Genomic DNA, 56574 nt, shown 5'->3' with positions numbered 1-56574 from the left:
TCGAGGAGCTCGACCCCGTAATCGAGCGCTTCGTCAGAACGCTCGGCATCGAAGTAGAGGGCAAGAACCTCTTCCCGGTCTGCGGCGAGTTCTCACAGGTAACGGTCAGAAACGCGCTCGGCGTCGCCTCCGAAAAGGGCTGCGAATGCGCCGAAAAAGCGCCCGTGCGTCCTCCGGTAATGTGCCCCGGCTGCCCGCACAGAGGCCTTTTCTACGTGCTGAAAAAGCTCGGCGTCTACGTCAGCGGCGACATCGGCTGCTACACGCTCGGCGCGGGCGCGCCGCTCAACGCCATTGACACGACCGTCTGCATGGGCGCGAGCGTCTCGGCGCTGCACGGCTACAACAAGGCGAGGGGAGCGGAGAGCGCGAAGAAGAGCGTCGCGGTCATCGGCGACAGCACGTTTATGCACTCCGGCATCACCGGCCTCGTGAATATCGCCTACAACATGGGCAATTCCAACGTGATACTGCTCGATAACTCCATCACCGGCATGACCGGCCACCAGCAGAACCCGACCACCGGGCAGACGCTGAAGGGCGACATCGTCGCCGCCGTGGACGTTCCCGCGCTCGTGAAGGCGATCGGCATCAAGCGCGTCGTAACCGTCGACCCCTACGACGTGGACGAAACGGAGCGCGTCATCCGCGAGGAGCTCGCGGCGGACGAGCCCAGCTTCATCATCAGCAAGCGCCCCTGCGCGCTGCTCAAATACGTCAAGTTCCCGAACATCTGCTCCGTAGACCGCGAGAAGTGCAAAAACTGCAAGGCGTGCATGCGCATCGGCTGTCCGGCGATCAGCATTATCGACGGCAAGGCGCAGATCGACCGCGAGCTCTGCGTCGGATGCGGCGTCTGCGAAAAGCTCTGCAAGTTCGGAGCCATATCGACTTCTGCGAGGGAGGGCTGAAAATGACTGAAAACATACTTATCGTCGGCGTCGGCGGGCAGGGAACGCTGCTCGCGAGCCGCGTGCTCGGCGCGCTCTATACCGCGATGGGCGAAAACGTCAAAATATCAGAGGTACACGGAATGAGCCAGCGCGGCGGCTCCGTCGTCACCTACGTTCGCCACGGCGACGAGGTCGCCTCCCCGATAATCTGCGAGGGAGAAGCGGACGTCGTGCTCGCCTTCGAGCAGCTCGAAGCCCTGCGCTTCGTCACGAGCTTGAAAAAGGGCGGCAGGATAATCGTCAACACGCAGAAGATAATGCCCATGCCGGTCGTCACCGGCGCGGCGGAGTACCCCGCGGACGTTATCGAAAAGCTGAACGCGACCGGCGCGCAGGTCACCGCCGTCGACGCGCTCGCGATCGCGGAAAAGGCCGGCTCCGCGAAGGCGGTCAACATCGCGCTGCTCGGCGTTATGGCTAAGATCACCGGCGCGGATAAGGCGCTCTTCGAGCGTACGATCGAAGCCACCGTCCCGCCGAAGTTCCTCGACCTCAACAAACGCGCCTTCGACCTCGGCTATGAGTTTGAGTAACCGCCAAAAAAATCTCAAAATCGCAAAAATAATTCTTTACAAAATCGATTTCTTGTGGTATCATATACAAAGTTGCGGTTGCTTCGTTAGGGGACAAAGCCGGTAAACCGGCGTTCACCGACCCCTTACGCAGCTTCACGCGGACAAAATATTACGGAGGTGAACCAAATGCTGCTGAAGGAAGAAAAGATGGCGATCATAGAGAAGTACCGCCTGAGCGAGACCGATACCGGTTCTCCCGAGGTGCAGATAGCGCTTCTCACCACTCGCATCAACCAGCTTACCGAGCACCTTAAGGTGCACAAGCACGATAAGCATTCGCTTCGCGGACTTCAGAAGATGGTCGGTCAGAGAAGAAACATGCTCGGCTACCTGAAGGATAAAGACATCAACCGCTATCGCGAAATCATCGAAAAGCTTTCCATCAGAAAGTAAAAGTCACGGGGCAGTCGGAACTCAGCGTTCCGGCTGCCCGGTTGTCGTTAATTACCGGTATTGCGGTGTTTTAGCGGTAAAGCGGGCGCCCGTTAAACGGACTTCGGCTTTATTGCTAAACGCTGTACATACCGGAGAAAATAAACGGAGGTATGTAAAAGAATGTTTGAAAAAATGAGAGTGTTCGAGACCGAGATCGCCGGCCGCAAGCTCAAGGTCGAAACCGGCAGACTCGCGCAGCTCGCCAACGCGTCCGCGCTGGTGACTTACGGCGACACCGTCGTCCTTTCCACCGCGACCGCGTCAAAGACGCCCCGCGAAGGCATCGATTATTTCCCGCTTTCCGTCGACTACGAAGAGAAGCTTTACTCCGTGGGCAAGATCCCCGGCAGCTTCCTGCGCAGAGAGGGAAGACCCAGCGAGAAGGCGATCCTCGCCTCCCGCGTCATCGACCGCCCCGTCCGTCCGCTGTTCCCGAAGGATATGCGCAACGACGTCAGCGTGGTCAACACCGTTATGTGCGTCGACCCCGACTGCCAGCCCGAGCAGGTAGCCATGGTCGGTTCGTCCATCGCCATCACCATCTCCGATATTCCGTGGAACGGACCTATCGGAGCCGTTATCGTCGGCTATATTGACGGCGAATACGTCATCAACCCCACCGCCGAACAGCGCAAGGTCAGCCAGATGGCCGTTACCGTCGCCGCCACCGACAAGAAGGTCGTTATGATCGAAGCCGGCGCGAAGATGGTTCCGGACGAGGTCATGATCGAGGGCATCAACCGCGGATTTGAGGAATGCAGAAAGATCGTCGCCTTCATCAACGAGATCAAGGCCGCGGTCGGCAAAGAGAAGTTCGCGTTCGAGAGCAAGGAAGTCGACCCCGAGATGTTCGAGGCGGTCAAGGCGTTCGCCATCGACAGCGTCCGTTCCGCGATGGACACCGACGACAAGAACGTCCGCGACGCGAATCTCCAGATCGTTTACGACGCCGTCTACGCCGAGTTCGAGGAGAAGTACCCCGACTCCAAGGCGCAGCTCGACGAGTGCATGTATAAGCTTCAGAAGTACGTCGTCCGCCGCTGGCTGCTTGACGACGGCAAGCGCGTCGACGGCAGAGGCATCGATCAGATGCGTCCGCTGAACGCGCAGGTCGGCATCCTGCCGAGAACCCACGGCTCCGGACTCTTCACCAGAGGCCAGACCCAGGTCCTCACCGTCTGCACCCTCGGCACTGTCAGCGACGCTCAGCTGCTCGACGGCATCGACGATGAGACCGAGCGCAGATATATGCATCACTACAACTTCCCGTCCTATTCGGTAGGCGAGACGAAGCCCTCCAGAGGCCCCGGACGCCGCGAGATCGGCCACGGCGCGCTCGCGCAGAGAGCTCTCGAGCCCGTTATTCCGAGCGAGGAAGAGTTCCCCTATACGATCCGCCTCGTTTCCGAGGTGCTTTCCTCCAACGGTTCCACCTCGCAGGCCTCCATCTGCGGCTCCACTCTGGCGCTGATGGACGCGGGCGTTCCGATCAAGGAGCCCGTCGCCGGCATTTCCTGCGGTCTTATCACCGAGGGCGACCGCTGGATGACGATGGTCGATATCCAGGGCGTTGAGGACTTCTTCGGCGATATGGACTTCAAAGTCGCCGGCACTCACGACGGTATCACCGCGATCCAGATGGACCTCAAGATCGACGGCCTTACTCCCGAGATCATCCGTTCCGCCATCGAGAAGACCCACAAGGCGAGAAACTACATCCTTGACGAAATCATGCTGCCGGTCATCCCCGCGCCGCGCGCCGAGCTTTCGAAGTACGCGCCCAAGATGATTACCATGCAGATAGACGTCGACAAGATCCGCGAAGTCATCGGCTCCGGCGGCAAGGTCATCCAGAAGATCGTCGCCGACACCGGCGCCAAGATCGACATAGAGGACGACGGCCGCATCTTCATCACCGCCGTCGACTCCATGGCCGCCGAGGCCGCCAAGGGCATCATCGAGGGCATCGTAAACGATCCCGAGATCGGCGGACTTTACAGCGGCAAGGTCACGCGCCTTATGGACTTCGGCGCCTTCGTCGAGATCGCTCCCGGCAAGGAGGGCATGGTCCACATTTCGCAGTATGACCGCGACCGCGTCGAGAAGATGGAAGACGTTGCCACCGTCGGCGACGAGATCATGGTCAAGGTCGTCGAGATCGACAGCCAGGGCCGCATAAACCTCTCCCGCAAGGCCGTGCTTGACGAGATGGACGGCATCGAGAAGCCCATCGAAGCTTACGTCAGCAGACCGAAGACCTCCGGCGGAGACCGCGGACACGGCGACCGCGACCGCAGAGGCGGACGCGACCGCGGCGGAGACCGCAACAGAAGAAGATAAGCTTCTTAAATAGTTGAAACGCACGCTAATAATCAAAACGCACGCTCAAAGAGCGTGCGTTTTTGTATGCGCGTTATCAGTTCAGCACGGCGACGCCTACGTTCAGATACGCCGCAAAGACGAGCCACGCGATATACGGGACTATCAGCCAAAACGCCGCTTTGCTTACGCGCCTGAAGAATACCGCCGTCGCTGTGACGGCCGCGAGCAGCGCAATCAGCCACGCGAACGCGAACCAGTATTCCTTCGCGCTGAAGAACACGAGCGGCCAGAAGAAGTTCAGCACGAGCTGCAGACCGTAGTATATCAGTCCGTTCTGCCGGTCGTCGTCGCGGAAGCCCTTCCATACCAGCGCAGAGGCGATCCCCATCATAACGTAGAGTATCGACCACGCGATGGGGAAGACTATCGCGGGCGGCGAAAGCGGCGGCTTCGCGATATCTGCGTAAGCCTTCATATCGTTCATCGTCAGCAGGGCGGACAGCCCGCCGAGCGCAAGCGGTATCGCGATACAGATTATGAACGGCAGCGCCTTTTTGAATTTAGACATTAAAAATCACTCCCCGTATAGTCTATACGGGGAGCGGCTTTTATATTCCTGTTATTGACTTGCCGTCAGAGGATTACGCCTCGAGGGAGGACTGGTCGGCAAGCTTCGCGGCAACGCGGAGAATCTTCAGCGCGTCGTTGACGGTGATATCGCCGTCGCCGTCGACGTCGCCGATCTGCATATCTTCTTCGGAGGCAACAGCCAGTTTCGCGGCGATACGCAGCGCCTTCAGCGCGTCGTTGACGGAGATTTCGCCGTCCTTGTCCATGTCGCCCTTCATTACCGGAGGAACGGCGGCATTGACGGTGATCGGCAGGGTAGCGGAAATCTCGCCGTTGGTAATCGTGATGTTCGCGGTGCCTTCTCTGATAGCGGTTATCTTACCGTTCTCATCGACGGAAGCGACCTCGTCGTTGTCGGAGGTCCAGACGGGAGCGAACTCGTCGGTGTAGCCGTCGGGATTGACGGTGTATTCGGGGGTGTACTCTTCGCCGATCTCGAGCTCTTTGGATTCGTCGGTAAACTCGATGGATTCGATGTGGACGACGTTGATGGTCACGCCGCCGTTCGTAACTTCGCTCTCGAGGGCTTCGTCGAGCTCGGTGCGGAGTCTGTCAACGGTGATGTTGACCGGAACGTGGGCGGTCTCGTCGACTTCGGCGGCCTTGAAGGTGATGTCGAGAGGAGCGACGGTAAAGACGGCGCCTTCGGTAATGGCGCAGCCGATTATGATGGAACCGTTGTCGGCGTTGTTGTCGTTGACGAGGTAAACGGCGCCGCCGTCGTTTGCGATGCCGGCAAGCTCTTCGGAAGCTTCGCACTTAACGAACTGGAGCTTGGAAGCGTCAAAGCTGACGGTCAGCTGGAACGCGCCGATCTTGGCGCCGTCGATACTGATGTGAACAACGGCTTCTCCGCCGGGAGCGGTCTCGGCGCCGCCGCCCATAACCTGAACGGCGCCTTCGGCAAACGCGGCGAACGGAACTGCGACAGCCATAAGCATAACGCAGGCGATGACAGCGGAAAGGATTCTCTTAACAGATTTCATAGTATTGTTATCTCCTTTGCTTATATTACTAATGTTATTCTATCAAATAATAACGACGTTGTCAAGAAGAATTGAATATTATTTTGCGCTTTTTTCAGATGTGCTCAAAAAAGGAAAAAGCCGCCTCCGCAGAGACGGCTTGAATGGTATTTTTTTCAGGTCAGAAGGGTGCTGTTTCGCTCGTTAAACCGTTCCGGTGACGGTAAGAACTGCGGAACCGGGAGTAACGCTCCACGCTCCGGTGGCTGCCGTCTGCGCGTAGGTCGCGGCTGGAACGGTTATGACGCCGGGAGTCGTTCTGAACGTACCGCCGGAATAGGAATAGTCAGCGCCTGCCGTGAGGGGCGTTCCGTCGAGCGACGCCGTGACGGCGGAAAGCTCCGGATCGAACAGGTCGGTCACGGTAACGTTATCCGTTGCGTCGGCGGCGGTGTTGCCGACGTTGGTTATAGTGAAGGTATAGGTCAGCGTTCCGGCGGCGGTGACGACCGCCGGGTCGACGGCTTTGGCGATCGCGAGCAGCGGTTCGGTTTCGGCGGTTATCGTTTCGCTCGCGGTCGCGGGAGCGGCGAGCCCGCTGCCGGTGACGGTGACCGTGTTCGTTATCGAGGCGCCGGCGGCGAGAGGCGCGTACTCGTTTACCGTCGCCTTATATATGATGGAAGAGTCTCCGCCCGCCGGAACGCCTATTCCGTTAAATACGAGGGGAGGCCCCGCCGTGACGGCGGGCTCCGTCTGCGGAACGCCGCCGACGAAGTATTGCGCCGAGTCTTCAACGTAGGTCAGCGGCGTCACGGTTCCGGTCTCGAAGGTGTACGCGCCGAGGTCGTCGGTTACGGTGAGGCCGGTAAGAGGAGTCGTTCCGCTGTTGACGAGGCTGATAACGAAAGTTTTTTCCGACCCCGCGGCGTAGCCCTCCGTCAGCGCCGTCTTCATGACCGTGAGGTTGTCTGCGATCTCGCCGGTAACGGTGTTAGAGGTCGTCGTAATGCCGTTGTAGGACAAGGTCGCGGTATTATAAAAGGTGGTTGCCATTTGTCATCCTCCCGATGGTTTCTGAAAGGATATACTCCTTTCACGGTATTATATGCCGCAGGGCCGCGGACGGCTACCGATGGGGGAACAAAAATGGTCCGCGCTATTGACTTTTTGATTAAAAAGTGATATACTGCACAAGTTAATGTGATATATATCACAAGTAAGATATAATACGCGGATTGCGTGCGGGAGCGGATATGCGTTCCGCGGATGCGTCCTGCGTTTCCGTATCACTATCGGCGCCGTTACGCCGAAAAGGAAGGTAATCTCAATGAACACCGTATGTATGACCGGTCAGCTTTTTGCCGAAATGGTCAAAAGCGGGGCCGCGAATCTGTACGCCAACAGAACGATTGTAAACGATCTTAACGTTTTCCCGATCCCCGACGGGGATACCGGGGATAATATGTATATGACTGTGGACTCCGGAGCCTCCGCCGTCGGCGAAGGCAGGCTCTGCGACGTTGCTTCGCAGGCGGCACGCGGTATGCTTATGGGCGCGCGCGGCAATTCGGGAGTCATTCTTTCGCGCATATTTGCCGGTCTGGCGAAGGGCTTCGACGGCAAGGACGAAGCCGACGTCGCCGGCGTCAGCGAAGCGTTCCTGGCAGCCGTAAAGGAGGCCTACGGCGCGGTCGCCGTGCCGGTCGAAGGCACGATCCTCACCGTGATAAAGGACGCCGCAAACTACGCCGGCGGACGCGTTTCCGCCGATAACTCGCTTGAAGACTACTTTGACGATTTCACCGGAGAGCTGCGCCGGTCGCTCGACAGAACGCCTGACCTGCTCGACGTTCTGAAGGAAGCGGGCGTCGTCGACAGCGGCGGAGCCGGCCTCGTATACATAGTCGAAGGCATGCGCGACGCGCTCTTCGGAGAAGGCGGCGTTTCGGCCGCGCCTTCCGCTCCTGCGGCGTCGGCAGCGAAGAAGATAGACGTAGACACGTTCACGAGCGATATGCAGCTCGAGTTCGGCTACTGCACGGAGTTCCTGCTCCGCCTGCAGAAGTCCAAGTGCGACGTCGACGCCTTTGACGTCGAAGCCTTCACCGCGAAGCTCAATGAGCTCGGCAATTCCGTCGTCTGCTTCCGCGACGGCACGATCGTGAAGGTACACGTACACACCATGACCCCGGGCGAGATACTCGATTTCGGGCAGAAATACGGCGAATTCCTGACGCTTAAAATCGAGAATATGATGCTCCAGCACCACGAGGCGACGATACAGAACCGCTTCACCGTTTCCGCGCCGAAGCCGAAGAAGGCATACGGCATCGTGGCCGTAGCTTCCGGCGACGGAATAAAGCAGGTGTTCACCTCGCTCGGCACCGACGTCGTCGTCGACGGCGGACAGAGCATGAACCCGTCGGCGAAGGACTTCATCGAAGCCTTCGAGGAGATCAACGCGTCCACGATCCTCGTGTATCCGAATAACGGCAACGTGATTCTGACCGCGCGCCAGGCGGCGGAGCTTTACAAGGACGCAGACGTCCGCGTCATTCCGAGCCGCACGATAGGCGAGGGCTACGCCTCGCTTTCGATGCTCGACACCACCTCGGGCGACACCGACAGCATACTCGAAAACGTTGAGAGCATAATCGACAGCGTCGTTACCGGAATGGTCTCCCGCGCGAGCCGCGACGCCGAAATGGACGGCGTGACCGTCCGCAAGGACGACTACATCGGCTTCGCCGACGATAAGATCTACGTCGACAGTCCCGACAAGTGCGAGGCACTCCTCGGGCTCGCCGAAAAGCTCGACAGCGCGAGCCGCGACGTTATGCTCCTCATATGCGGCCGCGACACGAGCGAAGAAGATGCGCAGAGCGTCTACGCGGCGCTTACCGCGCGATACAAGCGCACGGAAGTCATCATGATAGACGGCGGCCAGCCGATACACGACTTCGTGCTTATCCTTGAGTAAAAAGAAAAGGGAAGGTTGCGAAAATGCTCAGACTGTTTGTTGATACCGACTGCGACGTCGATCTCAAGACCGCGAGGAAATACGGCCTTGAGCTTATCAGTATGCCTTACACCGTCGACGGCAAGCTGATCTGCCCTTATGAGGATTACGAAGAATTCGATTCGAAAGAGTTTTACGATATGCTGCGTCAGCGCGCCGTACAGGGCGGGGAGCTCCCGACCACGAGTTCGGTGAACGCCGAACGCTACAAGCAGTATTTCGAGCCATTCTTCGCGCAGGGCGACGAGATACTCTACGTTCACTTTTCCGAGTCGATGAGCCAGACGTTCGCGAATATGCGCACCGCCGTCGCGGAGCTGAAGGAGAAGTATCCCGACGCAGTTTTCCGCGAATACGACACGAAGGCCATCACGGCGCTGGGCTACACGCTCGCTGTCGAAGCGGCCGAGCTTTACAAGGCCGGCAAGAGCGCGGACGAGATAATCGCGCACCTCGATAAAGAGAGAGATCACTTCACAATATACTTTTTCGCCGATAATCTAAAGTTCTTCAAGCGCAGCGGCAGAGTCGGAGGACTCGCCGCCACCATGGGAACGCTGCTCGGAGTACGCCCGCTTATACACATCAACGAGGAAGGGCAGATGCTCAGCATCGGCAAGGAGCGCGGCAGAGCGAACGCCATTGACGCGCTGCTCAGATACGCCGACGAGCTCGGCGACGACGTCGCCGGTCACCGCATCATCATCGCTCACACCGATGCGCCCGAGATCGTCGAGCAGGTCGAGGAGATGGTCCGCGAGAAGTACGGGTCCGACCTCGAAATAATCAAGTTCCCGGTCAATCCGACCGCGGGCGCACACTGCGGCCCCGACTCCGTCGGGCTCTGCTTCCACTCGAAGCGCCGCTGAGCCGCGTTTTCACCTCGAAGGAGGGTTTTTATGATAAGAATAATCGTTGACTGCTTCGGCGGAGACAAGGGCGTTTCCGCGACCGTCGGCGGCGCCAAAATGGCGATCGAAAGCTTTGACGACCTCGAGGTCGTCCTCACCGGGGACGAGGCGATAATCAGAGACGAAATGAAGCGCATCGGCCTTTCCGAGCGCTGCTCCGTCGTCCACGCGCCCGACGTTATCGACTGCAACGACAAGCCGACGGACGTCGTCCGCCACAGGCCCGACAGTTCGATGATGAAGGCGATAGAGATGCTCCGCGCCGGCGAAGCGGACGGTATGGTCAGCACAGGCTCCACCGGAGCGCTCGTAGCCGCCGCGACCATGCGCGTCGGACGTCTCAAGGGCGTCAGCCGCCCGACCTTCTGCCCGATAATGCCCACCATGAACGGCAGGATAGTCGGCGTCTGCGACAGCGGAGCGAACGTCGAATGCACCGCGCCGCGCCTCTGTCAGTTCGCCGTTATGGGAAGCATCTACATGAAGAGCGTCTTCGGCGTCAAGAATCCGCGCGTCGCGCTGCTCAACGTCGGCGTTGAGGAGGAGAAGGGCGACCTGCTGCGCAGGACGACCTACCAGATGCTGAAATCCGCCGAAGGGCTGAACTTCGTCGGCAATATGGAGAGCCGCGACCTTATGTCCGGCAACTACGATCTCGTCGTCTGCGACGGCTTCTCCGGCAACGTGCTCGTCAAGAGCGCCGAAGGCACCGCGCTGCTGATGCTCAAAAAGATCAAGAAGGACATCTCCTCCCGTATGCGCAACAAGGTCGGCGCGCTGTTTATGAAGAAGATGTTCAAGGAACAGAAAGAGTTCATGGACTACCGTAACTACGGCGGAAGCGTCATCCTCGGCACGAAAAAGGTCATCATCAAGGGGCACGGCAGCAGCAACGCCGTCTCCGTCGCCAAGTGTATCGAGCAGGCCTACCGTATGGAAGCGAACGACATCAACTCGCAGATAGAAGCCGCCGTCGCCGCATTCGCGGAAGAGAAGGAGCGCGCCGCGGAATAACCGCGAAAAAAGCGTAATAAAACAGACCGCAGTCAGACGACCGCGGTCTGTTTTTACGCGTGAGGTCTTTTTTACGCGTTTATTCAGATTATTATCCCGCCGCCCACGACGTCGTCGCCGTCGTAAAAGACTGCGGACTGTCCGGGCGCGGGAGCGCGCACCGGCGAGTCGAAAACCAGCGCCGCGCCGTCTCCGTCAGGGGAGAGGAGCGCGGGGGTTTCGCGCTGACCGTACCGCGTTTTCGCGGTCACGCGGACGGGGGAGTCGAGCGCGGCGAGCTTCTGCAGTTTCAGCTCACGAACGCGGACGGCGTTGACGAACAAGTCTTCGTCTTTGCCGAGCGTAACGGTATTGTCAACCGCGTTCTTTGCGATGACGTAACGGGGTTCGCCGAAGGTCACTCCGAGCCCCTTGCGCTGTCCGACGGTGTAATATATCACTCCCTCATGCCTTCCGAGGGGGTTTCCGTCCTTGTCGACGAAGTCGCCGGGTGCGGGTACGACGCCCTGCTTTTCGCGCAGGTAACCGGCGTAGTCGCCGTCCTTGATGAAGCATATATCCTGACTGTCGCGGCGCGTGGCGGCGTTCAGCCCCGCCTCGGCGGCGAGCGCGCGGATCTCCTCCTTCGTCATGTCGGCGAGCGGGAAGACGACATGCGCGAGCTGCTCCTGCGTGAGCCCGTAGAGCACGTAACTCTGATCCTTCTTCGTGTCGGAGGCGCGCCTGATGAAATACCTGCCGTTTTCGCGGCAGACGCGCGCGTAATGGCCGGTCGCGAGCGTGCCGTAACCAAGCTCCGCCGCCATCCGCGCCATCGCGCCGAACTTGACGAACATATTGCACTGCACGCAGGGGTTGGGCGTCCTGCCGCGGACGTATTCGGCGCAGAAGTTCCCTATGACCTTCTCCGCGAAGACGTCCTTCAGGTCGAAGACGTAATGCGGTATGCCGATGGCGGCCGCCGCGGCGGCGGCGTCCTCGATATCGCGCTTATTTCCGTTTTCGGGGAGCAGGTCGAGCGTGGCTCCTGCGACGTCGTGCCCCTGCCGTTTCAGCAGGAGCGCGGCCGCGGTGCTGTCAACGCCGCCGCTCATGGCGACAAGTATCTTCATACCGCTATTGTAGCAAACTGCGGCGCGTATGTCAAACAATAATTCATAAAACCCCGTTTTCGCGGCAAAATACAGAAAAAGCGAAAAGGGATGATTCTATGAATAAGATGAAGCGCCGGACGCTCGTCCGCATTATCAGCTACGCTTCCGCGGCGCTGCTGGTCGCGGTCGGATTCGCGGTCTCCGGCTACTCGCTGGCGTGCGACTACCGCGAACAGCTCGAGAACGGCTACCGCCGCGCGCTGACAGACCTTTCCTCCAGCGTCAGCAGTATGGATACGCTGCTGCAGAAGAGCAAATACGCCTCCACGCCGGCGATGCTCGGCACGATCGCCTCCGGCATATGGCGCGACGCGGGTGCGGCGAAGGCGAACCTCGGTATGCTTCCGGTCACGGAGGCCTCGCTCGACAACGTAAATAAGTTTCTGTCGCAGGCGGGGGAATACGCGCTTTACGTTTCCGAACGCGTCGCCGCGGGCGAAAGGATGACCGCCGAGGAAACGACGGCGCTTGCGCGGCTTTCCGAGCTCGCGTCGAAGGTCAACGCCGGACTTAACGAGCTCGTCGCCTCCGTCTCGGACAAGACTGTGATGCTGACCGAGGTGAGTAAAAAGGCCAACGGCTTCCTCGCCGGCATAAACAACGACGGGATCGCGATCTCCGGCGGCTTCGCGGACGTCGAGAACGGCTTCGAGAACTATCCGACGCTGATCTACGACGGCCCTTACTCCGACTTCGCGCTTAACAAGGAGAGCGCGATGCTGAAGCGCGAGACCGAGGTAACGCCCGAGCGCGCGAAAAAGCTCGCCGCCTCCGCGATGGGAGCCGACGTTTCCGCCGTGACCTCCGGCGGCGAGAATACCGGCAGACTGCCGGCGTACTATTTCTACTGCGGCGAAAAATCCGCGGAGATCACGAAGGCTGGCGGACACCTGCTGACGATGACGGACGGCGCGGAGCCGGGGGAGGAGCGCCTTACCGTAGAAGCGGCGACCGTCGCGGCGTCCGCGTTCCTCGATAAGTTTGGATATAAGGATATGACGAGCACCTACTACGTCGTCGAATACGGCGTCTGCACGATAAACTTCGCCTACGAAAGCGGAGGCGTGATCTGCTATCCGGACCTGATAAAAGTCGGCGTCTCCATGGCGGACGGGAGCGTCGTGACCTTCGACGCGCGCGCCTATATCACGAACCACGTCGCCCGCGACCTGCCGGAGCCGAAGACGACCGCCGCGGAGGCGAGGGCGAAGCTGCGCGAGGGCCTGTCCGCGCTGAAGGAACGCCTCGCGGTGATCCCCACCGACGGCGGCGGTGAAAAATACTGCCGCGAAATACTCTGCAAAGCCGCGGACGGCACGGAGGTCCTCGAATACTTCAACGCCGACAGTCTCCTGGAGGAGGACGTTTTGATACTTCTTCACGAGGATAACGGCGTGCTGACGGTATAGGGCCGAGGGGAGCGCCGCCTTCGTCCGCGAAGAGCAGGTAGCCGAGCGCGAAGACCGTGCCGCTTTCGTCGCCCGAGCGCAGCAGTATGAAAATGAGTATCAGCAGCAGGTATGTGTCGAGGTTGTCTGCGCCGCCGAGCAGCGCGGAAAGACCGTTCAAAGCAGTCCCTCCTTTTTGATGTAAGGGATGAGCCGCGCCATACGCATGACGGATAGCGCGTCGTTGAACTTCGCCTGCCGCCGCGGATTGAGATACGGCTTTATAGCATATAGCAGGGAAGAGCCGCCTCCGTCGCCGCCGAGCTGCCCGGCGATACGCATAATGCGGGAGAGCTTATCCGGATCTATTCCGGGCTCTCCCGTTTCGCTTTCGGGCGGGGCGGAGCCGCCGCTGCCGCCGGAGCGGAACGCGGCCGCCATTTCCGTTATCTCGCGCATCGCCTGCGGATCGTTCAGTATGCGGGCGAGCTTGTCGTCGAATTCGCTCATTCGCCGTCGCCGCCTCTGCGCCCGATTATCCTGCGGAACTCCGGATCGGAGAATAACTCATTGACGCTTCCGGCCTTCGCGGCGCATTTCTTTATCGCCTCGATTTCAGCTTCGGAGAGGGAAGAGGCGAGCGCCTTCGCCTTCTCTGCGGCCGCCGCTTTGTCGCTGTCGCCGATCGAATCGGCATAGTCTTTTATGTCCATAATCGCACCTCCAAAAGCATTTTATGCGGGGGCGCAAAAAAAATTGCGATTTTCTGAAATTTGTTCTTGACATCGGGGGAGTGTTGTAATATAATAGTCAAGCGGCACGAAAAAAAGGCGGTTTCCGCCTGTGCGATCGCGGGAGCATAGCTCAGCTGGGAGAGCACTTGCCTTACAAGCAAGGGGTCACAGGTTCGAGCCCTGTTGTTCCCACCAGAAATTATGTTGTTGAACCGTTCCGCGATCGGCGTGATCGTAGCCGTTGACAACAGGTAATACGGCGCTGTAGTTCAGCTGGTTAGAACGCTAGCCTGTCACGCTAGAGGTCACGGGTTCGAGTCCCGTCAGCGTCGCCACATTTGCCTCTGTAGCTCAGGTGGTAGAGCAACGGACTGAAAATCCGTGTGTCGTTGGTTCGACTCCAACCGGAGGCACCACCTATACCGATTCATTTCGTGGACATATTCATATCTGCGGATTTAGCTCATCCGGTAGAGCGCCACCTTGCCAAGGTGGAGGTAGCGAGTTCGAGTCTCGTAATCCGCTCCAAGGACGCTTAAATATTTCGGTATTTAAGCGTTTTGTTTCGGGAGGTTCCCGAGACACGGCACCATAGCCAAGTGGTAAGGCAGAGGCCTGCAAAGCCTTTACCCCCAGTTCGAGTCTGGGTGGTGCCTCCATGCAAAAGAGCGATGCGATAGCATCGCTCTTTTGCAATGATATCCGTTCCTTGCGGAATGGATGATATATGCTCCGCATATGATATCCGCTCGCGCGGATGATATACGCCTGCGGCGTATTAAGGAACGGATATTATATCATGTTTGCGCCGGCGCAAACATATCATACGGCGAAGCCGTATATCGTATCGCCGTGAGGCGATATATCATTTATTCGCTACTATTGCTTTACTATCGTTAGTATTTCTTGACAAAACCCCGATATATCTGCTATAATTATAACAAGAGGCGGACGTGCTATAATACAAACAGCGAGGTGGTAACTATGAAGCGGACATACGTATCCGGCAACAAGTTTTTGCTGTGGATAGGACTGATTCTCCATCTGGTTTATTATGCGCTCACCGTAACGGCTTTGTTGACTTACGGCGATCATTCGGACTACGGTCTCGGAACGTCCGGCGGACTGTGGATATACGCGATTATAGTTGCTATACCCGTGATATTGAACTATCTCACAGAGGGAGTTCTGGCGGTCATACGGCGCAGAAGCGCGTTTAATGTGATCAAACTCATCCTCGTCGCCGCATTGGTCCCGCTTTTCATTTTCTGCGGTACGGTGTCGGGCGTCGTTCGGTTCGTGATTTGGAACGCCGTTTTCCTCGCGGCGTTCGTTATCGAGATAATTTCTCTTTTCAAAACCACCGCGCCCGTAAGCGGCGACGCGGTCGCGCGGGAAGCTTCGCAAAGCTTTATGTCGGATTATCTGGCGGAGAAAAGGGAAGCGTGAGCCTCGGGCTGCTTGAAAAATTGCACTCAGAAATCATTACAGACAGGGGCGAAGCATACTTCGCCCCTTTTCAATGCGTCGTTTTGCGATATTCATTTGTTGTAGTAAATTATCCTTGACACATATCTGCAAAAAGCATATAATTCACATATTAGATACCAAAGAGATTAAACGTATCGGAGGGTGTTGCGATGAAGCTGTCGGCGTCTGTATTTGCCCGTACAGCCGTAAGGACAGTGGCGCTTATAGTCGCTGCGGTCCTGTTCGCGCTGCCTGCGCGGATGCACGCTTCCGCGGTCGCGGCCGAAAGCGGCGTCTGCGGCGAGCGCCTTACCTGGACGCTGAAAGACGGCACGCTTACGATAAGCGGCGAGGGCGAAATGTACGACTACGGAGCGCAGAAGGATACCGCGCCGTGGGCGAAGCTCGAAGTCGAACGCGCCGTCATATCCGACGGCGTTGCGAGCGTGGGGGAGTACGCTTTCTATGACTGCGACGGCCTTCGGAACGTCCTCATATCCGGCAGCGTCGCGGTGATAAAGTCAAACGCCTTCAGAAACTGCTCCGGACTTGAGAGCGTCGTCATCCGCGGCGGCGCGGTAACGGTATCGTCCTTCGCGTTCGGCTACTGCACCGGACTAAGAAGCGTGTTCATCCCGGCGAGCGTGACCGATATAAGCGCAAACGCGTTCAGAAACGACAGCTTCTTTGCGGTCTATACGAGAGCGGGCGCTTACGCCGCCGGATACGCCGCGGAAAACGGCTTGCCCTGCGTCGTTATCGACAAAGCGAACGGCGATCCCGACGCGGACGGCGAAACGACCGTCTCGGACGCGCTCATAGCTCTCCGCGCCGCGGCGAAGCTGACGTTTGAAACGCCCGAGTTACTTGCCTGCTGCGACACGGACGGCGACGGTAAAATAACCGTCTACGACGCGCTTGCGATCCTCCGCTGCTCCGCCGGTCTCGCGGACGGACTTTGAACCTTCGCCGCACGTACGTAATTGTTCATCGCATACGCCTGAAAAGCCGTCAAACTCTTGCAAAACGCGCGCGGGAGGCGTATAATACGGTTGTCCCGCCGGAAACCGGCAAATCACAGATCGAACGAGGTGTTCCGCATGCTCCGCATACTCATCTATAACGAATTCCTGCACGAGAAGGATCCCGCGTGCCGCGCGCACGATATCTACCCGAACGGCATCCACGCCGAGCTGGCGGCGCTGTTCAACGCGCAGCCCGATCTGACCGCCGATACCGTAACGCTTGAAACCGTAAACGAGATCACCCGCGAACGCCTGCGCAATACCGACGTGCTCGTGTGGTGGGGACACGTGGCGCACGGCGACGTGCCGGAGGAGATCGCCGCGCTGGTACAGGAAGAAGTGCTGAGCGGCATGGGAGCGGTGTTCCTTCACTCCGCGCACAAAGCCAAGCCCTTCATGCGGCTTATGGGCACTTCTTGCTCGCTCATCTGGCGCGAGAGCGACGACCTGGAGCGCGTCTGGGTCTCCGCGCCGGGCCATCCGATCGCGCAGGGGCTGGGCGCGTATTTCGAGCTGCCGGCGGAGGAGACCTACGGCGAGCCGTTCGGTATCCCCGCGCCGGATGAAACGGTTTTCGTCGGCTGGTTCACCGGCGGCGAGGCGTTCCGTTCCGGCTGCACGTGGCAGCGCGGCAACGGCAAGGTGTTCTACTTCCAGCCGGGGCACGAAACCTACCCGACCTATAAAAACGCGGACGTCCGGAAGGTGCTGCTGAACGCGGTCCGCTGGGCGGCTCCGGTATACCGCTGCGAGAACTGCATGGATTGTCCCAATCCGCCGAAGGCGCATAAAACGGGCTTCGGCGAGTGACGCTTTTCCGCGGTCTGATTCTTCACGTTGAATAAATATGAAAAAACGAACAGCGCGGCAGGTGTCTGCCGCGCTGTTCGTTTATTATGAGCGGTTTACGCTTCCTGTTCCTTATCGTACCCCGTCAGGTGCAGGGCGCGGGAGGTGACTGCGGCGGTGGCGAGGCCGGTCACGGTTCCGGCGAGGGCGAGCAGCGGCAGGTACGAAAACACCGCCGCCGAGCTCATGAAGACCGACGCCGCGGCGAGCTGCCCGACGTTGTGCATAACCGCGCCGGCGACGCTGACTCCGAAGACGGAGAGCTTCTCCTTGAACGCCGCCGTCAGCAGCCACATTGCCGTCATAGCGAGCAGTCCGCCCGTCAGCGAAAACGCGAGCGATGTGACCGAACCGAAAAGCAGTGCCGAGAGCGTGCATTTCAGCGCCGTAACGCCGTAGGCGTAAGCCGGCCCGTACTTCAGCAGCAGCACCAGCAGCGCGATATTAGAGAGCCCGAGCTTGATCCCCGGCAGCGGTATCAGCAGCGAGAGGGGAAGCAGGTGCTCGATATATCCCAGTATCAGACAGAGCGCGGTCATCAGTCCGCAGACCGTCAGTTTCTTAACGCCGTTCTTCATGCCGTCACCCCGCTATCGCGTCGACGTCGGCTTCGGCGCCGACGATGCGGAGCGTAACTCCGTTCGGCAGGCAGACGGCGAGCTGTCCCGCCTTCGTCAGCCGTCCGGCGTGTACGCAGTCTTCATTGGGGCAGTTTGACGAGCTGAAAAACGCGCTTCCGTCCGCGATCGTAACCACGTTTTCATAGTCGCCGTTGACGATATATTCCGCGTCCGTGTCGAGCGGAAGCGTTGCGAGAACTTCGCCCCCGCGGCTGATCTCAGCGTAAAGCCGGTCTCCGCCCGCCTTCGGGAGCGTGAGCAGGAACACCGCCGCCGCGAGAAGCAGCGCCGCGGCGATGACGATCGCGTCGCGCAGTTTGAATTTCAAGCTCAGCTTACTTTTCATGAGTGTAATCTCCGCTCGTCAGCGTGAAACCGTCGAAGTCCGCTCCGACTGTGTAAATGCGCCTGTCCTTCGTGATGAAGAGCGCGGATACGCCTTCTTTTTCACACCTGCGCATCGCGTTCTCGAGCCCCAGGCAGAAGAGCGTCGTGGAGAGGTAGTCGCCGCGCGTTCCGCTGTCGGTGACGACGGTCACGCTGCGCAGGTCGTTGTCTATCGGGTATCCGAGCGCGGTGTCGAAGATGTGGCAGTAGCGCTTTCCGTCAAGCTCGAAATAGCGCTCGTAGTCGCCGGAGGAGGTTACGTACTTATCCTTCAGCGCGAGAGTGCCGACGTAGTCGTTCGCGCCCCCCTCGGGATCGCGCACGCCGACCGTGTAGGCGCTGCCGTCGGGCTTTTCGCCCATGACGTAGACGCTGCTGCCGACCTGTATCAGCGCGGATGAAACGCCGTCGGCGCGGAGCAGCTCGACCGCCTTGTCCGCGGCGTAGCCCTTTGCGATGCCGCCGAGGTCGCAGCTCATGCCTTCATAGGCGAATTTCGCCGTAGTGCCGTCGACCGTCAGATACTTGTATCCGACGCAGAGCATCGCGTCCGCGATCTGAGCGGGAGAGGGGAGAGTCGGGCGGCTGCCGCTCACGGCTTTGCCGTTGACGTCCCAGAGGTCCGTTATGGGCGCTATCGTTATATCGAATACGCCGTCGGACTCAGCGCAGCAGGCGAGCGCCTCCTTTAGCAGTTCCGCGGTCTCAGTGCTCACCTCGGCGCCCGCCGCGCCGGAGGCGTTTAGCTTTCCGATATCGCTGTCCGCTTTCGTGCGCGAAAGCTTCGCGTCGAGCTCCGTCACGAGCCGCCCGGCCTTTTCGAGCGTTTCGTCGCCGCAGTAGGCGGTGAAGGTGACGAAGGTGTCCATCGCGAAGACTGTTGCGGTGCGGGCTTCGGCTGCGCCGGAGGAGCCGCCTTTTCCGCAGGCGGCGAGGGTGAATATGAGAGTCAGCGCAGAAAGCGCCGCGATTATCCTTTTCATCGGGAATCCTCCGTGAGAGTTTATACTTATATAATAGCACGGTTTGCGATTTTTTCAAGTAAAACGCGCTCGAAATCTTGACATATCCGCTTGTTTGTGAGATAATCTCAAACAGAGAAATGCGAAGACGCGTCAGCGCGTCCGTTTCATACGAAAGGTACGGGAAAGCAAATGAGAAAAGAGCTCGAAAAAACCTACGACCCCGGCAAAGTGGAAGACAGTATATACGACTTCTGGCTTAAGGGCAACTACTTCTCCGCGAAGGTCGACCCCGCGAAGAAGCCCTACACCATCGTCATTCCGCCGCCGAACGTGACCGGTCAGCTCCATATGGGACACGCCCTCGACGAAACGATGCAGGATATCCTTATCCGCACCCGCCGTATGCAGGGTTATTCCGCGCTGTGGATCCCCGGCACCGACCACGCCGGCATCGCCACGCAGATCGTCGTTGAAGCGGACCTCCGCAACAACGAGGGAAAAACGCGCTACGACCTCGGCAGAGAACGTTTCGTCCGCCGCGTCTGGGACTGGAAGGAGCTTTACGGCAGCCGCATCCTCAAGCAGCTGCGCAAGCTCGGCTCATCCTGCGACTGGAGCAGGGAACGCTTCACGATGGACGAGGGATGTTCCGAGGCGGTCAAGGAGGTCTTCATCAACCTCTACAACAAGGGGCTCATCTACCGCGGGAACCGCATAATCAACTGGTGCCCGCGCTGCACGACCGCGCTTTCCGACGCGGAGGTCGAGTATAAGGAACAGCCCGGCCACTTCTGGCACATCAGATATCCCATCAAGGGCACGTCGAAGTCACTCGTCGTCGCCACCACGCGTCCCGAAACGATGCTCGGCGACACCGCGATCGCCGTCAACCCGAACGACGAACGCTACAAGTCCATCGTCGGCAAGACCGCGATCCTGCCCCTCGTCGGCAGGGAAATACCCATCATCGCGGACGAATACGTCGATATGGAGTTCGGCACCGGCTGCGTGAAGATCACGCCCTGCCATGACCCCAACGACTTCGAGGTCGGCAAGCGCCACGGCCTTGAGGAAATACTCATCATGGACGAGAACGCCTGCATCAACGAGAACGGCGGCCGCTACTTCGGGCTCGACAGATACGCCGCCCGCAAGCAGATCGTCGCGGACCTCGAGAAGGAGGGCTACCTCGTCAAGATCGAGGATCACGTTCACAACGTCGGCGAATGCTACCGCTGCAAGACGACGGTCGAGCCGATCGCGTCGCGCCAGTGGTTCGTTAAGATGGCTCCGCTCGCAAAGCCCGCCATCGAAGCGGTCGAGAGCGGCGAGATCAAGTTCGTACCCGAGCGCTTCTCGAAGATATACATCAACTGGATGAACAACATCCACGACTGGTGCATCTCCCGCCAGCTCTGGTGGGGACACCGCATACCCGCGTATTACTGCGACGACTGCGGCGAGATGGTCGTTTCGAAAGAGAACGTCGCCGTCTGCCCGAAGTGCGGCTCGAAGCATATGCGTCAGGACGAGGACGTCCTCGACACCTGGTTCTCCTCCGCGCTCTGGCCGTTCTCGACGCTCGGCTGGCCGAAGCAGACCGCCGACCTCGACTATTTCTACCCGACGACGACGCTCGTGACGGCTTACGACATCATCTTCTTCTGGGTAGCGAGAATGATATTCTCCGGCCTCGAGCACACCGGCAAGCCGCCGTTCAAGACCGTATTCATCCACGGCCTCGTGCGCGACTCGCAGGGCAGGAAGATGTCGAAATCCCTCGGCAACGGCATCGATCCGCTGAAGGTCATCGAGCAGTACGGCGCGGACGCGCTCCGCTTCGCGCTTGCGACGAACAACTCGCCCGGCAACGATATGCGCTTCTCGGACGAGAAGGTCGAGGCGAGCCGCAACTTTGCCAACAAGCTCTGGAACGCCGCGCGCTTCGTTCTGATGAACCTGCACAGCGACGAAACCGCGCTTCCCGCAACGCTGACGCTTGACGACAAGTGGATTCTCTCGAAGCTAAACAACGTCGTCGCCGACGTGACAGCGAACATCGACAAGTTCGAGCTCGGCATCGCGCTCGACAAGGTATACAGCTTCATCTGGGACGACTTCTGCGACTGGTACATCGAGCTTGCGAAGATACGCCTATTCGCGGGCGGTGAGCAGGCCGCCGGAGCCGAGCGCGTGCTCGTCTACGTGCTCGACAAGATCCTGAAGCTGCTGCATCCCTTTATGCCGTTCATCACCGAGGAGATCTGGCAGAGCATCCCGCACGAGGGCAAGGCGCTCGTCGTCGCGCCCTGGCCGGAATACTCCGAAGCGCTCAACTTCGCCTCCGACGAGGAGAGCATGAATCTCATAATGGCGGCGATAAAGGAAATCCGCGCCAAGCGTGCCGCGATGAACATCCCGCTTTCGAAGAAAGCGGCGCTCTTCATCGAGACCGACAAGCCGGAGACATTCGCCAAGGGCGCGGAGTTCTTCAAGCGCCTCGCCGGAGTCAGCGAGATCGAGATAGAGCGCGAGCTTTCCGTCGCCAACGCGCTGACGATGGTCGTCCCCTCCGCGAAGCTGATGATCCCGATGAACGAACTGGTCGATCCCGAGAAGGAGCGCGCCAGACTCAACAAGGAGAAGGCCGCGACTGAGAATGAAATCACGCGCTGCGAGAGCCGCCTGAACAACGAGGGCTTCATCTCAAAGGCGCCCGCGAAGCTCGTAGATGAGGAGCGCAAAAAGCTCGCCTCCCTCAAGGAGATGCTCGCGAAGATCGAGGATTCGCTCGCGAAACTGGGAGAGATCAAGTGACTTATTCCGAAGCATTGGAATATCTGCATTCCTACGGTCGGTTATCGCCGACCGTAGATTTGCATAGGATAAAAACCCTGCTTGAAGGCCTTGGGAACCCGCAGAATCACCTCAAGTTTCTGCATATCGCGGGCACGAACGGCAAGGGTTCGACCGCCGCGTTCTGCGCCTCCGCGCTGCAGGAGGCGGGCTACAAGACGGGGCTTTTCATCTCGCCGTACGTCGTGCGCTTTACTGAGCGCATACAGATAAACGGGAAGTATATCCCCGAGGAGCTCTTCGCCGCCGTGATGGAGAAGGTGAAGGAGGTTGCGGAGGCGTATCCGGATAACTACGTCGAGTTCGAGCTGCTGACCGCCGCGGCGATGGAATGGTTCTTCCGCAACGGGTGCGATATAGTCGTGCTCGAGGCGGGGATAGGCGGTCGCCTCGACGCCACAAACGCCGTTATGACGACGGTCGTTTCGGTAATAACCTCCGTTTCATTCGATCACACCGAGCTGCTCGGCGACACGCTTGAAAAAATCGCGCTCGAGAAGGCGCAGATAATCAAGTCCGGCGGCTCCGTCGTCGTCTATCCGGAGCAGGCGGATGAGGTCTTCGCGGCGATACGCGAAACGGCGGAGAAGAAACGCGCCGAGGTCATAATCCCAGACCTGATGCGCCTGCGCCGCAGGGAGCATTTCTTCACCTATAAAAACAACGACTACGTGATCACGCTGCGCGGTGCGCATCAGACGCTCAACGCCGTGACTGCGATAGAAGCGCTCGACGAGCTGGCGTGCAGCGGCTTCTATAAGCTGACGCGCGAGAAGATCGCGCTCGGGCTGATGAAGGCGACGATGCCGGCGCGGTTCGAGACTGTCAGCGTCAAGCCGCCCGTCGTGCTTGACGGCGCACACAACCCCTCCGGCATGGAGTCCCTCGCCGCGCTGCTGAAAAGCGAGTTCGGGGGCGTGCGCGTGACCGCCGTCGTCGCGATGATGAAGGACAAAAACGCCGCCGAATCGCTGAAACACCTCGCCGGCGTCGTAAACAAAGCGATCGCCGTAAAGGTTGACAATCCTCGCTGTATGGAAGCGGAAGACCTGCGCGAACTACTCGTCGGACTTGGCGTTAAGGCGTCCGCCGCGCCTTCGGTCGCGGAGGCGGTCGAAGCCGCCCGCGGCGATCCCGAAACCGACGCGGTGATAGTCTGCGGCTCGCTGTATCTGGTTTCGGAGGCGAGAAAAATCTTCAAAGCCGACAAATAGCGGCAAAAAATTCATACAGGACGGGCTATACTCGTGTATAGCCCGTTTTTGTTATGCGCAAAATACGAGGGAACGGGAATGAGAGGTGAAAACAATGGAGTTGAAATACGAGCAGCGCGCCAACACGCTGACGCTTTCGCTGCCCGCGGAGATCGACCACCACTCCGCGAAGCCGGTGCGCGAGGAGGCGGACAGGTGGATAGCGAAGCTGCGTCCGGAGTCGGTGGTCATCGATTTTTCCGGCGTGAAGTTCATGGACAGCTCCGGCATCGGACTGATACTCGGCCGCTACAACAAGGTCGCGCCATACGGCGGCAGGGTGATAGTCGAGTGCGCGGACAGGCGCACGCTTCAGCTACTGCGCCTCGCGGGCGTGCAGAAGCTGGTGGAAATCAAATCCGCGGCCACTTGAGCCGCGGGGAAAGGAAAACGTATGAAATACCTCAATTCGTTCAAGCTGCAGTTCGTCAGCCGTTCGTCGAACGAGGCATTCTCGCGCAGCGCGGTGGCGGCGTTTCTCGCGCAGCTCGACCCGACGGTCGAGGAGCTTTCGGATATAAAGACCGCCGTTTCGGAAGCGGTGACGAACGCCATAGTTCACGGCTACGGCAATAAGCTCGGCGTCGTTTATATCAACGCCTACATACTCAAGGATCGCAAGATCGTCATCGACGTCAAGGACAAGGGCAAGGGCATCGACGACGTGCAGCGCGCGATGACGCCGCTTTTCACGACCTCTCCGGAGAGCGAACGCTCGGGGCTCGGCTTTACCGTTATGGAGGCGTTTATGGACAAGCTCCGCGTGCGTTCGAAGCCGGACAAGGGCACCGCGGTACACATGGTCAAAACGCTGAAGGCGAAAGAATGACCGGCCGCGATTACGACCGCGCGGTGCGCGAGAATACGCCGCTCGTCCACGCCGTTGCGGCGCGGTTCAGGGGCAGGGGCGCGGAGTACGACGATATTTTTCAGGCGGGCTGCGTCGGGCTTTTCAAAGCGGCGACGCGCTACGACGAAACGCTCGGCACGGCCTTCTCCACCTACGCCGTGCCGGTGATAGCGGGGGAGATACGCATGCTCCTTCGCGCCGGCGGAGCAGTGAAGGTCGGCCGCGCCGCAAGGGCGCTCGGCGCCGCCGCGCTCGCGGAAAAGGAGCGCGTCGAGAAGGAGACCGGCAGGGAAGCCCGCATAGGCGAGATCGCCGCTGCGCTCGGCGAAACTCCCGAACGCGTCGCCTTCGCGCTGAACGCGTGCGCTCCCGTCGCCTCCATCGACGCAGACGAAAGCGCGTCCTGCGCCGCGCCGGACGAAACGGAAGCCGCGCTGCTCCGCGCCGACCTCGGCCGCGCTTTATCGATGCTCGAGCCGCTTGAACGGCGGCTGATCCTGCTGCGCTACCGCCACGGGCTTTCGCAGGCGGGAGTCGGGCGCGTCATGTCAATGACGCAGGTGCAGGTCTCCCGCCGCGAAAAGAAGGCGCTGGAAAAACTTCGCGCCATTCTCGCTTGACTGCCGCGCCGCTTTCGTGTTATAATATACGCGTAACGTCGCGAAGCGCGGAGGTGAGCGTATGAACGAAGCCGAAAAGGAAGGTCTGACTCCGGAGGAGATCGAACGCCTGGAGCGCGAGGAGCGCCGCCGCAACGTCGAGGCGCAGCTCGAGGACTTCAGGGCGGAGGTCAAAGCCGACGACGAAAAACGCGAAAAGCGGCGTGAGGAACGCCGCCGTTTCCGCGCGCGGCTTTATTATATCCTGCTCGCTCTGCTTATAATCGGAATCGTCGCGTTCCTCGTGATCAAGCGCGACCTGATTTGGAACTGACGCCGCGTCGTCATCTGTCATCCTGAGCCCGAAGGGCGAAGGATCCCCCGTCTTTCGCGGCGCGTCCGCATATGGAACGGGATTCCCCGTCGACCGCGATTTCTCGGAACGACAACCCAACACAACAGCAATAAAAAAACCGGAGCGGGCGTTCGGCGCGGCGTGATAAGGAAGTATTTTGTATAAACTTTGCCGCGCCGAAAATGAAGACGCCCGCAAGTGGGCTAACGAAGAAATGAAGACGCTTCGCTAATGAAGAAACTCGAATTCAACGGTTTTCTTCAAGCGGGCGGCTTCGCTTCATTAGGCAACGCAGTTGCCGTCTTCATTAGGGCATAGCCGTCTTCATTAGTGAGCGAAGCGAACGTTTTCATTATACCGGTTGAACACGAAAAAGCAGACTGATTTTGTTCTCAGTCTGCTTTTCTTAAGTTCGCACTTACTCACCACTCGAACGTGAGGTGAAAAAACTTCCTTATCACGGTCGGGCGTTTCGCCTGCTCCGGTTCTGCATATACTTTATCATTCCGCCGACGGAAGCTCGAACCAGAAGGTCGTGCCGACGCCGATGGTGCTGTCTACGCCGTATAGGGCGTGGTGCGCGTCGAGGATGCTCTTGACAATCGCGAGGCCGAGGCCGGTGCCGACTATCTTTCTGACGCCGGCTTCGCCCTTGTAGTAGCGGTCGAAAATGCGCGGGAGGTCCTCCTTGGAGATGCCGCTGCCGGTGTCGGTGACCGAGAAATGCACCGTTTCGCTGTCTTTTTCGGCGCGGAGAGTTATCCTTCCGCCAGCCTTCGTGTGGTTGAAGGCGTTGTTGATGAGGTTGTAAAATACCTGTTCCAGCCGCGGCAGATCGCCGATGGCGGCGAGCTCTTCCGGACATTCGCTCACGGTCTCTATCCCGCTTTTCGCGCTCAGGTCATCGTAGCGCGAGATGATATCCGCAAACGCCCTGCCGACGTTGAAGGGCGCCGGCGAAACGGTTATCGAACCCGCCTGCAGCTTCGACAGGTCGAGCATATCGCTGACGATCCGGTCGAGGCGTTCGGTCTCGTCGATGATTATTCCGAGCTGGCGTTCGCGTTTCTCCTTATTGTCGCCGGTAACGTCGCGGAGCGTTTCCGCGTATCCTCTTATGAGGCTGAGCGGAGTGCGCAGGTCGTGCGAAACGTTGGCGATCAGATCCTTGCGCAGCTCGTCCGTCTTGGAAAGCTCGCCGGCCATGTAGTTGACCGACTCCGCGAGCGAACCGATCTCGTCGCTCGAACTGACGTCGAGCTTGACGGAATAGTCGCCCTCCGCGATGCGCCGCGTCGCCTTCTCGATGTGGAGTATCGGCTTGGTCAGCGTGCGCGAGATTATGAACGAAATGACCAGCGCGAGCGCGAGCAGCACTACGGTGGTTATGATAAGTTGTTTTTGCAGTATGTTTACGGTCGTGCCGACCGGCGCGAGCGAAACGCTTATCATCAGCGCGCCGTAGCTGCCGTCGGAGTTGCGATAGGGGATGCCGCGTATCGCGACGTCGGCCTTGAACTTCGGATGCGTCGTTGTGCCGGTGTACTCCTTGCCTGACAGCGTCGTCAGCACTGCTTCGCGGAATACGCTGTCCGGCGCGAGGGAGGACGGCGTCGGGTTGAGCGATTCGGAATTGTAAATGCAGAGGCTCTGAGTGACGTATACCTGCACCGAGAGGTTTTTGGTGTACGCCAGGGAAGAGGCGCGGCTCATGAACTCGTCCGACTCGCTGCGTGACAGACAATCGGCGAGGTATTCCGCGTCTTCATTGACCTGCGAGAGTATCTCGTCGGCGTAGAAGCTTTGGAGGCTCGCTACCTGAAACACCCACAGCAGCACCAGCATACCGGCTATCAGCGCGGTCATACCGGCCCAGAACTTCAGCGCAAGACCCTTCATTATTTAGTGTTACCCGTCTCGAACTTGTAGCCCGTTCCCCAGACGGTGACTATGTAGGAACGGTAGTTTTTCAGACTGTCGCGCAGCATCTTGATATGCGTGTCCACGGTGCGCTCGTCGCCGTAGAAGTCGTAGCCCCACACCTTCGAGAGCAGCTGTTCGCGAGTGAAGACGTAGTGCTCGTTGTGCGCGAAGAAGCTGAGCAGCTCGAACTCCTTGGGCGTAAGCGAGATAAGCTCGCCGTCGACGTAGACGTTGCGGGAGAAGTACTCTATCTTCAGCCCGCCGAAGACGTCGACCTCCTTGCCGGAGTCGTCGGACTTGTCGGTTTCGGATCTGCGGATGATCGCCTTCATGCGGGCGAGCAGCTCCTTCGGGGAGAAGGGCTTGATCATATAGTCGTCCGCGCCGAGCTCGAAGCCGAAGAGCTTGTCGTATTCCTCGCCTCTGGCGGTGAGCATGATTACCGGCAGGTTGGAGGTCTCGCGCAGCTTGCGGAGCACCGTCCAGCCGTTGGCTTTCGGCATCATGACGTCGAGCAGGAGCAGGTCGTATTTGTTCTTCGCCAGCAGGTCGAGCGCCTCCTCGCCGTCGGCGGCCTCGTCGACGGAGAAACCGTCGAGGCTGACGTACTCCTTGACCATATCCCTTATGCCTTCTTCATCGTCCGCGATGAGGATCCTTTTGTCTTCCATATCAAAGCTCCTTTCCGCCGCACAAGCGGCAAACGGTTCAGAGTTATTCTTCACCATCGTGTATTATAACTTATTTTGTGTCTTTTGTGAAGAGGTTTTGCAAATATATAGACAAATTTTTGATAGTTTGTCACAAATAGGTGTGCAAGTAGACGATTTTTGAGCGGTTTTCGGAAAAAATAATTGCAAACAACGGGGAAAAGTAATATAATTGCAATATTCAATACATTAAAGCGATAAAGGGCGAATACTTATGCTGAACATCAACGAACTCTGGGAAAAATACGCGGCGTTCAAGGCGATGGATCTCTCGCTGAATATGTCGAGAGGCGTGCCCGCGCCGGAGCAGCTCGCGGTCTCGCAGGAAATGCTTACCAACCTCGCGACCGCGAAGGACTGCCGCACCGACGGGATCGACTGCCGCAGCTACGGACTGCTGACCGGCATTCCGGCGGCGAAGCGCCTTTTCGCCGAAATGCTGAACGTCAACAGCGATAACATCATCATCGGCGGCAACTCCAGTTTGAACATGATGTACGACGCCATCTCCCGCGCCTGGTGCTTCGGCGTCCTCGGCGGCGTGCCGTGGGGGAGACTTGACGAAGTCAAGTTCCTCTGTCCCGTGCCGGGCTACGACAGGCACTTCGCCATCTGCGAGCTTTTCGGGATAAAGATGATAAACGTCGATATGACACCGACCGGCCCCGATATGGACTCTATCGAGAAGCTCGTATCCTCCGACCCCGCGATAAAGGGCATCTGGTGCGTGCCGAAATACTCTAATCCCGACGGCACTACCTACTCGGACGAGACCGTCCGCCGCTTCGCCGCGCTGAAGCCAGCGGCGCCGGACTTCCGCATATTCTGGGACGACGCCTACTGCATCCACGATCTCTACGACGAGGGTGATAAGCTGCTCGACCTGCAGAGCGAGTGCGAGAAGGCGGGCAACCCCGACCTTGCTTACATCTTCGGCTCGACGTCGAAGATAAGCTTCCCCGGCAGCGGCGTCGCGGCGTTCGCCTCCAGCGAGCGCAACATAAAGGACGCCGAGCGCATCATCTCGCGTCAGACGATAGGCCCCGACAAGCTCAACCAGCTGCGCCACGTCAGATTCTTCCGCGACATAGAGGGTATGCGCGAGCATATGAGAAAGCACGCCGCGCTGATCCGCCCGAAGTTCGAGGCGGCGATAGAGGTGCTGCGACGCGAGTTCGCGGACTGCCCCGAGGCGGCGAGCTGGAACGAGCCGCGCGGCGGCTACTTCATCTCGCTGAACACCGCTGACGGCTGCGCCGGCAGGGCGTTCGACCTCGCCTCCGAAGCGGGAGTCAAGCTGACGAACGTCGGCGCGACATTCCCGTACCGCAAGGACCCGCGCGACCGCAACATCCGTATCGCGCCGACCTATCCGAGCGTGGAGGAGCTCCGCACCGCGATCGAGCTGCTTTCCGTCTGCATCAAGATCGCCTATTGCGAAAAGTATTGCTGAAAATAAAGTGGAAAAAACGGGAACGCGATCGCGTTCCCGTTTTTGTTTGCTTTATTCTTTACAGCGCGGCGTCGTCGGAGACAAGCGCACTGTCGGCGTTTTCGCCGCGTTTGATTTTCAGCTGTTCGACTCCGGCGTCGAGCGCGATGAGCTTCAGGGAATTGTCTATCTTATAGACCTCCTTGTGCAGCTCGTCGAGGCGCAGGCTGATCTCGCCGACGTTGCCCTCGACCTTGCGGAGCATTTCCGCCATGGCGTGCTTCATGCCTTCGACGTCGGAAATGAAGCTCTCGACCTTGTGGTGCAGGCCGTTGATCTCCTCCTCTGCGTCGCGAATCTTGCCGACGGCCTGATCGCGCGCGGAATCCATGATCAGCTGCGCGTTCTTGCGGGCGTCGATGATCGCGTCGGCGATCTTTTCCTTTTCCTCGCGTACCTTTTCGGCGTCTTTCTCGCCGGAGGATATCTGAGACTTGAGTCTGTTGTTCTCGACCTCGAGCAGAACGGCCTTGCGGCGGAGCTCACTCGCTTCGCTGCGGGCGGCTTCGCGTTCCGCCTTCGTTTTTTCAGCGGCGTCCTGAGCCTTCGCGCAGGCTTCCTCGAGCGCGGATATGCGCGCAGAGAAGTCTTCGACCTGCTCGGCGAGCGCTTCGCGCGAGGAGGTGAGCTCGGTGATCCTGCCGTTGAGCTCCGTTTCGACCGCTTTGTACTTGCGGCTGAGCGCGTCTATATAGGTGAGAACGTCGTTTTTGTTGAAGCCTCCGAACGCTGAGGTGCGCATTTTGATATTACCGTCCACTGCGTTTTCCTCCGATCCTCCCGTGCGTTTAAGGGCGGTGAAACTCATCGTTGCCGCCGGCGGGTTTATATATGATAACACGCGCTCGGGAAAAATTCAATATAAAATTTTGTAAAAAATGAAAAAATCCTGCCGACGTGACGGGCGAACGGTCGAAAAGCGGGGAAAGGGCGAGTGAATCGGGGATAAGCCGAGTTCCGAACGGCCGCTTCACGCCCGCGGTTTGCAAAATAACGGAGGTCGCACGGAAACACGAGCTTTTATCGCCGAAAAAGTGAAATAATATCTTGCATTGACGGCGCTTTTGTGGTAATATAATCCTGTATATAAAATGGAAGGATATGCGTATCATGCTGCTTTTCAACACGCTTACGAACAAAAAAGAGGAATTCGTGCCGATAACTCCCGGCGAGGTGAAGATGTACGCCTGCGGGCCGACCGTCTATAACTATTTCCACATCGGCAACGCGAGAGTGTTCGTCGTATTCGACACGCTCCGCAACTTCTTCGAGTATATGGGCTACAAGGTCAAGTTCGTGCAGAACTTCACCGACATCGACGACAAGATCATCAACGCCGCGAATAAGGAGGGCGTGCCTGCGAAGGACTACGCCGAGCGCTTCATCGCGGAGTACTACACCGACGCCAAGGGGCTGGGCGTACGTCCGGCTTCGGTGCATCCGCGCGCGACGGAGCATATCGACGTCATCATCGACATAGTCAAAACGCTGGTCGACAAGGGCTACGCCTACGAATCGAACGGCGACGTCTACTTTTCCACCAAGAAATTCGGCGGATACGGCAAGCTTTCACATCAGCCGCTTGAGGAGCTGGAGGCGGGCGCGCGCATCGAAGTCAGCGACGTCAAGCGCGACCCGATGGACTTCGCGCTGTGGAAAGCCGCCAAGGAGGGCGAGCCCTACTTCGACTCCCCCTGGGGCAATGGCAGGCCGGGCTGGCACATCGAGTGCTCCGCCATGTGCAAAAAGCACCTCGGCGAAACGATAGACATACACGCGGGCGGCAAGGATCTGATTTTCCCGCACCACGAGAACGAGATCGCGCAGAGCGAATGCGCCAACGGCGCCGACTTCGCGCACTACTGGCTGCACAACGGCTACATAAACGTCGACAACGCGAAGATGAGCAAGTCGAAGGGCAACTTCTTCACCGTACGCGACATCGCGGAAAAGTTCGGCTACGGCCCGATCCGTATGTTCCTGCTCTCCGCGCACTACCGCAGCCCGATAAACTACTCCGTCGATATCCTCGAGCAGGCGGCCGCGAGTCTCAAGCGCATAAACAACTGCCGCGGCGACCTGCGCTTCCGTATTGAATCCGCGCCGGAGGGCGCCGAGGATACCGCCGCCGAAGCGAAGTGGGCGGAGCGCAAGGCCGCCTTCATCGCCGCGATGGAGGACGACCTGAACACCGCCGACGCGCTCGCCGCCGTCTTCGACCTCGTGCGCGATCTTAACACCTACCTCGCGGGCGAGCCGGAGAAGGCAACGCTCAAGCACGGGCTCGCGCTGCTGAACGAGCTCTGCGGAGTCCTCGGCTTCGCCGACGAAGCGAATCAGGGCATCGACGCGGAGATCGAGGCGCTCATCGCGCAGCGCACCGAGGCGAAAAAGAATAAGAACTACGCCGAAGCCGACCGCATCCGCGACGAGCTGAAGGCTAAGGGAATAATCCTCGAGGACACGCCGCAGGGCGTGAAGTGGAAAAGGGCATGAGCGAGCATTACTTTTCCTCCGAGCCGACGAGCGCGTCCCGTCCGCGCAGCTTCGAGCTGACCGTCGGCGGCGTATCCGTGCGCTTCAACAGCGACGCCGGCGTCTTTTCCGCCGACAGGGTGGACAGGGGCAGCCGCGTGCTGCTCGAGGCGCTGCTGCGCTTCCGCGAATGGGACGGCGCACGCGTACTCGATCTCGGCTGCGGCTACGGCGCGATAGGCGTGACGCTCGCTAAGGCGGGCGCCTCCGTCGTCATGTGCGACGTCAACGAACGCGCTCTCGCGCTCTGCCGCGAAAACGTCCGTCTGAACGGAGTTTCCGCCGTGTGCGCGGAGTCCGACGCGGGCGATGGGATGGAAGGCCCGTTCGACGCCGTCGTCACGAACCCGCCCATCCGCGCCGGCAAGAAGACCGTATACGCCTTCTTCGACAACGCCTTCGGGCTGCTGAAGGCGGGGGGAGAGCTGTTCGTTGTCATACGCAGACAGCAGGGCGCCGAGAGCGCGGAGAAGCACATCCGTGTGCTTTTCGGCAACTGCGAAACTATAGAAAAAGAAGCGGGTTACCGCGTTTTACATTCAGTCAAAGGGTGAGGAAGTTGGAATTCGTACAGTTACTTTACAATCCTACCGCGGGCAAGCGCAGAAAGTCCCGCAAGTTTATTGAACAGCTCGTCTACCTGCTCGCGCAGGAGCGGGAGCACGTCCGCGTTTATCCCAGCAAGGAGAAGGGCGATCTGACGCGGTTTTTCGACACGTTTGATCCTGAGGGGTGCAAGGCGATCTTCATCCTCGGCGGCGACGGAACGATCAACGAGGTCGTCAACGGCATGATGAATCACTCCGTCGACGTGCCGGTCTTCGTCTGCCCGATAGGCACGGCGAACGACTTCGCCTACTACCTCGGCGTGAAGCCGAAGGCGAAAAAGTGCGTGGAGCTCTACAAGGCGGGCAAACTCGGAGGCATCGACGTAGGCGTCGCCAACGATCAGTATTTCATCAACATCTGCGGCGCCGGACTTTTCATGAACAGCACAATGGAGTTCGACCCCGCCAAAAAGGCGAAGTGGGGCAAGCTCGCTTACTACGCCAAGGGCGTGTCGATGGTCAAGCTGCTTAAGCACTATCGCCTGCGCGTAGTCGCGGAGGAGACCGAGATCGAGGACGATTTCTTCTTCTTCATCGCGATGAACGGAGTCAGCACCGGAGGGCTTAAAAAGATCGCCTGTGACGCCGTCGCGGACGACGGACTGCTCGACTTCGTCGGCGTAAAGTACATAAAGTTCCGCAGCGTCGTGCCGCTCTTCATCAAGCTGCTGCTCGGCAGACACCTTCACAACAAGAACGTCGTCTACTTCCGCACGAAGCAGCTTTACGTCGAAGCGGTCAACCACGACTGGGTTTTCGGCCACGCCGACATGGACGGCCAGCACGGTCCCGACCTGCCGATGAATATCTCGGTAATACCGAAGGCGCTGCGCTTTTTTATCAAATAGATTGTCCGATGAAAAAAAAACTTGAAAAACTTGACAACTTATATTATAATATTTCTTGATGTGCATTTTGCGTTCAGTGAAACGCATTTACAACATATTGAAAGGGGATCCAAATGAAAACTTATCCTGCCGAAAAGATCAGAAACGTCGTATTCCTCGGACACGGCAGCAAGGGCAAGACTTCTCTTATCGAAGCCATGCTTTATCTTGCGAAGGTCACCGAGCGCCTCGGAAAGGTGGACGACGGCAACTCCAACCTCGACTTCGATCCCGAGGAATCCAGAAGAAAGATATCCATCTCGCTTTCACTCGCCTCCTTTGACTGGAACGGGACCAAGATCAACGCGATCGACACTCCCGGTTACTTCGACTTTGAGGGCGAAGCCATCAGCGGCGCCGCCGCCGCGGACGCCGCGGTCATCGTTCTGACCGCCGACAACGCCGACACCGTCGGCACCTACAAGGCGATGAAGCTCTGCAAGAAGAACGGCCTCGCCCGTATGTTCTTCATCAACCGCGTCGACGACGAGAACGCGAACTTCTACGAAACCCTCGACAAGCTGCACGAGATCTACGGCAGCGAGGTCATTCCGGTCATCCTGCCCGCGATAAAGGACAGAAAGCTCGAGTGCTTTGTCAACCTGCTCGACAACGAGGCGTACACCTTCGAGAACGGCGTCGAGAAAAAGGTTCCGGTTCCGGATTACATGGCCGAGCGCATCGAGCATTACAAAGAAGTCATCAACGAGAGCGTCGCCGAAGTCAGCGAAGAACTGATGGAGAAGTACTTCTCCGGCGAAGCCTTCACCGAGGCCGAGATCAAGGACGGCATCGCCAAGGGCATAGTCAACGGCTCCATCAGCCCGGTCTATCCCGGCGTCGCGCTTACGCTGACCGGCATCGTTCCGCTGCTTGACGGCATCACCCACATGCTTCCGTCGCCCGTTGATACCAAGAAGGTCGAATCCGGCGCTCCCGTCGCCCAGATCTTCAAGACCGTAGCCGACGACTTCGTCGGAAAGGTCTCCTACTTCCGCGTTTACTCCGGCGAGATCAAACCGGATATGACGGTATACAATCCGCGCGCGAACACGACCGAAAAGATCGCCCACGTTTACAATATCGTCGGCAAGAAGCAGATCGAGGTCGACACCATCCCCGCCGGCGACATCGGCGCGGTAACGAAGATGGCCTCCGCCTCCACCTGCGACACCCTCTGCACGCAGAGCAACGAGACCGTCATGCCGGTCTTCGATTTCCCGAAGCCCTGCCTCTCCAAAGCCATCGCTCCCAAGGCGAAGGGCGATGAAGAAAAGATCGCTTCCGGCCTCCGCAAGCTGATGGAAGAGGATCCCACCATCTCCTTCGAGAACAACGCCGAAACGAAGCAGCAGATCATCAGCGGCATGGGCGAAACTCAGCTCGACGTTATCGTTTCCAAGCTGAAGAACAGCAAGTCCAGCGTTTCCGTCGATCTTAAGGACGCGAAGGTGCCTTACCGTGAGAAGATCCGCAAGAAGGTCGAAGTTCAGGGCAGACACAAGAAGCAGTCCGGCGGCCACGGCCAGTTCGGCGACGTGTGGATCCGCTTCGAGCCCTGCGAGGGCGACGAAATGATCTTTGAAGAGGAAGTATTCGGCGGCTCCGTCCCGAAGAACTTCTTCCCCGCGGTCGAGAAGGGCCTGCGCGACAGCGTGACCAAGGGCGTACTCGCCGGCTACCCGGTCGTCGGCCTGAAGGCCACCCTGTACGATGGCTCCTACCATCCCGTCGACTCTTCCGAAATGGCGTTCAAGATCGCCGCTAACCTCGCTTACAAAGAGGGTATGGCGAAGGCGTCTCCGGTCCTGCTCGAGCCCATCGCGAATCTCAAGGTCGTCGTTCCGAGCGACATGATGGGCGACGTCATGGGCGACGTCAGCAAGCGCCGCGGCAGGATCCTCGGCATGAACCCCGCCGAAGAGAAGGGCATGCAGATCGTCGAAGCCGAAGTCCCGATGGCCGAGATGAGCGACTACGCGATCTTCCTGCGTTCCCTCACTCAGGGCAAGGGCTGGTTCGAGCAGAAGTTCGAGCGCTACGACGAAGCTCCCGCCAACGAGGCGCAGAAGGTCATCGACGCCGCCGCGAAGGAGAACGAGGAGTAATCCCGCTGATATTGCCGCAAGGCATTTCATAAAGAAAAGAAACAGTTAGACACGGAGGTGTAAATTATGATCAGAACGTACCAGCCCAAGAAGCTGCAGCGCCAGAAGGAGCACGGCTTCCGCAAGAGAATGGCCACCAAGAACGGCAGAAAGGTCCTTGCCCGCCGCAGAGCGAAGGGCAGAGCCAGACTGAGCTACTGATTTATCAATGAAGCTTTTGACTCTGAAGCAGAACGCGGAGTTCCGCAGACTGTATTATCGCGGCAAAAGCGCGTCGGATAACGCGGTTGCGGTCTATGCGAAGAAAAACCGCACGGACCGTAACCGCATCGGCATAACCGTTTCCGTGAAAATCGGGAACGCCGTTACCCGCACACGCGCGCGCCGCGTCATCAGAGAAGGCTACCGGTCGGTGGAACACCGCCTGCCGCAGGGTTACGACTTCGTTTTCGTCGCCCGCGGCAGAACGCCGCGTATGAAGTCGGGCGAAGTCGGGGAAGCTATCTGCGAGCTCGTTGAGCGCCTGGGGTTGAAATGATGAAACGCTGTTTTCTCGCGCTGATAAAGTTTTATCAAAAGCATATCTCACCGCACACGCAGCCGCACTGCAGGTTTTACCCGACCTGTTCCGCCTACGCATACGAGGCGATAACGAAATACGGCGCGCTGAAGGGCGGATGGCTCGCGTTCAAGCGGCTTCTCCGCTGCAACCCGTTTTCGAAGAAATACTACGACCCCGTACCGTAACGGTACGCAGGAGGAACACAAGTGTTTAGTATCATTGCGATACCCTTCGGGTATCTGATGAGAGGGCTGTATTATATATTCAGTAACTACGCCCTTTCTATTATCTTCTTTACCATCATTATCCGCCTGCTGCTCCTGCCGCTTTCGATAAAGCAGCAGAAGAGCCAGACCATGATGGCGAGGATGCGCCCGTTTGAAAACAAAATACGCCAGAAGTACAAGAGCGATCCGATGAAGGCGAGGGAAGAGATCAACGCGCTCTATCAGTCCGAAGGCTATTCGCCTTATTCCGGCTGTCTCACCGCGCTGATCCAGCTGCCGATATTCATCGGACTTTACGAAGTCATCCGCTACCCGCTGCACTACATCGCCGGCGTCGCGAACGACCTTATCAACGCGCTTCCTGCGGTCGAAGGCGTCAGCACGCTCGATATGTACTACGCCGGCCTTCCGCAGGCGAGCTGGAACGCCGCCGACTTCGCGAAGATCTCCGGCGACTCGCTCTTCGGCCTGCCGCTGAACCTGAAGCTTTTCGGGCTCGACCTGACGCAGACCGCGTCCTTCGGGCAGATTTCGGTTTACTGGCTTTTCCCGCTGCTTTCCGGTCTCACCGCGCTACTGATGCAGCTGATCACGATGAAGATCAACCAGCGTAACGCCGGCGGCGAGAAGCAGCCCGGTATGGGAATGATGCTGTTCATGCCTATCTTTTCGGTAGTCATCGGCTTTTCCGTACCGTCCGCGCTCGTTTTCTATTGGTGCGTATCCAACGTCGTCCTCACCGTCCAGACCATCATCCTCGGCAGGTACTACACCGTCGAGCGCGTGATGCGTATCCGCGCCAAAAAGAAGGCCAAAAAGGGCGAAGCGATAACGAGAGAAGAAGCTAACATCCTTATCAAAAACGAAGACTATACCGTCGAGGAGGTCGGCCCCAAGAGCGCGAAGGAACTCAAGGAAGAAGCCAAGCGCAAACTCGCCGAAGCCCGCCGCAGGGAAGAGGAAGAGTGGAGACGGTGATTTCCGCGACGTGATAATTGCCGTCCGATGACGGCGGAACGGAGTATTAACAATGAGAATCGAAGCTACCGGGACCGGTAAGACCATAGATGACGCCATCCGCGCCGCCTGCGAAAAACTGGGCAGGGACAGAGACGACGTTGAAGTAGAGGTCATCACCGCACCCACCAAGAAGGTGCTGGGCTTTATGGGCGGCACTAACGCCGAGGTCGTCGCGTTCTACGACGACGGCAGACCCGAAGAAGTCGAAGCCGAAGAAGCGCCGGCGGCTGCTCCCGTTATCGAGGAGCCCGCGCCGGAGAAGAAAGAGAAGAAGCTCTCCCGCAGAGAGCGCAAAGAGGAAGCCGCCGAAGCGGCTCCCGAAGAGTCCGCGCCCGCGCCCGCGCCCGTGAAGAGCGACGCGCCCGCCGGCAGCAAGCAGGAGAGGGCGGAGGCCTTCCTCGCGAAGATCCTTCCCTACATATCCTCCAAGCCTGTTGAGATCAAGAGCGAACAGACCGAAGACGGCGTCCGCATCAACATCGAGGGCGACGACATCAACTCCATCATCGGCCGCCGCGGCGAAACGCTCGACGCGCTGCAGTACTTGACCGGCATCGTCTCCGCCAAGAGCGGCGAGAAGCATATGCGCGTCTACATCGACACGGGCAGCTACCGCGCCCGCAGGGAAGAGACGCTCGAACGCCTCGCGAAGAAGTACGCCGAGCGCGTCCGCAAGACCGGCAGAAGCCTGACCCTCGAGCCGATGAGCCCGAATGAGAGACGCATCGTGCACATGGTCATCCAGGAGATCGACGGCCTCGAGTCCTACTCCAAAGGCGAAGGCAGCGCCCGCCGCGTCGTCATCGCGCTGAAGAGATAAGCGTCGAAGCCGCTCCATAGAGGCGATCTGATCACCCGCGCAATTATGCAGAAACTTAAAAACCGCGCCCTCACGGGCGCGGTTTTTGCGTCGGCTCTGTTTTATAAATAAAAAATATACATTTTTTGAGAAAAAGTATTCCTTTTTGCAGACGGATAGTGTATAATCTAATATGTATATATGCAGCTATCAGGTAAAAAGGGAGAATACGTATGAGCAGAACGAAAGCGCGCCGCACGGCGTTTGAAATGATATTCGAATACGGCTTCGGCAAGCACACGGCGGAGGATATCCTCGCTGTGCGCCGCGGCGAAGAGCAGGAACTTGACGACCACTCCGTCGCTATGCTCGTCGCCTGCGAAAACAGACGCGCCGAGATCGACGCGCTGATAGAGAAATACGCCGTCGGCTGGACGGTGCAGCGTATGTCGTCCGTGACGGTAGCGGCGCTTCGCCTCGCAGTCTGCGAGCTTCTCTGCGCGGACGACGTTCCGACGAGCGTCACCGTCAACGAGGCGGTCGAGCTCGCCAAGCAGTACGAGGGCACGGAGTGCTCCGCCTTCGTCAACGGCATACTCGGCTCTATAGTGCGCGAACTGCCTCCGAAGGCTGCGGACGCGAAGTCTGAAGAGTCGGAAGAAGAGAAAGCGGAAGAATGAAATACTATCTCGGAATAGACACGAGCAACTACACCACCTCCGCCGCGGCATACCTTGAGGACGGCGTTATGATAAGCGAAAAGAAGCTGCTGCCCGTCGCCGCCGGCGAAAAGGGGTTGCGTCAGAACGACGCGGTATTCCTGCACGTAAAGCAGCTGCCGGAGGTCGCGGAAAAGCTCTTCTCGCGCCTGCCGGAAGGCGCGGAGCTCGCGGGAGTCGGCGTTTCGACGCGTCCGCGCGACGCGGAGGGCTCGTATATGCCGTGCTTCCTCGTCGGCAGGACCTTTGCTCACGGCATCGCCGCGAGCCACGGCGCGCCGCTGAAGGAACTTTCGCATCAGGCGGGGCACATCGCCGCCGCGCTTTACGGAGCCGGCAGGGTAGACCTGCTCGCGTCCGACTTCATCTCGTTTCACGTTTCCGGAGGCACGACCGAGGGGCTTTTCGTCAAGAGCTCACGCGGCGGCGTCTCCGTGGATATAGTTTCAAAAACGCTCGATATCAGCGCGGGCCAGCTCATCGACAGGATAGGCGTGCGGCTCGGCTTCGGCTTCCCCGCGGGCGCCGAAATGGATAAGCTCGCGCTCGCGCACGCCGGCGACGTTTCCGCGAAGCCTGTGCTGAAGGGCAGCGACTGCTGTCTTTCCGGCGTCGAGAACGTCTGCGCCCGTCTGCTCGACGAAGGCGCGGCGCCCGAATACGTAGCGGCATACTGCTTCGGCTACGTCGCGGAGATGCTCGTGCGCGTTTCGGCGCGGCTGCGCGAAGAGCGCGGCGGCGTGCCGGTACTTTTCGCGGGCGGGGTAATGTCGAGCGAATATATCAGGAATTACGTCTCCGCGCGGGTGGAGAACGCGATCTTCACCAAGCCGGAGTTTTCGTCGGATAACGCCGCCGGAACGGCGTTTCTCGCCGCCGCGCTGTGCGGTCTGAAAGGGGAGTGAAGCGATGCCCGAACGCAATATCATAACCGTTTCCGCGCTGAATAAGTACGTAAAGCAGATAATCGACGCGGAGGATATACTCAATTCCGTCTGGGTGCGCGGCGAGCTTTCCAACTTCATCCACCACCGCAGCGGACATATGTATATGACGCTCAAGGACGAGAACTCGCTGATCAAGACGGTCATGTTTAAGGGCAGCGCCGACAAGCTGACCTTTGAGCCGCAGAGCGGCATGAAGGTCGTAGTCCACGGGCGCGTCAGCGTCTTCGAACGCGACGGGGCGTATCAGCTCTATATCGACGATATGATCCCGGACGGCTTCGGCGCGCTGAATATCGCCTACGAGCAGCTTAAGGAAGAACTGCGGCAGGCGGGACTTTTCGACGAGGCGAAAAAGAAGAAACTCCCGCGCCTGCCGAACAAGATCGGCATAGTGACCTCGCCGACGGGTGCGGCGATCCGCGACATGATAAACATCCTCGGCAGGCGGTATCCGCTCGCCGAAATCATACTTTACCCCGCGCTGGTGCAGGGCGAGGACGCGCCGCCGACGATCATACGCGGCATCGAATACTTCAACTCCGGCGCGGAGCCCGTCGACGTCATCATCATCGGGCGCGGCGGAGGCTCGATAGAAGACCTCTGGGCGTTCAACTCAAAGGAGCTCGCCTACGCGATCGCTGCGAGCGACACGCCGGTAATTTCGGCCGTCGGGCACGAGACCGACTTCACGATCGCCGACTTCGTCGCGGACCTGCGCGCGCCGACGCCTTCGGCGGCCGCCGAGCTTGCCGTGCCGAACGCCGCCGATATGCTGACGTGGTTCGACGGCTGCGAAAAGCGCATGTGCGCGGCGATGGGCAAGCGCGTCGAGCTCTGCCGCAAGCGGCTTAACGAGTTGAAGTCCCGCCGCTGCATGGAGAGCCCGATGTATCAGGTCGATCAGCGCCGCATGAATCTCGACTACGCCGTCAAGGCGTTCGCGTCGGCTATGAAGCTCCGCACGGAGCAGGCGCGCAAGCGCCTTTCTGAAGCGGCCGCGTCGCTCAATGCGATGAGCCCGCTGAACGTGCTCGCGCGCGGCTACTCAATATCCGAGAAAGAGGGCAGACCCCTCCGCTCGGCGAAGGAGCTTTCCGCGGGTGACGCGATCACAGTGCTTCTCAGGGACGGCAGCGCCGGCTGCCGAGTAGAGACGGTAGTTGAAAAGGATATTATTTCCGGAGGAGAAAAGATATGAGCGACATCAGTTTTGAAACCGCGATAAAGCAGCTTGACGATATCGTCAGATCGCTTGAAAACGGCGATATCCCGCTGGACGAGGCGCTTGCGCTCTTTGAAAAAGGCGTGAAGCTGACCGAGGTCTGCACCGCGAAACTCAACGCCGCCGAGAAGCAGATAAAGCTGCTCGTCAAGGACGGCGACGGCATGAAAAAAGAGGACTTCACCGCCAATGAATGACGCGACTTTCAGCGAAAAATACGCCGAGTACGTCTCCATAGCGGAGGCGCGTCTGCGCGCCTGCGCCGGCTCCGGCTCGGCGCTTGAGGAAGCGATGGGCTACACGCTATTCTCGGACGGCAAGCGTGTGCGTCCCGCGCTTGCGCTTGCGGTCTGCGATATGCTCTGCGGCGAACCGGAAAAGGCGCTGCCTTACGCCGCCGCGATCGAGCTTATCCACACCTATTCGCTGATCCACGACGACCTGCCGTGCATGGACGACGACGACGAACGCAGGGGCAGACCGTCCTGCCACGTCGCCTTTGGAGAGGCGCTCGCGCTGCTTGCCGGAGACGGCCTGCTGACGAAGGCGTTTTCCGTCGCTTCGGAGGGCGGCAGCGCGGAAGCGGTGCTCGTTATCTCTGACTGCGCCTACGAAATGGCGCTCGGGCAGGCGGATGAATTCGTCAACATAGATGCCGATATTACGGTTGACAATATACTTGAAATCTACGCCCGCAAGACGGGCGCGCTGCTGGTCGCCGCCGCCGTCTGCGGAGGCATAGCCGCCGGAGCGGAAGGCGAAACGCTCGATAAGCTCCGCGCCTTCGCGCTGAATCTGGGGCTTGCGTTCCAGCTCCGCGACGACCTTCTCGACGCGGAAGGCGAGCAGAGTCTGCTCATCGCGGCCGCAGGAAGAGCCGCCGCGGAAAAACTCGCGGCTGAATACACTCAAAAAGCCGAAGACGCGCTCGCGGGCTTCGGGAACAACGATTTCCTTATGACGCTCACCGACAAATTACTTCACAGAAACAGATAGGACGAAAAATGCAGCTTTCGGACATTGCAAAACTGAATATGCCGAAGGCGGTGCGCGATATGAAGCCGGAGGAGCTGACCGCTCTCGCGGACGCGGTGCGCGAAGAGATAATCGCGACCGTTTCCAAAAACGGCGGACACCTCGCGTCGAGCCTCGGCTGTGTGGAGCTGACCGTCGCGCTGCTCAACGTCCTCGATCTGTCGAAAGACCACGTCGTTTGGGACGTCGGCCACCAGAGCTACGCGTACAAGATACTGACCGGCAGAGCCGAAAGTTTCGCCACGCTGCGCAAAAAGGACGGTCTTTCCGGCTTCCCGAAGCCGCGCGAGAGCGAATACGACGCCTACGCGACCGGACACAGCGGCAGCGGCGTTTCCGCCGCCTTCGGCATGGCGTCGGCAGACGCGCTGAACGGCAGCGACGCGAAGTCCGTCGTCGTCATCGGCGACGCGTCCTTCTCAAACGGGATGGTTTTCGAGGCGCTCAACAACATCGGCAACACGAAAAAGAATCTCATCATCATCCTCAACGACAACGGCCGTTCGATAGCGAAAAACCACGGCGCCTTCGCGCGATATCTCCTTCGCACGCGCACGAGGATGTCGTATTACAACACGAAGAAGCGCGTCGAGCGTTTCTTCAAGGCGCTGGGAATATTCGGCAGACCGTTCCTGGCGTTCCTAAACTGGATAAAGCGGATCTTGAGGGCGATGCTGCTGCCTAACACCATGTTCGAGAGCCTCGGCGTCGACTACCTCGGTCCCATCGACGGCCATAATATCGAAGACACCGTCGCGGTGCTGAAACGCGCCTATCGCATGAACAAACCGGTTCTCGTCCACGTCACGACAGTCAAGGGCAGGGGCTACGAGCCCGCCGCCTCCGAGCCGGAGGGCTTCCACGGAGTCTCCGGCTTTGACGTCGACACCGGCAAGGTCGCCGAGGGAACGGGCGAGACCTTCTCCGCGGCGTTCGGCGAAGCGCTGACCGCGCTCGCGGAAGCGGACGGCCGCGTCTGCGCCGTTACCGCCGCCATGACCGCGGGAACGGGGCTCAAGCCCTTCAAGGAGAAGTTCCCCGACAGGTTTTTCGACGTCGGCATAGCGGAGGAACACGGCGTTTCCTTCTGCTGCGGGCTTGCTGCCCGTGGCATGAAGCCGGTCTTCGCGGTGTACTCCGCGTTCCTGCAGCGCGCCTACGATCAGCTTCTGATCGAGGCCGCGTTCCAGAAGCTGCCGGTAGTGTTCGCCGTCGACAGAGCCGGAGTCGTCGGCGAGGACGGCGAAACACACCAAGGACTTTTCGACGCCGCGTATCTGACGGGCATCCCCGAAATGACCGTCTACGCGCCCGCGTTCCGCGATGAACTCACTGCGATGCTCGGCGAAGCGCTCGCGCTCGACGCGCCCTCCGCCGTCCGCTATCCGCGCGGCGGCGAAGGCGTCAGACCGGCGGGGTATTCCTATACCGGTGCGCCTTATGAATACGAGGAGCGTGGGAGCGTGCTCGCCGTGACCTACGGGCGCCTTTACTCAGAGCTGCGCGCCGCAATCGATTCCGAGAATCTCCCCGTATCGACGCTCAAGCTCAACAGGATCAAGCCGCTCGAGCTTCCCGACAGTATTATGAAATACGACAGGATCGTCTTCTTTGAAGAGGGAATAAAGACCGGCGGCGTCGCCGAACAGACGCTGGCGAAGCTGTCCGCGGCGGGCTGGAACGGAGAGTTCGTCATCCGCGCCGTCGACGACGCATTCGTTCCGCATTCCACCGTGAAAGAAGCGCTCGCCGCGCTCGGCCTCGACCGCGCCGGCATGGCGGCTTCTCTGAAGGAGATCATAGGCGGGTGATAATATGAAAGCTTTGATAGTATGCAACAATAACGAACGCAGCCGTCTCGCCGCTGACCGTGCGCGGGAGCTGTTTCTCGCGTCCGGCGACGAAGCCGTAGTGACGGAAAAGGGGCTGAGCGAAAACGCCGACCTCTGCGTCGTCGTCGGAGGCGACGGTACCGTGCTTCACGCCGGCAAGGAGGCCGCGCTGCGCGGGATCCCCGTGCTTGCGCTGAACACCGGCAGGGTAGGCTTTCTCACGGTGCCGGAAAAGCGCGAGGCCGTCGGCGTATCGCAGTTGCTGCGGAACGCGCACAGAGAAAGGCGTATGCTGCTGGAATTCGGAGTTTTCGGCGCTGACGGCGGACTGCTCAGCTCCGGCTTTGCGCTGAACGAAGCGGTCGTTTCCCGCGGCGGAATATCCCGTATCATCGATATAGAGGTCGCTGTCGACGGATGCGAAATATATACTGTGCGCGGCGACGGAGTCATAATCGCGACTCCGACCGGTTCGACCGCGTACTCCATGTCTGCGGGCGGGCCGATAGTCGCTCCGGAGGTATCTTCCGTAATCGTCACGCCTGTCTGCCCCTACACGCTGACCGCGAGGTCGGTCGTGCTTCCGGACACCGCGGAGGTTTCGGCGAGGGTCGTCGGTCTCGGCGACAGGGAAGCGACTCTTACCGTTGACGGAGACGCGCCGGTCCCGCTGCAGGATGGCGACCGCGTCGTGCTGCGTTGTTCGGATAAGTACCTTGAACTGCTCGCGCCGGATGAAACGGCGTTTTACGAAAAAATCAAAACCAAGCTTTTCGGCTTGAATTGACATGACCGGAGGAGTGAAAACCATGAAACCGACCAGACACGTCAAGATCCTCGAAATTATCGAAAGCCGCACGGTAAGCACTCAGCAGGAGCTGCGCAAGGCGCTTCTTGAAGAGGGATACAACGTCACGCAGGCGACGGTCTCCCGCGACATCAACGATCTTAATCTCGTCAAAGTCCGCACCCCGTCCGGAAAATACGCCTACGGCGTTTCGGGGAGGGACGACGCGCTCGGCAACCCCGAAAAGTTCTCGAAGCTTTTTACCGAAGCCATGATAAAAGCCGACGTCGCTCAGAACATCGTGGTCATCAAGAGCTATCCCGGAATGGCTAACGCCCTGTGCTCGCTCATAGACGCGATGAAGAACCCCGACATAGTCGGCACGATCGCCGGCGACGACACCATATTCGTCGTTCTCCGCACGAACGAGCGCGCCGAGATCCTCAGATCCGAACTTGAAACGCTGATTTCCTGACGCAAACGAAAGGAGGGGGCGTATGCTTTCCTCGCTTCACATAGAGAATATCGCCGTGATACGCTCCGCCGACGTGGATTTTTCCGCCGGCTTCAACGTGCTGACCGGCGAGACAGGCGCGGGCAAATCCATCCTCGTCGATTCCATAAACCTCATCCTCGGCGGCAGGGCGACCCGCGATATAATCCGCTCCGGAGAGGCGAAGGCGTCCGTCTCCGCCGTCTTCACCGACGTTGACGAAGCGACGCTGCGCTTTCTCGCAGACGCGGGAATCGACGCGGACGAAGGCGTGGTGCTCTTTCGCCGCGACGTGACCGCGGATGGCAAAAGTTACTGCCGCATAAACGACAGGCCCGTCGTCGCCGCGACGCTCCGCGGCTGCGCCGCCGCGCTCGTGGACATCCACGGCCAGCACGACAGCCGCCTGCTCATGCTTCCGGAGCGGCACATGGATTACATAGACGCTATCGGGGACTGCACTCCCGAGCTTGAGAGCTACGGCGAAAAATACGCCGAATACACAGCGCTGACAGACAAGATCGACGACCTGCGCCGCAAATCCGAGGACAGGGAGAAGCGGCTCGAACTGCTTTCATTCCAGTGCGAAGAAATCGCCGCGGCGAATATCCGCGTCGGCGAAGAGGACGAGTTGAACGCACGCAAGGCGCTAATACTCAACAGACAGCGTATCGTTTCCGCGCTCTCCGAGGCGCGTGAAAAGCTCAGCGACGGCGAGGAGTTCAACGCGGTCGACGCGGTCTACCTTTCGCGGCAGCTGCTCGACGGCGTTTCGTCCGTTTCACCCGAGCTCGCGGAGACAGCCGCGAAGCTGGAGGAGGTTTATTTCTCGCTGCGCGACGCCGCAGACAGAGTTTCGTCCTTCCTCGACTCGATGGACGAGGGCGAGAGCGTCGACGAGGTCGAGGAGCGCCTCGACGTCATCTATAAGATGAAGCACAAATACGGCGGTTCCGAAGCCGCCGTGCTGGAATACTACGAAAAGATAAACGAGGAGCTGGGGCTTATCAGCGATTACGAGGGTGCGCTGAAAAAGCTTGAAGCCGAGCGCGAAAACGTTTTCGCGGAGTTGAAAAAACGCGCCGCCGCGCTTTCGGAAAAGCGCCGCGCCGCCGCCGCGAAATTCGAGCGCGAGGTGCTCGCGCAGCTGAAGTTCCTCGATATGCCGAACGTCGTCTTTAACGCGAAGCTGACGGGGTGCGATTACTTCTCCGGCGGCGCTGAGACCTGCGAATTCCTCATCAGCGTCAACCCGGGCGAGCCGCCGAAGCCGATAATCCGCATCGCGTCGGGCGGCGAGCTTTCGCGCATAATGCTCGCGATCAAGACAGCCCTCGCCGAGAAGGACGACGTCGCCACGATAATCTTCGACGAGATTGATACCGGCATCAGCGGCAGGGCCGCGGACAAAATAGCGTTAAAGATGAAGGAGGTCAGCCGCGACCGCCAGGTCTTCGCGGTAACGCACCTGGCGCAGATTGCCGCATACGCCGACCGCCATCTTTTGATAGAGAAAAACGTCGTCGGCGGCGGTACGTTCACCTCCGTCAGGGAGCTCGACGAAGCCGGCAGGGTGGAGGAGCTCGCCCGCATCATAGGCGGCAGCAGGATAACCGACGTTACCAGAGAGAGCGCCGCGGAGATGCTTTCGCAGGCGCGTGCGGAAGGAGCGGAATAATGAAAACGGTCGTGCTTGACGGATACTCCGCCAACCCCGGCGATCTTTCGTGGGAATGGCTCGCGAAATACGGCGAATACGAGGTCTACGACTACAGCAGGCGCGAGGAGATACTCCCGCGCAGCGAAGGCGCGGACGCTCTCATCATAAACAAGACCGTGCTCGACGCGGAGATACTCCGCGGGATGAAGACGGTGAAATACGTCGGTCTGCTCAGCACCGGCACGAACGCCGTCGACCTTGAGACCGCGCACGCGCTCGGCATAACCGTCTCGAACGTGCCGGCGTACAGTACGATGTCAGTCGCGCAGCACATATTCGCGCTGATCCTTTCAACGACGGACGGCGTTGCGGAACACAACGCCGCCGTGAAGGCGGGGAAGTGGACTTCAAGCCCTCAGTTCTGCTTCTACGAAACGCCGCTGCACGAGCTCGCCGGCAAGACCTTCGGCGTCGTCGGCATGGGCAGCATCGGCGCGGCGGTGTCGAAGATAGCCGACGCCTTCGGTATGCGCGTTATCTACACGAGCCGCACGAAGAAGGACTGCCCGTATGAATTCGTTTCGCGCGACGAGCTCGCCGCAAACTCAGATTACATCGCCTTCTGCTGTCCGCTGAACGCGGAAACGGCAAACTACGTCTGCGACGATTTCATAGCGAAATGCAAGCCCGGCTGCGTCATAATCAATACCTCGCGCGGCGGCGTCGTCGACGAGGAGGCGCTCGCGCGCGGACTCGACAGCGGCAGGATATCCCGCGCTCTGCTCGACGTTATGAGGCAGGAGCCGCCGTTTGCCGGCAGTCCGCTTCTCGGACGCGAAGACTGCACGATCACCCCTCATATAGCGTGGGGAACCTACGAGGCGCGTGTGCGCCTGATGGAAAAGGTGGAAGAAAACCTCCGCGGCTTCCTTGAGGGAAGCCCGCTGAACGCGGTCTGAAAGGAGCGCTCCGATGCCGAGAAACCCCTATCAGAAACTGAAACTGCTTTATATCAAGGAATACCTCGAACGCTTCTCCGACGAGGATCACGTCGCGAGCGTTCAGGATTTGATAGCGTACCTTGATAAGAACGGCATATCAGCCGAACGTAAAAGCATATACGATGATATAGAATGTCTCCGTGATTTCGGAATGGATATTGTCAACGTAAAAGGTAAACAATCCGGTTATTACCTCGCTTCACGCGAGTTCGATCTCCCGGAGTTGAAGCTGCTCGTCGACGCGGTCGCGGCGGCGAAGTTCCTGACGGAGAAGAAGTCGCAGGGGATAATCAAAAAGATAGCGTCTCTCGCGGGCGAATACCGCGCGGGTGAGCTGAAGCGCGTCGTCTACGTTCCGAACCGCGTCCGTGCGCACAACGAGCGGATATTCTACAATGTTGACGCCATCCACTCCGCAATTTCGGCGGGAAGGATGATAAACTTCCGCTACGCCGAGTGGAAGCCCGACTTCGGCGGCGCGAGCCGTGTCAAGCGAACTCTTCGCCGTAACGGTAAGAACTACGAAATCACGCCGTGCGAACTGGTGTGGGACGACGAGTATTACTACCTCATCGGCTACGACGGCGCAGACGACGTGATAAAGAACTTCCGCGTCGACAAAATGGAGCAGCCGTCCGTTTCGGATAAGCCGTCGGAAAAGTCGGACAAGATCGCGAAGTTCGACGTTGCGAAATATATGGACAGTACCTTCCGCATGTTCAACGGTCCCGAGGAGAACGTCCTGTTGTTGTTCGACAACTCGCTTATAGGCCTCGTCGTCGACCGCTTCGGCGAGGACTGCCGCGTTTCGAAGCACGGTGAAGACGCCTTCGAGCTGCGGGTCAGAGCGAAGATCAGTCCACAGTTTTTCGCCTTTCTCTTCGGCTTCGGAAGCAAGGTCAGGGTCCTCGCGCCCGAGTCGCTGAAAAACGCGTACTCGGATATGATAAAAGAGGTTTCTGCGCTCTATTGAGAGCCGCGGTTTTTGTCTCCGGTACGGGATTTGTATTGAAATGCGGGCCGTACGGTGGTATAATCAATATATCGGGTGGAATCCAATGAGCTTTTATCGGAAAAAGCTGGCTGCTTTATTCGCCGCGTTTCTGCTGCTCGTCGGCGCGTCAGGCTGTTCCTTTATAAACAGAAGTGCGACTTTCCTGCGCCGCGTTACCGTCCCTAAGGGCGAAACGGTCATCGACTGCACCGGAACGCGAAAGTTTTATTATGATCAGCTGTCCGAAGAGGAGCAGCTGAACTACCGGCTGCTGCTCGCGGCGTATCAGCGTATGGACGATGAAGTTACCGGCCTTACGCTTCCGGTCAAGGATATGATACGCATAAACAAGCTGATGCTGCTCGATTGCCCGGAGCTTTTCTGGGTGGCGAACTCGGGCCTGTATTATGACGAAAATCTTCTGCCGCTGCTCTATATGGGCGGCAGGTATACGCCGCGCTACCGCTACACACGCGAGCAGGTCGCGGAGCTGACGGCGCAGATAGACGCCGTCTGCGACGCCTTCGCTGAGAGGCACGCGAACAAGAGCGACTACGACAAGGCGCTCGCCGCGCATGATTTCATAGTCAATACGACGGAGTATGACACCGAAACCGCTGATGTCATCGTTTCCCGCGACGGTTACGATCCGCTGACGGACGACAGTCAGTGCATCGTCAGCGTCTTCATCAATCACGAGTCGGTCTGCGCCGGATACTCGGCCGCGTACCAGTATCTGCTCCGCAGAATGGGCGTATTCGCTACGTCGGTAATCGGTACGGTGACAAACGCCGAGACCGGGGAGAAATACAATCACGAATGGAGTATGCTCCTGCTTGACGGCGAGTGGTACTACACCGATATTACATGGGGCGAGCCGGAAGAGGAAGGCAACGCAGTATCTCACAATTACTTCTGCGTGACGAGCGCGGAGATGACCGCCTCGCATAAGCCGAACGACTGGGCGGAGTACCCCGAGAGCGAAGCCGTCGCCTGCAACTGGTTTTACCGTACCGGCGGATACTATACGGAGCTTGACGTCAAGAAGATAGGCGTCTCCATCGTTTCCGCCGTTGAGAAGCGCGAGGATTACGTTACCGTGAAGTTCGCCGGCAGGCGTGATTACGCGGCGGTCAAGGAGTATCTGCTGTACGCCACCGGCAAGGCGGTCGACATTTCGTATTATCTGCACTACGCCGCGGCGAAAAACGATAGTATGGTCCTCGAAAAAACCACCTTCAGCGCATTGGACGATCTCAGGATAGTGAGACTTCATTTTGTATACGATAACGGAGAAGAGACGTAATGGAAAAGGTCGACGTATTACTTGCGACTTACAACGGAGAGCGGTTTTTAAGACCGCTGATCGACAGCATCCTCGGTCAATCGCACTCCGATATATCGCTGATTGTCAGCGACGACGCGTCGTCGGACGGCACGAGGGAGATCCTCCGCGAATACGCGCGCAACGACTCGCGTGTAAAGCTCTTCGAGCAGGAGCACAACCTCGGTTTTGTCCGCAACTTTGAATTCCTGCTCATGCAGAGCAGCGCGCCCTACGTCGCTTTCGCGGATCAAGACGACGTATGGGCGCCCGGCAAGCTTGAAATCATGCTTTCGGTGCTCAAGACCTCCGGCAAGAGTCTGGCGTATACCGATATGCGCCGTATCGACGCGGAGGGCAAGGTGATTTCCGAGAGCTGGTTCAAGGAAAAAAGCTACCCGAAGCTGTCCGGCACGGCGATAAAGGCGTGCGCGGTGCGGCATTTCTGCGCGGGCTGCTCGCAGCTTTTCACCGCGTCCGTCAGGCGCAAGATGCTGCCCTTCAAGAGCGACGTCTTCGCGCACGACTGGGTGAGCGTCTTCTGCGCCGCGGAGCTTATGGGCATAATCTATATGCCCGCCGCGCTGACGAACTACCGCGCCCACGAGGGCAACGTCTACGGCACGGTGACCGACTACGCCGGCAACGTCATAAGGCAGAGCCGCGGCGACGCTTCTTACGAGGGTTACCTCGAATACAGGCGCGCGCTCATTGAGCAGAACCATCTGCGCGGAGCGCGTATGTGCCGTGGCTACTCCGCGCTCGGCGGAGGGCTCGACGCTTCTATCGCTTATCTCGAGAGATGCAAGCAGGTCAGACGCTTCTCGCCGATGCTGCACAAGTATTTCATGAATATGAAGCCGGGCGGGATCGGCAGACGTATGTTCTACGAGTTGCTCTATCTGCATTTTCCGTTTTTACATTACCTTGCATATAAAAGAATTTTGAAAAGGAGCGCATTATGAAAGGGATCATTCTCGCCGGCGGAAGCGGCACAAGGTTATACCCGATAACGATGGTGACGAGCAAGCAGCTCTTGCCCGTCTATGACAAACCGATGGTGTTTTATCCGCTGTCGACGCTCATGCTCGCGGGTATAAGGGATATCCTCATTATCTCCACGCCGACCGATCTGCCGAACTACATGAAGCTTTTCGGCGACGGCAGCAGTTACGGCGTGCGCCTGAGCTACAAGGAGCAGCCCTCGCCGGACGGACTCGCCCAGGCGTTCATCCTCGGCAAAGAGTTCATCGGCGGCGATACCTGCGCGATGATACTCGGCGACAACATCTTCTACGGCAACGGTCTTGCGGAGCTCCTGAAAAAGGCGGCTTCGCGCACCGAAGGCGCGACCATCTTCGGCTACTACGTCGAGGATCCGGAACGCTTCGGCGTCGCCGGCTTTGACGAGAACGGCAAGGTCGTTTCGCTCGTCGAGAAGCCGAAAGACCCGCCCTCGAACTACGCGGTCACCGGGCTTTACTTCTACGACAACAAGGTGGCGGAATACGCCTCTTCGCTGAAGCCCAGCGCCAGAGGCGAGCTTGAGATCACCGACCTCAACCGCATATATCTCGAAAAAGGCAACCTCAACGTCGAGCTGCTCGGCCGCGGCTACGCGTGGCTGGACACCGGCACCGTCGACTCGCTGCTCGAGGCGTCCTCCTACGTTTCCGTCATCGAGAACCGCCAGGGCACGAAGATCGCCGCCCTCGAGGAGATCGCCTACAACAACGGTTGGATCGACGTCGAAACGCTGAAGGAAGCGGCCCGCAGATACGGAAAATCCCCCTACGGCAAGCATCTTATGAACGTCGCCGAGGGCAAGATAAAAGACTGAAGGAGAGCGCTTAGTAATGGAAATAATCAAAACAGAGCTTGAAGGCGTGCTCATCATCGAGCCCAAAGTGTTCGGCGACAACCGCGGCTGGTTCACCGAGACCTACTCCAAAAAGGTTTTGCAAGAAGCGGGTATAGACGTCGAATTCGTGCAGGATAACCACTCCTACTCCGCGCAGAAGGGGACGCTCCGCGGCCTGCACTTCCAGATGAACCCCATGGCGCAGACGAAGCTCGTCCGCTGCACGCGCGGCAGGATAATCGACGTCGCCGTCGATTTCCGCAAGGGCTCGCCAAACTACAAAAAGTACGTCGGCGTGGAGCTTTCGGAGGAGAATAAAAGGCAGCTGTTCCTGCCCAAGGGGTTTGGTCACGCCTTCCTTACGCTGACCGACGACGTCGAGGTGCAGTACAAGGTTGACGCCTACTACGCGCCCGACTGCGACCGCTCCGTAAAATTCGACGACCCCGATATCGGCATAAACTGGCGGCAGTGGGTTGACTGCGACCCGGTTATTTCGGAAAAAGACAGAAAAGCGCCGCTGCTCAAAGACAGCGACTGCAACTTCGTTTATAACAAATAAAACCGCTGAAGCGGGGAATGGAGACGCTATGAAGATTCTCGTCACCGGAGGAGCCGGCTTTATCGGCTCGAATTTCATCTACTACATGCTCAGGGAGCACCCGGACTACAAGATAGTCTGCATCGACAAGCTTACCTACGCCGGCAACCTCGAAACGCTCGAGGAGGCGCTGAAAAACCCGAATTTCGCCTTCGTTAAGGCGGACATCGCCGACCGCAAGGCCGTCTATGAGCTGTTCGAGAAGGAAAACTTTGATATCGTCGTCAACTTTGCGGCTGAGTCGCACGTCGACCGCTCGATCGAAACGCCGGAGCTCTTCCTTGCGACCAACGTCATGGGTACGCAGGTGCTGCTGGACGCCTCGCGCAAATACGGCGTCAAGCGCTATCACCAGGTATCCACCGACGAGGTCTACGGCGACCTGCCGCTCGACAGGAAGGACCTTTTCTTCACCGAGACGACGCCGATCCACACCTCCAGCCCGTACTCCGCGTCAAAGGCGGCGGCGGACCTGCTCGTGCTGGCGTACCACCGCACCTACAAGCTGCCGGTGACGATTTCGCGCTGCTCGAACAACTACGGGCCCTATCACTTCCCGGAGAAGCTCATACCGCTGATAATCTCCCGCGCGCTCGCCGACGAGCCGCTGCCGATCTACGGCAAGGGCGAGAACGTCCGCGACTGGCTCTTCGTCGAGGATCACTGCTCCGCGATCGACCTTATCATACATAAGGGCAGAGTGGGCGAGGTCTATAACATCGGCGGCCACAACGAAAAGACCAACCTCGAGGTCGTCAAGGAGATACTCAAACAGCTCGGCAAGCCGGAGTCGCTCATCACCTACGTTACCGACCGTCCCGGCCACGATATGCGCTACGCGATCGACCCGACGAAGATAGTCGACGAGCTCGGCTGGAAGCCCGCCCACGACTTCGAGAGCGGCATAAAGTACACCGTGCAGTGGTATCTCGACAACCGCAAGTGGTGGGAGAACATCATCAACGGCGAATATAAAAATTATTACGAAAAGATGTATTCCGGCAGATAAGGAAGCGATATAAATGAAAGTATTGGTTACGGGCGTCAAAGGCCAGCTCGGCTACGACGTCGTCAAGGAGCTTGAAAAGCGCGGCGTAGAAGCCAAAGGCGTCGACATCGAGGATTTCGACCTCACGAACGCGGCGCAGGTAATGGATTACGTCACCGCCTACGCGCCGGACGCGGTCGTGCACTGCGCGGCGTTCACTGCCGTCGATAAGGCGGAGGAGGCGACGGAGCTCTGCTTCGCCGTCAACGCCGAAGGCACCGGCAATATCGCGAAGGCGTGCAAAGCCGTCGGCGCAAAGCTGATCTACATCAGCACCGACTACGTTTACGACGGGCAGGGAAGCGAACCCTTCGCGCCCGACAGTCCGAAAGCGCCGATAAACAAATACGGCGAGAGCAAATACCTCGGAGAGCTCCGCGCCGCCGAGCAGACGGATAAGCTCTTCATCGTCCGCATTTCGTGGGTGTTCGGCGTCAACGGCGGCAACTTCGTCCGCACGATGCTGAAGCTCGGCGAAACGCGGGGGGAACTGACCGTCGTCGACGACCAGATCGGCTCTCCGACCTACACCGCGGACCTCGCCGTCCTGCTCGCCGATATGGTGCGGACGGAGAAATACGGAGTCTACTGCGCCACGAACGAGGGGTACTGCAGCTGGGCTGAGTTCGCGCAGGCGATCTTCGACGCCGCGGGCGCGGACGTGAAGGTCAAGCCGATCAGCACGGAGGAATACCTGCAAATGCGCCCGCAGGCAGCGAAACGTCCGAAAAACTCGCGTATGTCCAAGCAGGCGCTCGACGACGCCGGCTTCAAACGGCTACCGCCGTGGCAGGACGCGCTCGACAGATACGTCAAACTTATTCTGGGGGAATACGGCTATGCACAAAATCGTTAAAAGACAACGCCTGAACGAAAACACGGTGCTGATGGAGATCGAAGCGCCGCTCGTCGCCGCGAAGGTGAAGGCGGGGCAGTTCATCATGCTCCGTATCGACGAGCATGGTGAGAGGATACCCCTCACCGTCGCCGATCACGACGCCGTAAGGCAGACCGTCACGATCATATTCCAGGAGGTCGGCGCGACAACGATGCGCCTCGGCGAAATGAACGAGGGCGATTGCCTCCGCGACGTCGTCGGCCCGCTCGGCAGACCGTCCGAGCTGGAGGGCATAAAGCGCGCCGCCGTCATCGGCGGCGGACTCGGATGCGCGATCGCGTATCCGCAGGCGAAGGCGCTTCACGAAATGGGCGCGAAGGTGGACATCATCGCGGGCTTCCGCAACGTCGGCATCGTCATCCTCGAGGACGAGATGCGCGCCGTATGCGATAACCTCTACATAACCACCGACGACGGCTCCAACGGCAACAAGGGCTTCGTCACCGACGAGCTGAAAAAGCACATCGAGGAGGGCGCGGACTACGACGCCGTCATCGCCATCGGCCCGCTGCCGATGATGAAGTTCGTCTCCAAGCTCACGAAGGAGTACGGCATAAAGACCATCGTCAGCATGAACACCGTAATGATCGACGGCACGGGGATGTGCGGCGGCTGCCGCGTCACCGTCGGCGGCGAAGTAAAGTTCGCCTGCGTCGACGGCCCAGACTTCGACGGACACCTCGTCGACTTCGACGAGGCGATGAGGAGAAACGGCTTCTACAAGGCGGAGGAAAAGGCCGCGGTCGAAGCGCATAAGTGCCGTCTCGGCATGGGAGGCAAATAATGGCAAATATGACACCCAACAAATGCCCGATGCCCGTTCAGGATCCGGACGTCAGAAACAAAAACTTCGAAGAGGTCGCCCTCGGCTACACCATGGAAATGGCGATGGGCGAGGCGGAACGCTGCCTTAACTGCAAAAACAGCCCCTGCGTCAGCGGCTGCCCCGTCGGCGTGCGCATCCCCGACTTCATCTCGCTTATCAAGGCGGGGGATATCGAGGGCGCTTACGCGAAGATAAAAGAAACGAACGCGCTGCCCGCTGTCTGCGGCAGAGTCTGCCCGCAGGAGAACCAGTGCGAGAGCAAGTGCGTGCGCGGCATAAAGGCGGAGCCGGTCGGCATCGGCAGGCTTGAACGCTTCGCCGCCGACTACTGCTTCGGCAAGGGGGACGCCGGCGAAAAAGCCGCCCCCAACGGCAAGAAGGTCGCCGTCGTAGGCGCCGGCCCCGCGGGTCTTACCTGCGCGGGCGCGCTCGCGAAGCTCGGTTACTCGGTCACTATCTTCGAGGCGTCCCACGTCGCCGGCGGCGTGCTCGTCTACGGCATCCCGCAGTTCCGTCTGCCCAAGGAGATCGTCAAGGCGGAGATCGACGCGCTTGAGGCCTCCGGCGTGGAGATCAAGCTCAACGCCGTCGTCGGCAGAGCCGTCACGATCGACGAGCTGCTCGGCGGCGAATACTCCGCCGTCTTCGTCGGCACCGGCGCGGGCCTGCCGAAGTTCATGGGCATCGAGGGCGAGGCGCTCAACGGCGTCTATTCCGCCAACGAATACCTCACGCGCATCAACCTGATGAAAGCGTACAAGGACGAATACGACACGCCCATCAAGCGCGGCGGCAGCGTCGCCGTCGTCGGCGGAGGCAACGTCGCGATGGACGCCGCCCGCTGCGCGCTCCGCATGGGCAGCGATCACGTCTATATCATCTACCGCAGGAGCGAGGCGGAAATGCCCGCCCGCGTCGAAGAGGTCCACCACGCCAAGGAGGAGGGCGTCGACTTTAAGATGCTGACCAACCCCGTCCGCGTGCTCGACGACGGCAACGGCTGCGTCAGCGGCATAGAGTGCGTCGAGATGGAGCTCGGCGAGCCGGACGAAAGCGGCCGCCGCAGTCCGGTAGAGAAGCAGGGCAGCAACTTCGTCATTCCGGTCAACGCCGTGATAATGGC

59 protein-coding genes and 5 tRNA genes (2 of these 64 running past the window's edge) are annotated in these 56574 nt (G+C 59.1%); 51 read left to right on the top strand and 13 right to left on the bottom strand.

Going from position 1 to position 56574, the window contains the following annotated elements:
- The 4 genes from iorA to J5441_04880 all read left to right on the top strand — a co-directional run.
- Positions 1–911, top strand: partial view of an indolepyruvate ferredoxin oxidoreductase subunit alpha gene (gene iorA, locus J5441_04895; protein ID MBO4934488.1) — the 3' portion only. The gene continues 832 nt to the left of window position 1, outside the view; 911 of the gene's 1743 nt are visible here — the last part of the coding sequence; the start codon falls outside the window, past its left edge; its stop codon occupies positions 909–911.
- A 2-nt stretch (positions 912–913) separates the two neighbouring features.
- Complete coding sequence (locus tag J5441_04890; protein ID MBO4934487.1) at positions 914–1486, top strand: indolepyruvate oxidoreductase subunit beta; 573 nt, start codon at positions 914–916, stop codon at positions 1484–1486.
- 168 nt (positions 1487–1654) lie between these two features.
- On the top strand, positions 1655–1921 hold the full coding sequence (gene rpsO, locus J5441_04885; GenBank protein MBO4934486.1) for a 30S ribosomal protein S15: 267 nt from the start codon (positions 1655–1657) through the stop codon (positions 1919–1921).
- 162 nt (positions 1922–2083) lie between these two features.
- Positions 2084–4303, top strand: coding sequence for a polyribonucleotide nucleotidyltransferase (locus J5441_04880; GenBank protein ID MBO4934485.1), 2220 nt, complete (start codon positions 2084–2086; stop codon positions 4301–4303).
- 76 nt (positions 4304–4379) lie between these two features.
- Here the strand turns inward: J5441_04880 and J5441_04875 are convergent, their stop codons facing one another.
- The 3 genes from J5441_04875 to J5441_04865 all read right to left on the bottom strand — a co-directional run bounded on the left by J5441_04875 (position 4380) and on the right by J5441_04865 (position 6936).
- A complete protein-coding gene (locus J5441_04875) occupies positions 4380–4853 on the bottom strand; it encodes a tryptophan-rich sensory protein (GenBank protein MBO4934484.1) in 474 nt (157 codons plus the stop codon).
- Positions 4854–4926: 73 nt separating this feature from the next.
- Positions 4927–5901: an Ig-like domain-containing protein gene (locus J5441_04870; GenBank protein ID MBO4934483.1), complete on the bottom strand. Its 975-nt coding sequence runs from the start codon at positions 5899–5901 to the stop codon at positions 4927–4929.
- Positions 5902–6084: 183 nt separating this feature from the next.
- Positions 6085–6936 carry a DUF11 domain-containing protein gene (locus J5441_04865; GenBank protein ID MBO4934482.1) on the bottom strand — a complete coding sequence of 284 codons (852 nt, stop codon included), beginning with the start codon at positions 6934–6936 and terminating at the stop codon, positions 6085–6087.
- A gap of 274 nt (positions 6937–7210) precedes the next feature.
- Here J5441_04865 and J5441_04860 point away from each other — a divergent pair, with 274 nt between their 5' ends.
- Genes J5441_04860 through plsX form a run of 3 tightly spaced genes read left to right on the top strand, consistent with a single transcriptional unit; the run spans position 7211 to position 10827 of the window.
- Complete coding sequence (locus J5441_04860; GenBank protein ID MBO4934481.1) at positions 7211–8863, top strand: DAK2 domain-containing protein; 1653 nt, start codon at positions 7211–7213, stop codon at positions 8861–8863.
- A gap of 23 nt (positions 8864–8886) precedes the next feature.
- Positions 8887–9771 carry a DegV family protein gene (locus J5441_04855; GenBank protein ID MBO4934480.1) on the top strand — a complete coding sequence of 295 codons (885 nt, stop codon included), beginning with the start codon at positions 8887–8889 and terminating at the stop codon, positions 9769–9771.
- A gap of 30 nt (positions 9772–9801) precedes the next feature.
- Positions 9802–10827 carry a phosphate acyltransferase PlsX gene (plsX, locus tag J5441_04850; protein ID MBO4934479.1) on the top strand — a complete coding sequence of 342 codons (1026 nt, stop codon included), beginning with the start codon at positions 9802–9804 and terminating at the stop codon, positions 10825–10827.
- Between the two features lie 83 nt (positions 10828–10910).
- Here plsX and mnmA read toward each other — a convergent pair whose 3' ends face one another.
- Positions 10911–11939 carry a tRNA 2-thiouridine(34) synthase MnmA gene (mnmA, locus tag J5441_04845; protein MBO4934478.1) on the bottom strand — a complete coding sequence of 343 codons (1029 nt, stop codon included), beginning with the start codon at positions 11937–11939 and terminating at the stop codon, positions 10911–10913.
- 98 nt (positions 11940–12037) lie between these two features.
- Between mnmA and J5441_04840 the strand changes: the two genes are divergently transcribed.
- The gene (locus J5441_04840; protein MBO4934477.1) at positions 12038–13390 is read left to right on the top strand and encodes a germination protein YpeB; all 1353 of its coding nucleotides are present in this window, start codon (positions 12038–12040) and stop codon (positions 13388–13390) included.
- On the opposite strand, the gene J5441_04835 is transcribed toward J5441_04840, so the two are convergent.
- Genes J5441_04835 through J5441_04825 form a run of 3 tightly spaced genes read right to left on the bottom strand, consistent with a single transcriptional unit; the run spans position 13317 to position 14082 of the window.
- Entirely contained in the window at positions 13317–13550 is a 234-nt protein-coding gene (locus J5441_04835; protein ID MBO4934476.1) for a hypothetical protein, read from the bottom strand. The two genes, J5441_04840 and J5441_04835, sit on opposite strands and share 74 nt — an antisense overlap.
- On the bottom strand, positions 13547–13879 hold the full coding sequence (locus J5441_04830) for a hypothetical protein (protein ID MBO4934475.1): 333 nt from the start codon (positions 13877–13879) through the stop codon (positions 13547–13549). The genes J5441_04835 and J5441_04830 overlap by 4 nt, the downstream gene beginning before the upstream one ends.
- Complete coding sequence (locus J5441_04825; GenBank protein ID MBO4934474.1) at positions 13876–14082, bottom strand: hypothetical protein; 207 nt, start codon at positions 14080–14082, stop codon at positions 13876–13878. Before J5441_04825 ends, J5441_04830 begins: the two co-directional genes overlap by 4 nt.
- A 140-nt stretch (positions 14083–14222) precedes the next feature.
- On the opposite strand from J5441_04825, the gene J5441_04820 reads away from it, so the two are divergent.
- From J5441_04820 to J5441_04785, 8 genes are all read left to right on the top strand, one after another.
- Positions 14223–14298: transfer RNA gene (locus J5441_04820), tRNA-Val, on the top strand.
- A gap of 63 nt (positions 14299–14361) precedes the next feature.
- Positions 14362–14438 (top strand) — tRNA-Asp (locus J5441_04815).
- A 5-nt stretch (positions 14439–14443) separates the two neighbouring features.
- Positions 14444–14519: transfer RNA gene (locus J5441_04810), tRNA-Phe, on the top strand.
- A 36-nt stretch (positions 14520–14555) separates the two neighbouring features.
- Positions 14556–14631, top strand: a tRNA-Gly gene (locus J5441_04805).
- 57 nt (positions 14632–14688) lie between these two features.
- Positions 14689–14762, top strand: a tRNA-Cys gene (locus J5441_04800).
- A 325-nt stretch (positions 14763–15087) separates the two neighbouring features.
- A complete protein-coding gene (locus J5441_04795; GenBank protein ID MBO4934473.1) occupies positions 15088–15552 on the top strand; it encodes a hypothetical protein in 465 nt (154 codons plus the stop codon).
- 236 nt (positions 15553–15788) lie between these two features.
- Positions 15789–16535, top strand: coding sequence for a leucine-rich repeat protein (locus J5441_04790; protein ID MBO4934472.1), 747 nt, complete (start codon positions 15789–15791; stop codon positions 16533–16535).
- Positions 16536–16673: 138 nt separating this feature from the next.
- Positions 16674–17408 carry a ThuA domain-containing protein gene (locus J5441_04785; protein MBO4934471.1) on the top strand — a complete coding sequence of 245 codons (735 nt, stop codon included), beginning with the start codon at positions 16674–16676 and terminating at the stop codon, positions 17406–17408.
- Positions 17409–17503: 95 nt separating this feature from the next.
- On the opposite strand, the gene J5441_04780 is transcribed toward J5441_04785, so the two are convergent.
- Genes J5441_04780 through J5441_04770 form a run of 3 tightly spaced genes read right to left on the bottom strand, consistent with a single transcriptional unit; the run spans position 17504 to position 19437 of the window.
- Positions 17504–18025 carry a Gx transporter family protein gene (locus J5441_04780; protein MBO4934470.1) on the bottom strand — a complete coding sequence of 174 codons (522 nt, stop codon included), beginning with the start codon at positions 18023–18025 and terminating at the stop codon, positions 17504–17506.
- Between the two features lie 4 nt (positions 18026–18029).
- Positions 18030–18413: a NusG domain II-containing protein gene (locus J5441_04775; GenBank protein ID MBO4934469.1), complete on the bottom strand. Its 384-nt coding sequence runs from the start codon at positions 18411–18413 to the stop codon at positions 18030–18032.
- Positions 18403–19437 (bottom strand): FAD:protein FMN transferase, encoded by a 1035-nt coding sequence (locus tag J5441_04770; protein MBO4934468.1) that lies wholly within the window; start codon positions 19435–19437, stop codon positions 18403–18405. Before J5441_04770 ends, J5441_04775 begins: the two co-directional genes overlap by 11 nt.
- Positions 19438–19608: 171 nt before the next feature.
- On the opposite strand from J5441_04770, the gene J5441_04765 reads away from it, so the two are divergent.
- From J5441_04765 to J5441_04740, 6 genes are all read left to right on the top strand, one after another.
- Positions 19609–22236, top strand: coding sequence for a valine--tRNA ligase (locus J5441_04765; protein ID MBO4934467.1), 2628 nt, complete (start codon positions 19609–19611; stop codon positions 22234–22236).
- Between the two features lie 59 nt (positions 22237–22295).
- Complete coding sequence (locus J5441_04760; GenBank protein MBO4934466.1) at positions 22296–23489, top strand: bifunctional folylpolyglutamate synthase/dihydrofolate synthase; 1194 nt, start codon at positions 22296–22298, stop codon at positions 23487–23489.
- Positions 23490–23583: 94 nt separating this feature from the next.
- Positions 23584–23901 (top strand): STAS domain-containing protein, encoded by a 318-nt coding sequence (locus J5441_04755; GenBank protein ID MBO4934465.1) that lies wholly within the window; start codon positions 23584–23586, stop codon positions 23899–23901.
- A 21-nt stretch (positions 23902–23922) separates the two neighbouring features.
- Positions 23923–24357 carry an anti-sigma F factor gene (locus J5441_04750; GenBank protein MBO4934464.1) on the top strand — a complete coding sequence of 145 codons (435 nt, stop codon included), beginning with the start codon at positions 23923–23925 and terminating at the stop codon, positions 24355–24357.
- A complete protein-coding gene (locus J5441_04745) occupies positions 24354–24998 on the top strand; it encodes a sigma-70 family RNA polymerase sigma factor (GenBank protein MBO4934463.1) in 645 nt (214 codons plus the stop codon). Before J5441_04750 ends, J5441_04745 begins: the two co-directional genes overlap by 4 nt.
- Positions 24999–25059: 61 nt before the next feature.
- Positions 25060–25311, top strand: coding sequence for a hypothetical protein (locus J5441_04740; GenBank protein MBO4934462.1), 252 nt, complete (start codon positions 25060–25062; stop codon positions 25309–25311).
- Between the two features lie 522 nt (positions 25312–25833).
- On the opposite strand, the gene J5441_04735 is transcribed toward J5441_04740, so the two are convergent.
- On the bottom strand, positions 25834–27231 hold the full coding sequence (locus J5441_04735) for a HAMP domain-containing histidine kinase (GenBank protein MBO4934461.1): 1398 nt from the start codon (positions 27229–27231) through the stop codon (positions 25834–25836).
- Positions 27231–27926 carry a response regulator transcription factor gene (locus J5441_04730; GenBank protein ID MBO4934460.1) on the bottom strand — a complete coding sequence of 232 codons (696 nt, stop codon included), beginning with the start codon at positions 27924–27926 and terminating at the stop codon, positions 27231–27233. Before J5441_04730 ends, J5441_04735 begins: the two co-directional genes overlap by 1 nt.
- 253 nt (positions 27927–28179) lie before the next feature.
- Here J5441_04730 and J5441_04725 point away from each other — a divergent pair, with 253 nt between their 5' ends.
- Positions 28180–29418 carry an aminotransferase class I/II-fold pyridoxal phosphate-dependent enzyme gene (locus J5441_04725; protein ID MBO4934459.1) on the top strand — a complete coding sequence of 413 codons (1239 nt, stop codon included), beginning with the start codon at positions 28180–28182 and terminating at the stop codon, positions 29416–29418.
- A 58-nt stretch (positions 29419–29476) separates the two neighbouring features.
- On the opposite strand, the gene J5441_04720 is transcribed toward J5441_04725, so the two are convergent.
- Entirely contained in the window at positions 29477–30217 is a 741-nt protein-coding gene (locus tag J5441_04720) for a hypothetical protein (GenBank protein ID MBO4934458.1), read from the bottom strand.
- A gap of 350 nt (positions 30218–30567) precedes the next feature.
- On the opposite strand from J5441_04720, the gene J5441_04715 reads away from it, so the two are divergent.
- The 28 genes from J5441_04715 to gltA form a co-directional block, all read left to right on the top strand.
- Entirely contained in the window at positions 30568–31953 is a 1386-nt protein-coding gene (locus J5441_04715; GenBank protein MBO4934457.1) for a cysteine--tRNA ligase, read from the top strand.
- The gene (locus J5441_04710) at positions 31950–32546 is read left to right on the top strand and encodes a class I SAM-dependent methyltransferase (GenBank protein ID MBO4934456.1); all 597 of its coding nucleotides are present in this window, start codon (positions 31950–31952) and stop codon (positions 32544–32546) included. Before J5441_04715 ends, J5441_04710 begins: the two co-directional genes overlap by 4 nt.
- Positions 32547–32551: 5 nt before the next feature.
- Positions 32552–33448 carry a YegS/Rv2252/BmrU family lipid kinase gene (locus J5441_04705; GenBank protein ID MBO4934455.1) on the top strand — a complete coding sequence of 299 codons (897 nt, stop codon included), beginning with the start codon at positions 32552–32554 and terminating at the stop codon, positions 33446–33448.
- Positions 33449–33561: 113 nt separating this feature from the next.
- Positions 33562–35595, top strand: a complete 2034-nt coding sequence (locus J5441_04700; GenBank protein MBO4934454.1) for an elongation factor G — start codon at positions 33562–33564, stop codon at positions 35593–35595.
- 66 nt (positions 35596–35661) lie between these two features.
- A complete protein-coding gene (gene rpmH, locus J5441_04695) occupies positions 35662–35796 on the top strand; it encodes a 50S ribosomal protein L34 (protein MBO4934453.1) in 135 nt (44 codons plus the stop codon).
- Between the two features lie 7 nt (positions 35797–35803).
- Positions 35804–36133 carry a ribonuclease P protein component gene (gene rnpA, locus J5441_04690; GenBank protein ID MBO4934452.1) on the top strand — a complete coding sequence of 110 codons (330 nt, stop codon included), beginning with the start codon at positions 35804–35806 and terminating at the stop codon, positions 36131–36133.
- Positions 36133–36342: a membrane protein insertion efficiency factor YidD gene (gene yidD / locus J5441_04685; protein MBO4934451.1), complete on the top strand. Its 210-nt coding sequence runs from the start codon at positions 36133–36135 to the stop codon at positions 36340–36342. The genes rnpA and yidD overlap by 1 nt, the downstream gene beginning before the upstream one ends.
- Before the next feature lie 21 nt (positions 36343–36363).
- The gene (locus J5441_04680; protein ID MBO4934450.1) at positions 36364–37362 is read left to right on the top strand and encodes a membrane protein insertase YidC; all 999 of its coding nucleotides are present in this window, start codon (positions 36364–36366) and stop codon (positions 37360–37362) included.
- 52 nt (positions 37363–37414) lie between these two features.
- Positions 37415–38224, top strand: coding sequence for a Jag N-terminal domain-containing protein (locus J5441_04675; GenBank protein MBO4934449.1), 810 nt, complete (start codon positions 37415–37417; stop codon positions 38222–38224).
- Between the two features lie 212 nt (positions 38225–38436).
- Complete coding sequence (gene nusB, locus J5441_04670) at positions 38437–38883, top strand: transcription antitermination factor NusB (protein MBO4934448.1); 447 nt, start codon at positions 38437–38439, stop codon at positions 38881–38883.
- Positions 38880–39827, top strand: coding sequence for a peptidase M22 (locus J5441_04665; protein MBO4934447.1), 948 nt, complete (start codon positions 38880–38882; stop codon positions 39825–39827). Before nusB ends, J5441_04665 begins: the two co-directional genes overlap by 4 nt.
- 4 nt (positions 39828–39831) lie before the next feature.
- A complete protein-coding gene (locus tag J5441_04660) occupies positions 39832–41067 on the top strand; it encodes an exodeoxyribonuclease VII large subunit (GenBank protein ID MBO4934446.1) in 1236 nt (411 codons plus the stop codon).
- Complete coding sequence (gene xseB / locus J5441_04655) at positions 41064–41288, top strand: exodeoxyribonuclease VII small subunit (protein ID MBO4934445.1); 225 nt, start codon at positions 41064–41066, stop codon at positions 41286–41288. Before J5441_04660 ends, xseB begins: the two co-directional genes overlap by 4 nt.
- Positions 41281–42087 carry a polyprenyl synthetase family protein gene (locus J5441_04650; GenBank protein MBO4934444.1) on the top strand — a complete coding sequence of 269 codons (807 nt, stop codon included), beginning with the start codon at positions 41281–41283 and terminating at the stop codon, positions 42085–42087. Before xseB ends, J5441_04650 begins: the two co-directional genes overlap by 8 nt.
- Positions 42088–42095: 8 nt before the next feature.
- Positions 42096–43937 carry a 1-deoxy-D-xylulose-5-phosphate synthase gene (locus J5441_04645; GenBank protein ID MBO4934443.1) on the top strand — a complete coding sequence of 614 codons (1842 nt, stop codon included), beginning with the start codon at positions 42096–42098 and terminating at the stop codon, positions 43935–43937.
- Positions 43938–43941: 4 nt separating this feature from the next.
- Positions 43942–44745, top strand: a complete 804-nt coding sequence (locus J5441_04640) for an NAD(+)/NADH kinase (protein MBO4934442.1) — start codon at positions 43942–43944, stop codon at positions 44743–44745.
- Positions 44746–44767: 22 nt separating this feature from the next.
- Positions 44768–45220 carry an arginine repressor gene (gene argR / locus J5441_04635; GenBank protein MBO4934441.1) on the top strand — a complete coding sequence of 151 codons (453 nt, stop codon included), beginning with the start codon at positions 44768–44770 and terminating at the stop codon, positions 45218–45220.
- A gap of 22 nt (positions 45221–45242) precedes the next feature.
- The gene (gene recN, locus J5441_04630) at positions 45243–46916 is read left to right on the top strand and encodes a DNA repair protein RecN (GenBank protein MBO4934440.1); all 1674 of its coding nucleotides are present in this window, start codon (positions 45243–45245) and stop codon (positions 46914–46916) included.
- Positions 46913–47857 carry a D-2-hydroxyacid dehydrogenase gene (locus tag J5441_04625; protein ID MBO4934439.1) on the top strand — a complete coding sequence of 315 codons (945 nt, stop codon included), beginning with the start codon at positions 46913–46915 and terminating at the stop codon, positions 47855–47857. The genes recN and J5441_04625 overlap by 4 nt, the downstream gene beginning before the upstream one ends.
- A 13-nt stretch (positions 47858–47870) precedes the next feature.
- Positions 47871–48872 (top strand): WYL domain-containing protein, encoded by a 1002-nt coding sequence (locus J5441_04620; GenBank protein MBO4934438.1) that lies wholly within the window; start codon positions 47871–47873, stop codon positions 48870–48872.
- Between the two features lie 85 nt (positions 48873–48957).
- Entirely contained in the window at positions 48958–50199 is a 1242-nt protein-coding gene (locus J5441_04615; protein MBO4934437.1) for a hypothetical protein, read from the top strand.
- Positions 50199–51182 (top strand): glycosyltransferase, encoded by a 984-nt coding sequence (locus J5441_04610; GenBank protein MBO4934436.1) that lies wholly within the window; start codon positions 50199–50201, stop codon positions 51180–51182. Before J5441_04615 ends, J5441_04610 begins: the two co-directional genes overlap by 1 nt.
- Positions 51179–52057, top strand: coding sequence for a glucose-1-phosphate thymidylyltransferase RfbA (gene rfbA, locus J5441_04605; GenBank protein ID MBO4934435.1), 879 nt, complete (start codon positions 51179–51181; stop codon positions 52055–52057). The genes J5441_04610 and rfbA overlap by 4 nt, the downstream gene beginning before the upstream one ends.
- A 16-nt stretch (positions 52058–52073) precedes the next feature.
- A complete protein-coding gene (gene rfbC, locus J5441_04600) occupies positions 52074–52640 on the top strand; it encodes a dTDP-4-dehydrorhamnose 3,5-epimerase (protein ID MBO4934434.1) in 567 nt (188 codons plus the stop codon).
- A gap of 28 nt (positions 52641–52668) precedes the next feature.
- Positions 52669–53688, top strand: a complete 1020-nt coding sequence (gene rfbB, locus J5441_04595) for a dTDP-glucose 4,6-dehydratase (protein ID MBO4934433.1) — start codon at positions 52669–52671, stop codon at positions 53686–53688.
- A 13-nt stretch (positions 53689–53701) separates the two neighbouring features.
- A complete protein-coding gene (rfbD, locus tag J5441_04590; GenBank protein MBO4934432.1) occupies positions 53702–54583 on the top strand; it encodes a dTDP-4-dehydrorhamnose reductase in 882 nt (293 codons plus the stop codon).
- On the top strand, positions 54567–55409 hold the full coding sequence (locus tag J5441_04585) for a sulfide/dihydroorotate dehydrogenase-like FAD/NAD-binding protein (GenBank protein MBO4934431.1): 843 nt from the start codon (positions 54567–54569) through the stop codon (positions 55407–55409). Before rfbD ends, J5441_04585 begins: the two co-directional genes overlap by 17 nt.
- Positions 55409–56574: the 5' portion of an NADPH-dependent glutamate synthase gene (gene gltA / locus J5441_04580; GenBank protein ID MBO4934430.1), read on the top strand. Its footprint extends 217 nt past the window's final position; 1166 of the gene's 1383 nt are visible here — the first part of the coding sequence; the start codon lies at positions 55409–55411; the stop codon falls past the right edge of the window. Before J5441_04585 ends, gltA begins: the two co-directional genes overlap by 1 nt.

Source organism: Clostridia bacterium (assembly GCA_017620395.1).
Taxonomy (GTDB): domain Bacteria; phylum Bacillota; class Clostridia; order Oscillospirales; family RGIG8002; genus RGIG8002.
This window is presented reverse-complemented; position numbering and strand designations above follow the sequence as displayed.

Coding starts and splice junctions, on each gene's coding strand:
- J5441_04890 (MBO4934487.1), top strand. CDS start 914: ATGACTGAAAACATACTTATCGTCGGCGTCGGCGGGCAGGGAACGCTG.
- rpsO (MBO4934486.1), top strand. CDS start 1,655: ATGCTGCTGAAGGAAGAAAAGATGGCGATCATAGAGAAGTACCGCCTG.
- J5441_04880 (MBO4934485.1), top strand. CDS start 2,084: ATGTTTGAAAAAATGAGAGTGTTCGAGACCGAGATCGCCGGCCGCAAG.
- J5441_04875 (MBO4934484.1), bottom strand. CDS start 4,853: ATGTCTAAATTCAAAAAGGCGCTGCCGTTCATAATCTGTATCGCGATA.
- J5441_04870 (MBO4934483.1), bottom strand. CDS start 5,901: ATGAAATCTGTTAAGAGAATCCTTTCCGCTGTCATCGCCTGCGTTATG.
- J5441_04865 (MBO4934482.1), bottom strand. CDS start 6,936: ATGGCAACCACCTTTTATAATACCGCGACCTTGTCCTACAACGGCATT.
- J5441_04860 (MBO4934481.1), top strand. CDS start 7,211: ATGAACACCGTATGTATGACCGGTCAGCTTTTTGCCGAAATGGTCAAA.
- J5441_04855 (MBO4934480.1), top strand. CDS start 8,887: ATGCTCAGACTGTTTGTTGATACCGACTGCGACGTCGATCTCAAGACC.
- plsX (MBO4934479.1), top strand. CDS start 9,802: ATGATAAGAATAATCGTTGACTGCTTCGGCGGAGACAAGGGCGTTTCC.
- mnmA (MBO4934478.1), bottom strand. CDS start 11,939: ATGAAGATACTTGTCGCCATGAGCGGCGGCGTTGACAGCACCGCGGCC.
- J5441_04840 (MBO4934477.1), top strand. CDS start 12,038: ATGAATAAGATGAAGCGCCGGACGCTCGTCCGCATTATCAGCTACGCT.
- J5441_04830 (MBO4934475.1), bottom strand. CDS start 13,879: ATGAGCGAATTCGACGACAAGCTCGCCCGCATACTGAACGATCCGCAG.
- J5441_04825 (MBO4934474.1), bottom strand. CDS start 14,082: ATGGACATAAAAGACTATGCCGATTCGATCGGCGACAGCGACAAAGCG.
- J5441_04795 (MBO4934473.1), top strand. CDS start 15,088: ATGAAGCGGACATACGTATCCGGCAACAAGTTTTTGCTGTGGATAGGA.
- J5441_04785 (MBO4934471.1), top strand. CDS start 16,674: ATGCTCCGCATACTCATCTATAACGAATTCCTGCACGAGAAGGATCCC.
- J5441_04780 (MBO4934470.1), bottom strand. CDS start 18,025: ATGAAGAACGGCGTTAAGAAACTGACGGTCTGCGGACTGATGACCGCG.
- J5441_04775 (MBO4934469.1), bottom strand. CDS start 18,413: ATGAAAAGTAAGCTGAGCTTGAAATTCAAACTGCGCGACGCGATCGTC.
- J5441_04770 (MBO4934468.1), bottom strand. CDS start 19,437: ATGAAAAGGATAATCGCGGCGCTTTCTGCGCTGACTCTCATATTCACC.
- J5441_04765 (MBO4934467.1), top strand. CDS start 19,609: ATGAGAAAAGAGCTCGAAAAAACCTACGACCCCGGCAAAGTGGAAGAC.
- J5441_04755 (MBO4934465.1), top strand. CDS start 23,584: ATGGAGTTGAAATACGAGCAGCGCGCCAACACGCTGACGCTTTCGCTG.
- J5441_04750 (MBO4934464.1), top strand. CDS start 23,923: ATGAAATACCTCAATTCGTTCAAGCTGCAGTTCGTCAGCCGTTCGTCG.
- J5441_04745 (MBO4934463.1), top strand. CDS start 24,354: ATGACCGGCCGCGATTACGACCGCGCGGTGCGCGAGAATACGCCGCTC.
- J5441_04740 (MBO4934462.1), top strand. CDS start 25,060: ATGAACGAAGCCGAAAAGGAAGGTCTGACTCCGGAGGAGATCGAACGC.
- J5441_04735 (MBO4934461.1), bottom strand. CDS start 27,231: ATGAAGGGTCTTGCGCTGAAGTTCTGGGCCGGTATGACCGCGCTGATA.
- J5441_04730 (MBO4934460.1), bottom strand. CDS start 27,926: ATGGAAGACAAAAGGATCCTCATCGCGGACGATGAAGAAGGCATAAGG.
- J5441_04725 (MBO4934459.1), top strand. CDS start 28,180: ATGCTGAACATCAACGAACTCTGGGAAAAATACGCGGCGTTCAAGGCG.
- J5441_04715 (MBO4934457.1), top strand. CDS start 30,568: ATGCTGCTTTTCAACACGCTTACGAACAAAAAAGAGGAATTCGTGCCG.
- J5441_04710 (MBO4934456.1), top strand. CDS start 31,950: ATGAGCGAGCATTACTTTTCCTCCGAGCCGACGAGCGCGTCCCGTCCG.
- J5441_04700 (MBO4934454.1), top strand. CDS start 33,562: ATGAAAACTTATCCTGCCGAAAAGATCAGAAACGTCGTATTCCTCGGA.
- rpmH (MBO4934453.1), top strand. CDS start 35,662: ATGATCAGAACGTACCAGCCCAAGAAGCTGCAGCGCCAGAAGGAGCAC.
- rnpA (MBO4934452.1), top strand. CDS start 35,804: ATGAAGCTTTTGACTCTGAAGCAGAACGCGGAGTTCCGCAGACTGTAT.
- yidD (MBO4934451.1), top strand. CDS start 36,133: ATGAAACGCTGTTTTCTCGCGCTGATAAAGTTTTATCAAAAGCATATC.
- J5441_04675 (MBO4934449.1), top strand. CDS start 37,415: ATGAGAATCGAAGCTACCGGGACCGGTAAGACCATAGATGACGCCATC.
- nusB (MBO4934448.1), top strand. CDS start 38,437: ATGAGCAGAACGAAAGCGCGCCGCACGGCGTTTGAAATGATATTCGAA.
- J5441_04665 (MBO4934447.1), top strand. CDS start 38,880: ATGAAATACTATCTCGGAATAGACACGAGCAACTACACCACCTCCGCC.
- J5441_04660 (MBO4934446.1), top strand. CDS start 39,832: ATGCCCGAACGCAATATCATAACCGTTTCCGCGCTGAATAAGTACGTA.
- xseB (MBO4934445.1), top strand. CDS start 41,064: ATGAGCGACATCAGTTTTGAAACCGCGATAAAGCAGCTTGACGATATC.
- J5441_04650 (MBO4934444.1), top strand. CDS start 41,281: ATGAATGACGCGACTTTCAGCGAAAAATACGCCGAGTACGTCTCCATA.
- J5441_04645 (MBO4934443.1), top strand. CDS start 42,096: ATGCAGCTTTCGGACATTGCAAAACTGAATATGCCGAAGGCGGTGCGC.
- J5441_04640 (MBO4934442.1), top strand. CDS start 43,942: ATGAAAGCTTTGATAGTATGCAACAATAACGAACGCAGCCGTCTCGCC.
- argR (MBO4934441.1), top strand. CDS start 44,768: ATGAAACCGACCAGACACGTCAAGATCCTCGAAATTATCGAAAGCCGC.
- recN (MBO4934440.1), top strand. CDS start 45,243: ATGCTTTCCTCGCTTCACATAGAGAATATCGCCGTGATACGCTCCGCC.
- J5441_04620 (MBO4934438.1), top strand. CDS start 47,871: ATGCCGAGAAACCCCTATCAGAAACTGAAACTGCTTTATATCAAGGAA.
- J5441_04615 (MBO4934437.1), top strand. CDS start 48,958: ATGAGCTTTTATCGGAAAAAGCTGGCTGCTTTATTCGCCGCGTTTCTG.
- J5441_04610 (MBO4934436.1), top strand. CDS start 50,199: ATGGAAAAGGTCGACGTATTACTTGCGACTTACAACGGAGAGCGGTTT.
- rfbA (MBO4934435.1), top strand. CDS start 51,179: ATGAAAGGGATCATTCTCGCCGGCGGAAGCGGCACAAGGTTATACCCG.
- rfbC (MBO4934434.1), top strand. CDS start 52,074: ATGGAAATAATCAAAACAGAGCTTGAAGGCGTGCTCATCATCGAGCCC.
- rfbB (MBO4934433.1), top strand. CDS start 52,669: ATGAAGATTCTCGTCACCGGAGGAGCCGGCTTTATCGGCTCGAATTTC.
- rfbD (MBO4934432.1), top strand. CDS start 53,702: ATGAAAGTATTGGTTACGGGCGTCAAAGGCCAGCTCGGCTACGACGTC.
- J5441_04585 (MBO4934431.1), top strand. CDS start 54,567: ATGCACAAAATCGTTAAAAGACAACGCCTGAACGAAAACACGGTGCTG.